This window comes from Phycicoccus sp., from assembly GCF_035325325.1.
Lineage (GTDB): Bacteria > Actinomycetota > Actinomycetes > Actinomycetales > Dermatophilaceae > Phycicoccus.
This window is the reverse complement of record NZ_DAOLAC010000009.1, coordinates 54748-111087: the sequence shown is the minus strand read 5'-3', so window position 1 is coordinate 111087 and position 56340 is coordinate 54748. Positions and strand designations below refer to the sequence as shown.

Annotated in this window: 51 protein-coding genes, 1 tRNA gene and 2 pseudogenes (1 of these 54 only partly in view); 28 read left to right on the top strand and 26 right to left on the bottom strand. The window is 74.6% G+C overall.

All coding sequences use genetic code 11. The annotated features are described in order from the left end of the window. Nucleotides 1-547, top strand: partial view of an AI-2E family transporter gene (locus PKA89_RS08250; protein ID WP_324418426.1) — the end only. The gene continues 752 nt to the left of window position 1, outside the view; the window shows 547 of its 1299 coding nt (coding positions 753-1299); its start codon lies off the left edge, out of view; it ends in the stop codon at nucleotides 545-547. A gap of 56 nt (nucleotides 548-603) precedes the next feature. Here the strand turns inward: PKA89_RS08250 and PKA89_RS08245 are convergent, their stop codons facing one another. The 6 genes from PKA89_RS08245 to PKA89_RS08220 are packed head-to-tail and all read right to left on the bottom strand — an operon-like array spanning nucleotide 604 to nucleotide 5894. Continuing rightward, nucleotides 604-1569: a hypothetical protein gene (locus tag PKA89_RS08245; protein WP_324418424.1), complete on the bottom strand. Its 966-nt coding sequence runs from the start codon at nucleotides 1567-1569 to the stop codon at nucleotides 604-606. Between the two features lie 25 nt (nucleotides 1570-1594). Then, the gene (locus PKA89_RS08240; protein ID WP_324418422.1) at nucleotides 1595-2281 is read right to left on the bottom strand and encodes a GNAT family protein; all 687 of its coding nucleotides are present in this window, start codon (nucleotides 2279-2281) and stop codon (nucleotides 1595-1597) included. Between the two features lie 32 nt (nucleotides 2282-2313). Continuing rightward, complete coding sequence (locus PKA89_RS08235) at nucleotides 2314-2808, bottom strand: molybdenum cofactor synthesis domain-containing protein (RefSeq protein WP_324418420.1); 495 nt, start codon at nucleotides 2806-2808, stop codon at nucleotides 2314-2316. After that, entirely contained in the window at nucleotides 2805-3236 is a 432-nt protein-coding gene (gene moaC / locus PKA89_RS08230; RefSeq protein ID WP_324418440.1) for a cyclic pyranopterin monophosphate synthase MoaC, read from the bottom strand. The genes PKA89_RS08235 and moaC overlap by 4 nt, the downstream gene beginning before the upstream one ends. A 55-nt stretch (nucleotides 3237-3291) precedes the next feature. Further along, entirely contained in the window at nucleotides 3292-4512 is a 1221-nt protein-coding gene (gene glp / locus PKA89_RS08225) for a gephyrin-like molybdotransferase Glp (RefSeq protein WP_324418418.1), read from the bottom strand. Further along, on the bottom strand, nucleotides 4512-5894 hold the full coding sequence (locus PKA89_RS08220; protein WP_324418416.1) for a UTP--glucose-1-phosphate uridylyltransferase: 1383 nt from the start codon (nucleotides 5892-5894) through the stop codon (nucleotides 4512-4514). The genes glp (PKA89_RS08225) and PKA89_RS08220 overlap by 1 nt, the downstream gene beginning before the upstream one ends. 23 nt (nucleotides 5895-5917) lie before the next feature. On the opposite strand from PKA89_RS08220, the gene PKA89_RS08215 reads away from it, so the two are divergent. After that, on the top strand, nucleotides 5918-6484 hold the full coding sequence (locus tag PKA89_RS08215) for a 5-formyltetrahydrofolate cyclo-ligase (protein WP_324418414.1): 567 nt from the start codon (nucleotides 5918-5920) through the stop codon (nucleotides 6482-6484). Nucleotides 6485-6520: 36 nt separating this feature from the next. Here the strand turns inward: PKA89_RS08215 and PKA89_RS08210 are convergent, their stop codons facing one another. After that, the gene (locus PKA89_RS08210) at nucleotides 6521-9175 is read right to left on the bottom strand and encodes a penicillin acylase family protein (RefSeq protein ID WP_324418412.1); all 2655 of its coding nucleotides are present in this window, start codon (nucleotides 9173-9175) and stop codon (nucleotides 6521-6523) included. A gap of 47 nt (nucleotides 9176-9222) precedes the next feature. Between PKA89_RS08210 and PKA89_RS08205 the strand changes: the two genes are divergently transcribed. From PKA89_RS08205 to PKA89_RS08190, 4 genes and pseudogenes are all read left to right on the top strand, one after another. Next, nucleotides 9223-10767, top strand: a complete 1545-nt coding sequence (locus tag PKA89_RS08205) for a potassium/proton antiporter (protein ID WP_324418409.1) — start codon at nucleotides 9223-9225, stop codon at nucleotides 10765-10767. 92 nt (nucleotides 10768-10859) lie between these two features. Further along, a complete protein-coding gene (locus tag PKA89_RS08200) occupies nucleotides 10860-11759 on the top strand; it encodes an ATP-binding cassette domain-containing protein (RefSeq protein ID WP_324418407.1) in 900 nt (299 codons plus the stop codon). Next, a complete protein-coding gene (locus PKA89_RS08195; RefSeq protein ID WP_324418406.1) occupies nucleotides 11756-12580 on the top strand; it encodes an ABC transporter permease in 825 nt (274 codons plus the stop codon). The genes PKA89_RS08200 and PKA89_RS08195 overlap by 4 nt, the downstream gene beginning before the upstream one ends. Continuing rightward, nucleotides 12490-12900, top strand: a pseudogene (locus PKA89_RS08190) (FmdB family zinc ribbon protein); the annotation flags it as partial. The gene PKA89_RS08195 and the pseudogene PKA89_RS08190, both read left to right, overlap by 91 nt. Before the next feature lie 14 nt (nucleotides 12901-12914). Here the strand turns inward: PKA89_RS08190 and PKA89_RS08185 are convergent. Continuing rightward, complete coding sequence (locus tag PKA89_RS08185) at nucleotides 12915-13124, bottom strand: hypothetical protein (protein ID WP_324418442.1); 210 nt, start codon at nucleotides 13122-13124, stop codon at nucleotides 12915-12917. A 51-nt stretch (nucleotides 13125-13175) separates the two neighbouring features. Between PKA89_RS08185 and PKA89_RS08180 the strand changes: the two genes are divergently transcribed. Continuing rightward, on the top strand, nucleotides 13176-13844 hold the full coding sequence (locus PKA89_RS08180) for an SAF domain-containing protein (protein ID WP_324418404.1): 669 nt from the start codon (nucleotides 13176-13178) through the stop codon (nucleotides 13842-13844). A 102-nt stretch (nucleotides 13845-13946) separates the two neighbouring features. After that, nucleotides 13947-14315: a large conductance mechanosensitive channel protein MscL gene (mscL, locus tag PKA89_RS08175; RefSeq protein ID WP_324418402.1), complete on the top strand. Its 369-nt coding sequence runs from the start codon at nucleotides 13947-13949 to the stop codon at nucleotides 14313-14315. Nucleotides 14316-14347: 32 nt separating this feature from the next. Here mscL and PKA89_RS08170 read toward each other — a convergent pair whose 3' ends face one another. The 3 genes from PKA89_RS08170 to PKA89_RS08160 all read right to left on the bottom strand — a co-directional run bounded on the left by PKA89_RS08170 (nucleotide 14348) and on the right by PKA89_RS08160 (nucleotide 19738). Continuing rightward, nucleotides 14348-14539, bottom strand: coding sequence for a hypothetical protein (locus PKA89_RS08170; protein ID WP_324418400.1), 192 nt, complete (start codon nucleotides 14537-14539; stop codon nucleotides 14348-14350). Continuing rightward, nucleotides 14532-18368 carry an AAA domain-containing protein gene (locus tag PKA89_RS08165; protein ID WP_324418398.1) on the bottom strand — a complete coding sequence of 1279 codons (3837 nt, stop codon included), beginning with the start codon at nucleotides 18366-18368 and terminating at the stop codon, nucleotides 14532-14534. The genes PKA89_RS08170 and PKA89_RS08165 overlap by 8 nt, the downstream gene beginning before the upstream one ends. A gap of 65 nt (nucleotides 18369-18433) precedes the next feature. Continuing rightward, nucleotides 18434-19738 (bottom strand): MFS transporter, encoded by a 1305-nt coding sequence (locus PKA89_RS08160; RefSeq protein ID WP_324418397.1) that lies wholly within the window; start codon nucleotides 19736-19738, stop codon nucleotides 18434-18436. A gap of 152 nt (nucleotides 19739-19890) precedes the next feature. Between PKA89_RS08160 and PKA89_RS08155 the strand changes: the two genes are divergently transcribed. Beyond that, nucleotides 19891-19962: transfer RNA gene (locus PKA89_RS08155), tRNA-Arg, on the top strand. Here PKA89_RS08155 and PKA89_RS08150 read toward each other — a convergent pair. Next, complete coding sequence (locus tag PKA89_RS08150) at nucleotides 19924-20643, bottom strand: XRE family transcriptional regulator (protein ID WP_324418439.1); 720 nt, start codon at nucleotides 20641-20643, stop codon at nucleotides 19924-19926. The two genes, PKA89_RS08155 and PKA89_RS08150, sit on opposite strands and share 39 nt — an antisense overlap. Here PKA89_RS08150 and PKA89_RS08145 point away from each other — a divergent pair. From PKA89_RS08145 to PKA89_RS08110, 8 genes and pseudogenes are all read left to right on the top strand, one after another. Next, nucleotides 20642-21016: pseudogene (locus PKA89_RS08145) on the top strand (FAD-dependent oxidoreductase); the annotation flags it as partial. The gene PKA89_RS08150 and the pseudogene PKA89_RS08145 sit on opposite strands and share 2 nt — an antisense overlap. Before the next feature lie 103 nt (nucleotides 21017-21119). Further along, complete coding sequence (locus tag PKA89_RS08140) at nucleotides 21120-21650, top strand: FAD-dependent oxidoreductase (protein ID WP_324418395.1); 531 nt, start codon at nucleotides 21120-21122, stop codon at nucleotides 21648-21650. 75 nt (nucleotides 21651-21725) lie between these two features. Next, nucleotides 21726-21962, top strand: a complete 237-nt coding sequence (locus PKA89_RS08135; protein ID WP_324418392.1) for a hypothetical protein — start codon at nucleotides 21726-21728, stop codon at nucleotides 21960-21962. A 121-nt stretch (nucleotides 21963-22083) separates the two neighbouring features. After that, entirely contained in the window at nucleotides 22084-24786 is a 2703-nt protein-coding gene (locus PKA89_RS08130; RefSeq protein ID WP_324418390.1) for a LuxR C-terminal-related transcriptional regulator, read from the top strand. Nucleotides 24787-24904: 118 nt separating this feature from the next. Beyond that, the gene (locus PKA89_RS08125; protein ID WP_324418387.1) at nucleotides 24905-25612 is read left to right on the top strand and encodes a hypothetical protein; all 708 of its coding nucleotides are present in this window, start codon (nucleotides 24905-24907) and stop codon (nucleotides 25610-25612) included. Further along, nucleotides 25609-26280: a DUF2306 domain-containing protein gene (locus PKA89_RS08120; protein ID WP_324418385.1), complete on the top strand. Its 672-nt coding sequence runs from the start codon at nucleotides 25609-25611 to the stop codon at nucleotides 26278-26280. The genes PKA89_RS08125 and PKA89_RS08120 overlap by 4 nt, the downstream gene beginning before the upstream one ends. Then, nucleotides 26277-27209 (top strand): GNAT family protein, encoded by a 933-nt coding sequence (locus tag PKA89_RS08115; protein WP_324418383.1) that lies wholly within the window; start codon nucleotides 26277-26279, stop codon nucleotides 27207-27209. Before PKA89_RS08120 ends, PKA89_RS08115 begins: the two co-directional genes overlap by 4 nt. Next, on the top strand, nucleotides 27206-27643 hold the full coding sequence (locus PKA89_RS08110; protein WP_324418381.1) for a hypothetical protein: 438 nt from the start codon (nucleotides 27206-27208) through the stop codon (nucleotides 27641-27643). The genes PKA89_RS08115 and PKA89_RS08110 overlap by 4 nt, the downstream gene beginning before the upstream one ends. A 100-nt stretch (nucleotides 27644-27743) precedes the next feature. Here PKA89_RS08110 and glp (PKA89_RS08105) read toward each other — a convergent pair whose 3' ends face one another. From glp (PKA89_RS08105) to PKA89_RS08075, 7 genes are all read right to left on the bottom strand, one after another. After that, a complete protein-coding gene (gene glp / locus PKA89_RS08105) occupies nucleotides 27744-29039 on the bottom strand; it encodes a gephyrin-like molybdotransferase Glp (RefSeq protein ID WP_324418379.1) in 1296 nt (431 codons plus the stop codon). 47 nt (nucleotides 29040-29086) lie between these two features. Further along, on the bottom strand, nucleotides 29087-29350 hold the full coding sequence (locus PKA89_RS08100; RefSeq protein ID WP_324418377.1) for a DUF6457 domain-containing protein: 264 nt from the start codon (nucleotides 29348-29350) through the stop codon (nucleotides 29087-29089). A gap of 38 nt (nucleotides 29351-29388) precedes the next feature. Further along, nucleotides 29389-30138 carry a respiratory nitrate reductase subunit gamma gene (narI, locus tag PKA89_RS08095; RefSeq protein ID WP_324418375.1) on the bottom strand — a complete coding sequence of 250 codons (750 nt, stop codon included), beginning with the start codon at nucleotides 30136-30138 and terminating at the stop codon, nucleotides 29389-29391. Continuing rightward, nucleotides 30135-30854, bottom strand: a complete 720-nt coding sequence (narJ, locus tag PKA89_RS08090) for a nitrate reductase molybdenum cofactor assembly chaperone (RefSeq protein ID WP_324418373.1) — start codon at nucleotides 30852-30854, stop codon at nucleotides 30135-30137. The genes narI and narJ overlap by 4 nt, the downstream gene beginning before the upstream one ends. Then, the gene (gene narH, locus PKA89_RS08085) at nucleotides 30851-32512 is read right to left on the bottom strand and encodes a nitrate reductase subunit beta (protein ID WP_324418371.1); all 1662 of its coding nucleotides are present in this window, start codon (nucleotides 32510-32512) and stop codon (nucleotides 30851-30853) included. Before narH ends, narJ begins: the two co-directional genes overlap by 4 nt. Before the next feature lie 84 nt (nucleotides 32513-32596). Beyond that, nucleotides 32597-36313, bottom strand: a complete 3717-nt coding sequence (locus PKA89_RS08080; protein ID WP_324418369.1) for a nitrate reductase subunit alpha — start codon at nucleotides 36311-36313, stop codon at nucleotides 32597-32599. A 22-nt stretch (nucleotides 36314-36335) separates the two neighbouring features. Further along, nucleotides 36336-37058 carry a helix-turn-helix domain-containing protein gene (locus PKA89_RS08075; RefSeq protein WP_324418367.1) on the bottom strand — a complete coding sequence of 241 codons (723 nt, stop codon included), beginning with the start codon at nucleotides 37056-37058 and terminating at the stop codon, nucleotides 36336-36338. Between the two features lie 223 nt (nucleotides 37059-37281). Here PKA89_RS08075 and PKA89_RS08070 point away from each other — a divergent pair, with 223 nt between their 5' ends. After that, nucleotides 37282-38655 carry an MFS transporter gene (locus PKA89_RS08070; protein WP_324418365.1) on the top strand — a complete coding sequence of 458 codons (1374 nt, stop codon included), beginning with the start codon at nucleotides 37282-37284 and terminating at the stop codon, nucleotides 38653-38655. A 28-nt stretch (nucleotides 38656-38683) separates the two neighbouring features. Beyond that, nucleotides 38684-40081: an MFS transporter gene (locus PKA89_RS08065; protein ID WP_324418363.1), complete on the top strand. Its 1398-nt coding sequence runs from the start codon at nucleotides 38684-38686 to the stop codon at nucleotides 40079-40081. A gap of 73 nt (nucleotides 40082-40154) precedes the next feature. Here the strand turns inward: PKA89_RS08065 and PKA89_RS08060 are convergent, their stop codons facing one another. After that, the gene (locus tag PKA89_RS08060; protein ID WP_324418362.1) at nucleotides 40155-40733 is read right to left on the bottom strand and encodes an NTP transferase domain-containing protein; all 579 of its coding nucleotides are present in this window, start codon (nucleotides 40731-40733) and stop codon (nucleotides 40155-40157) included. Between the two features lie 59 nt (nucleotides 40734-40792). Here PKA89_RS08060 and PKA89_RS08055 point away from each other — a divergent pair, with 59 nt between their 5' ends. From PKA89_RS08055 to PKA89_RS08030, 6 genes are all read left to right on the top strand, one after another. Next, nucleotides 40793-41080, top strand: coding sequence for a DUF2249 domain-containing protein (locus PKA89_RS08055; protein ID WP_324418361.1), 288 nt, complete (start codon nucleotides 40793-40795; stop codon nucleotides 41078-41080). Nucleotides 41081-41099: 19 nt separating this feature from the next. Next, on the top strand, nucleotides 41100-41540 hold the full coding sequence (locus PKA89_RS08050) for a hemerythrin domain-containing protein (RefSeq protein WP_324418360.1): 441 nt from the start codon (nucleotides 41100-41102) through the stop codon (nucleotides 41538-41540). Continuing rightward, nucleotides 41537-42637: a hypothetical protein gene (locus tag PKA89_RS08045; RefSeq protein ID WP_324418359.1), complete on the top strand. Its 1101-nt coding sequence runs from the start codon at nucleotides 41537-41539 to the stop codon at nucleotides 42635-42637. The genes PKA89_RS08050 and PKA89_RS08045 overlap by 4 nt, the downstream gene beginning before the upstream one ends. After that, complete coding sequence (locus PKA89_RS08040; protein WP_324418358.1) at nucleotides 42634-45312, top strand: multicopper oxidase domain-containing protein; 2679 nt, start codon at nucleotides 42634-42636, stop codon at nucleotides 45310-45312. The genes PKA89_RS08045 and PKA89_RS08040 overlap by 4 nt, the downstream gene beginning before the upstream one ends. A gap of 79 nt (nucleotides 45313-45391) precedes the next feature. Next, entirely contained in the window at nucleotides 45392-45748 is a 357-nt protein-coding gene (locus tag PKA89_RS08035) for a metalloregulator ArsR/SmtB family transcription factor (RefSeq protein ID WP_324418357.1), read from the top strand. Next, nucleotides 45745-46752, top strand: a complete 1008-nt coding sequence (locus PKA89_RS08030) for a cation diffusion facilitator family transporter (RefSeq protein ID WP_324418355.1) — start codon at nucleotides 45745-45747, stop codon at nucleotides 46750-46752. The genes PKA89_RS08035 and PKA89_RS08030 overlap by 4 nt, the downstream gene beginning before the upstream one ends. Nucleotides 46753-46760: 8 nt before the next feature. On the opposite strand, the gene PKA89_RS08025 is transcribed toward PKA89_RS08030, so the two are convergent. Beyond that, nucleotides 46761-47378: a phosphatase PAP2 family protein gene (locus PKA89_RS08025; protein WP_324418354.1), complete on the bottom strand. Its 618-nt coding sequence runs from the start codon at nucleotides 47376-47378 to the stop codon at nucleotides 46761-46763. Between the two features lie 143 nt (nucleotides 47379-47521). Between PKA89_RS08025 and PKA89_RS08020 the strand changes: the two genes are divergently transcribed. The 3 genes from PKA89_RS08020 to PKA89_RS08010 all read left to right on the top strand — a co-directional run bounded on the left by PKA89_RS08020 (nucleotide 47522) and on the right by PKA89_RS08010 (nucleotide 49216). Beyond that, the gene (locus PKA89_RS08020) at nucleotides 47522-47878 is read left to right on the top strand and encodes a metalloregulator ArsR/SmtB family transcription factor (RefSeq protein ID WP_324418353.1); all 357 of its coding nucleotides are present in this window, start codon (nucleotides 47522-47524) and stop codon (nucleotides 47876-47878) included. After that, nucleotides 47875-48378 (top strand): SRPBCC family protein, encoded by a 504-nt coding sequence (locus tag PKA89_RS08015; protein WP_324418351.1) that lies wholly within the window; start codon nucleotides 47875-47877, stop codon nucleotides 48376-48378. Before PKA89_RS08020 ends, PKA89_RS08015 begins: the two co-directional genes overlap by 4 nt. 187 nt (nucleotides 48379-48565) lie before the next feature. Continuing rightward, nucleotides 48566-49216 (top strand): cation transporter, encoded by a 651-nt coding sequence (locus tag PKA89_RS08010; protein WP_324418349.1) that lies wholly within the window; start codon nucleotides 48566-48568, stop codon nucleotides 49214-49216. 42 nt (nucleotides 49217-49258) lie between these two features. Here the strand turns inward: PKA89_RS08010 and PKA89_RS08005 are convergent, their stop codons facing one another. The 5 genes from PKA89_RS08005 to PKA89_RS07985 all read right to left on the bottom strand — a co-directional run. Further along, entirely contained in the window at nucleotides 49259-50089 is an 831-nt protein-coding gene (locus tag PKA89_RS08005) for an SGNH/GDSL hydrolase family protein (RefSeq protein WP_324418437.1), read from the bottom strand. Next, on the bottom strand, nucleotides 50089-51198 hold the full coding sequence (locus PKA89_RS08000; RefSeq protein WP_324418347.1) for an alpha/beta hydrolase-fold protein: 1110 nt from the start codon (nucleotides 51196-51198) through the stop codon (nucleotides 50089-50091). Before PKA89_RS08000 ends, PKA89_RS08005 begins: the two co-directional genes overlap by 1 nt. After that, on the bottom strand, nucleotides 51189-54527 hold the full coding sequence (lysX, locus tag PKA89_RS07995) for a bifunctional lysylphosphatidylglycerol synthetase/lysine--tRNA ligase LysX (protein WP_324418345.1): 3339 nt from the start codon (nucleotides 54525-54527) through the stop codon (nucleotides 51189-51191). The genes PKA89_RS08000 and lysX overlap by 10 nt, the downstream gene beginning before the upstream one ends. Before the next feature lie 126 nt (nucleotides 54528-54653). Next, nucleotides 54654-55514: a galactosyltransferase-related protein gene (locus tag PKA89_RS07990; RefSeq protein ID WP_324418343.1), complete on the bottom strand. Its 861-nt coding sequence runs from the start codon at nucleotides 55512-55514 to the stop codon at nucleotides 54654-54656. Between the two features lie 23 nt (nucleotides 55515-55537). Next, the coding region (locus tag PKA89_RS07985; RefSeq protein WP_324418341.1) for a glycosyltransferase at nucleotides 55538-56340 on the bottom strand (803 nt) is incomplete at its 5' end.

Below are 56340 nucleotides of genomic sequence, written 5' to 3'. Positions count from 1 at the left end.
CGCCGCGGCCGACGCCGTGGGCATCGGCGTCGGCGCCGCCATCCTCCACGTGCCGTTCGCCTCGGGCATCGGCCTGCTGGTGTTCTTCGGCGCGTTCATCCCGATCGTCGGGGCCACCGTGTCCGGTGCCGTGGCGGTGCTGCTGGCGCTCGTCGCGCTCGGCCCGATCCAGGCGCTCATCATGCTCGGCATCATCATCGGGGTGCAGCAGATCGAGGCCCACCTGCTCCAGCCGCTGCTCATCGGCCGGGCGATGCGCCTGCACCCGCTCGCGGTCATCCTCGCCATCGCGGCCGGCATCGTCGTCGCCGGCATCATCGGCGGCCTCATCGCCGTCCCGACGGTCGCGGTGCTCAACGCCGTCGGGCACCACCTGCTCGACTCCGACGACCCGCCGGCCGACGACGCACCGACGGATGGACCGATGACCGCCCGGCACGTGCTCGGCGACGCGGCCACCGACCGGGCCGAGGCGGAGGCCGCCGCCGCGGAGGCGCGTCGGCTCGGCGTGGACCCGGAGGAGACGCGCGAGCTCGAGGAGAGCTGACCCCCGACGGGCCGGGCGATCGCCCGGTCGAGCCGGGCCGCGGCGGAGGCGGTCGGTCAGGCTCCGGCGACGCGACGCTCGTCGAGGTCCTCGCGGCTGCGCAGCGGGGTCTCGACCGGCTCCGGGTCCGGGGTGGTCGCGGCCGGCGCGACGGCCGGACGCTCCGCCTTGGCCTTCATCGTGTAGGTGGGCCGCGGCACCGGGACCGGGTCCCAGGTGAGCGGGATGTCGTCCTCGTCGACGAGGTGGACGTACTCGATGACCGTCTCGGGCTCCGGCTCGGGAGCCGCGACCGGCGCGGCGATCTCGGCGGCCTCCGCGGCTGTCTCCTCGGCGGCCGTCTCGACCGGCTCGGCGCCGACCGCGACGCTCTCGGACACCGCCGGGACGTCCTCGGCGACGGGGGTCGTGACGGGGGCGCGACGCTCGGTGCGCCGGGTGGCGGCCGCCGTGGGCACGGCGGCGGCGCGACGACGCGCCTCCTCGTGGGCGCGGCGACGACGGGCCGCGCGGGCAGCCTGCTCGGCGCGCACCCCGGCCCGCACCCAGGCGAGCGCGAGCAGGAGCGCACCACCGGCGACGGCGGGCGCCCACGGCACGAGGACGGAGAAGGCGGCGAGCGCCCCAGTCGTCACGAGGCCGACGAGCGTGGTGAGCAGGACGAGCCCACGGACCCGGCGCGGCACACCGCGACGGGCGGCCGGCACGGTGCGGGCCGGTGAGGACACTGCACGCTCGGACACGACTGCGGGAGAGCCGGCCTCGGCCGCCACGGCACGCTTGACGACGACCTGCGGGCGGACGGTGCGGGCCGGGTGCACGGACCACGACCGCGGCGCGGGGTCGGAGAGGTCGGTGCGCGGGATCGGGGTGCGGCGCTCGAGGACACGCATCGCGGCGCTGAACTGCTCGACCGAGCGGGCCGTGGCGAGGTGGTCCCGACGCCGGATCCAGTACTGCACGAAGTAGGCAGCCCAGACCCCGAGGAGGACGAGGAAGATCAGGCTCGACGGGGACTGCACGGTCCGACGGTAGGCGGGGGCACGCTCAGTGGCCCGGACCCGCCTCGGTGTGTCGCGCAAGTGACTGCTGTGACGAGTGTTCCGACGCGGCCAGACGCGCCAGCCGGGCGGTCAACGGCTCGCCCCGGAGGTCCTCGACGGTCAGGGCGAAGGAGAGGTGCTCGCGCCACGCGCCGTCGATGTGGAGGTAGTGCGGGCGGCGTCCCTCGGACCGGAAGCCGAGCTTGCGCACGACGGCGAGGCTCGCGGTGTTCTCGGGCCGGATGTTGATCTCGATCCGGTGCAGCCCGACCCGGCCGAGCAGGTGGTCGCCGACGAGCGCGACGCCGGTGGGGACGACCATCTGCCCCGCGACCGCCCGGCTGACCCAGTAGCCGATCGTGCACGACCGGAACGACCCGAGGACGATGCTGCCGACGTTGACCTGCCCGACGAGCCGGCCCCCGGACTCGAGGGCGAGCGGCAGGGCACGCCCGGCGGCGGCGTCGGCGTCGTAGATCTCGACGAGCTCCCCGAACGACCGCGGCGGGGCCGAGGGGTCGGGCGACGTGGCGTCCCACGGCTCGAGCCACTCGGCGTTGGCCCGCCGCACGGACTGGAAAGCCAGTCCGTCGGCGAGGGTGAGCGGGCGCAGCAGCACGTCGGCCCCGGTCGGCGTCGTCCCCGACAACCGCAGCGGCCACACCCACGTGGAGGGCGCCGCGGTCGGCACCGTCCGGGGCGCACGGCGCCGCCGGCCCCACATCAGTGGTCGCCCCCGCGCACCTGGTCGAGGGCGTGCGGCAACACCTCGGCGAGGACCGCGAGCGCGTCCCTGACGCCTCCGCTCGACCCCGGGAGATTGACCACGAGGGTGCGCCCGGCGAGCCCGGCGAGCCCGCGCGAGAGGACGGCGGTCGGCACGCCCTGCGCGACGCCGCGGGCCCGGATCGCCTCGGCGAGGCCGGGGACCTCGCGGTCGAGCAGGGGACGGGTGGCCTCGGGGGTGCCGTCGGTCGGGGTGAGCCCGGTGCCGCCGGTCGTCAGCAGCAGGTCCGGGCCGCCGGCCAGGGCGGCGGCCAGGGCCTCGCCGACCGCGGGCCCGTCCGGGACGACGACCGGCTCGTCGACCGCACACCCCCAGCCGCGCAGGGCCTCGACGATGAGGGCGCCGCCGCGGTCGGGGTAGACACCGGAGGCGGCCCGGGTCGAACAGGTGACGACCGCCGCGCGGCGCCCGGCGAGGTCGGGGCTGCTCACGGGCGCTCCGTCCAGTCGCCCGAGCGCCCGCCGGACTTCGCGGTGACCCGGACGTCGGTGATCCGGGCGTGCTTGTCGACGGCCTTGACCATGTCGACGAGCCCGAGCGCGGCCACGCTCACCGCCGTGAGGGCCTCCATCTCGATGCCGGTGCGGTCGGCGGTGCGCACCTCGGCCCGGATGTCGACGCCGTCGTCGGCCACCTCGAGGTCGAGCTCGACCGCGTGGACGGCGACCGGGTGCGCCAGCGGCACGAGCTCGGGGGTGCGCTTGACCGCCTGGATGCCCGCGATCCGCGCGACGGCGAGGGCGTCCCCCTTGGGCACCGTGCCGTCGCGGAGCGCGGCGACCGCGGCAGCGGAGAGCAGCACGCGGCCGCGCGCCTCGGCCCGCCGCGCGGTCACCGCCTTCGCCGAGACGTCGACCATGTGGGCCGTGCCGTCGGCGCGGACGTGGGTGAGCCCGCTCGGGGGCCCGGGGTGGTCAGCCACAGCCCCGATGATGCCCGAGCAGCGGCAGGCACCGGAGGGCGTCTCCCGGCGAGATGCCGTCGACCTCCGGCGGGGCGACCGCGAGCGCCGTCGCCTCGGCGAGCGCGCCGAGCACGTGCGAACCCTGCCCCCCGGAGGGCCGGACCACCCCGCCGTCCTCGACGACGCGGGTCATCTCGGCGCGACCGGTGGCGGTCGGCCACGACGCGCCCGCGACGGCCTCGAAGGCGCCGTCGTCGTCGGGGTCGAGGCCGGCCATCCGGCGCAGCGCGGGGAGGACGAAGACGTGGAAGGAGACGTAGGAGCTGACCGGGTTGCCGGGCAGCGTGACGACGGGCAGCCCGGTGGCCCCCACGACGCCGCACCCCTGCGGCATCCCGGGCCGCATCGCGACCTTGACGAACTCGACGCCGCCGTCCTCGCTGAGGACCTCCTTGACGGTGTCGTAGACGCCCATCGAGACCCCGCCGCTCGTGATGACGAGGTCGGGGTCGCCGTCCGGCGCGGCGAGGAAGGCGCGGACCGCGTCGGCGTCGTCGCGCAGGTGCACCCCGGCCGCGACCTCCGCCCCGGCGGCCTCGACGAGGGCGCGGAGCATCAGGTGGTTGGAGTCGACGATCTGCCCGTGCTCGAGCACGCCGCCGACCGGCACGAGCTCGTCGCCGGTCGAGACGACGGTGACCCGGGGTCGCCGGGTCACGACGAGCTCGGCGACGTTCGAGGCGGCGGCCAGCGCGACGTGGCCGGGGCCGACGCGTGCTCCGGCGGTGAGGACGACGGAGCCGGCCCGCACGTCCTCACCGCGGTGGCGCACGTGCCGGCCGACCTCGGGGGCGAGCCGCACCGACACCTTCTCCGCGCCGGCGTCGGTGACCTCGACGGCGACGACGGCGTCGCACCCGTCGGGCAGCGGCGCCCCGGTCATGATCCGCAGCGCGTGGCCGGGTGCGAGGACGTGACGGGTCGTGTCCCCCGCGGCGACGTCGCCGTCGACCGGCAGCACGACCGGGGTCGACTCGCTCGCGCCGGCGAGGTCGGCGGCCCGCACGGCGTAGCCGTCCATCGCCGAGTTGTCGAAGCCCGGCAGGTCGACGACGGCCACGACGTCCTCGGCGAGCACCCGCCCGAGGGCCGCGCCGACGCGCACCCGCTCGGACCCCAGCGGACGGACGAGCCCGAGCACGGCGGCCCGGTGCTCCGCGACGGTGCGCATCAGGCGTCGCCCTCCAACCGGGTGCCGTCGGGGACGGTGCGGCGCTCCCCCGTGAGGTGCACGTCGCCGACGCAGACGACGTCGGCGCCGAAGGTGACGTCGGCCTCGACCCGCAGGCTCGTGCACCCGCGCAGGGACGGCGCACCGTGCGGGAACCGCTCCTCGAAGCCGTCGAGCAGCCGGTACTCGGGCCCGAGGTCGACGAACGGGTCCGGGCGGTCCGTGGCGGCCTCGACCGTGCCGTCGTCGGCGACCCGGTAGAGGTCGCTGCGGATGAGGAGCAGCTCGTTCGTCGTCTTGACCGGCCGGAACCGGCTGCGCGGCACCGCGATCGCCCGTGCGCCGTCGAAGAGCTCGACGGCGGCGCCCATCGCCGACTCGACCTGCAGGACCGGCGTGGACGAGGCGTCGGTGGGGTCGACGGTCTTGCGGTTGACGATGACCGGCAGCCCGAGGACGCCGTCGCGCTCGTCGAGCCGGCCGGCGAGCACCTCGAGGTCGACCCAGAGGTTGTTCGTGTGGAACCAGCGGTGGCGCTCGAGGTCCTGGAAGTACTCCTCCTCACCGGGCACGACGGCCGCGGAGTCGCGGAGCACGAGCCGGCCGTCGGACCGCCGGACGACGAGCTGCCCGCCCTTGCGGTCGTTCGGCGTGCGGGCGCTGACCTCGGCGACGTACGGGATGCCCTCGGCCGCCATCCACGCCGGGATGGCGCCGTCGCACGTGGCGCCGAGGTTGTCGGCGTTGGACAGGAAGAGGTGGCGGAAGCCGCGGCGGCGCAGCTCGTCGAGAAGGCCGGTCGTCCGGAGCGCGACGAAGACGTCGCCGTGCCCCGGGGGGCACCACTCGAGCTCCGGGTCCGCGGGGTGCTCGACCGGGAAGAGGTCGTCGGCCCGCAGCTTGGGCTCCTTGCTCTGGAGGAAGTCGAGCGGCAGGCCGTCGACCTCGATGCCCGGGTGGGCCCGGAGGATCTCGAGCGAGGCGTCGCGGGTGCGGAAGGAGTCCATGAGGAGCAGCGGCACCGCGACGTCGTGCACGCGGCGGAGGGTGAGCACCTGGTCGGCGATGACGTCGAGGAAGGTGCGCCCCTCGCGCACCTCGAGGGCCGACTTCGGGCCCTGGACCCCCATGCTCGTGCCGAGGCCGCCGTTGAGCTTGACGACGACCGTGCCGGCGAGCGCCGCACGGACCGCCTCCGGCGACGGGGTGAGGGACTCCAGCGACGGGGGGTCGGGGAGCGGCTCGACGGAGTCCTCGGGGATGGTGCCGGTCACCTGGTCCTGGAGCTGCTCGTGGTAGCGCGCGAAGACACGGATGGCGAGCTCGTCGACCCCGGCCTCCCGCATCCGGGCCGTCGCGGCGCGGAGGGCATCGCTGCTCATGGCGCCACCCTACGATGCCGGACATGGCACCGACGGCGAAGACCGAACGACGCCGCGCGCTGCGGGCCCGCCGACGCGAGCTGGCCGCCGCCCGCGACACGGCGGCCGACGAGACCGCCCTCGCGACGGTGGTCACCGCGCACCTCGAGGCGCTCGGCCTCGGTGCCGGCGCCGTCGTCACGTCGTACGAGTCCGTCGCGGGCGAGCCCCCGACCGCCACCCTCAACGCCGCCCTGCTCGCCCGCGGCGTCCGCGTCCTCGTCCCGGACACCCTCGCCGACCTCGACCTCGACTGGCACGACCTCGCCGACCCGGGCCGCGAGCCGCTCGGCCTCGACGCCGTCGCGCTCGCCGACCTCGTCCTCGCCCCGGGGCTGACCGTCGACCGCAGCGGCACGCGGATGGGGCAGGGCGGCGGCTGCTACGACAAGGCGCTGCCGCGCCGGCGTGCCGGCGTCCCGGTCGTCGTCCTCCTCCACCCCGGCGAGCTGCTCGCGGCGGACGAGGAGCCGCTGCCGCGGGAGGACCACGACGTGCCGGTCGACGGCGTGCTCACCGCCGAGGGCCACACCGACCTGCGTCCCGGCTGACCCGGCAACCAGCAGGGCGCCCCGGTCGCTGCCGCCTCAGGGGGTGGCGCTGGGGTCCGGCCGGAGGGTGAGGACGTCGGGGTCGGTGGCGTCGACCGCCTTCGGCGTGAACGGCCAGGGCCGCTGGCGACCGGCCACCCAGTCCTCGACCTGGTCGGCGTAGTGGTCGTCGGTGGCGTGGCCGCTGACCCCGGTCTGGTTGATCCACGTCGAGCCGTCGAGGTTCGCTAGGTCGACGACCATCCGCATCGACGGGGCCCAGTCGACCGCGTAGCCCTCGCTCGCGGCCCACCCGTTGGCGTTGACGATCGCCGAGCCGCCCGGCATGTCGTAGGGACCCTCGTTGAACAGCCAGCGCACCGGGCCGGGGACGGTGTCGCCACCGAGGACCTTGTGCTGCAACGTGATCCGGTGCAGCTTGCCCCAGTCCCACTGCTGTGGGTCCTTGCCGAGCTCGCGGGTCAGCTCGAGGCGGGCGGCAATGAGCGCCTGGCGCAGGATCTCGTCGCGTCCCTCGGTGACGTTGGGGGTCAGCTTGTTGTCCCACCACGCGTTGGTCGGGTCGGCGAGCAGCTTCTGCACCGCGGCCCGCCAGCGGTCGCCCCCGTCGGACTTCATGTCGGCCGGCAGCTCGTCGTCGAAGGTCAGCTCGCAGAGGTTGCGCCACACGGCGTTGTAGTACGCGGCCGCGGCCGACGCGTCGGAGTCGGCGGCGGGGGTGGAGTGGTTCCAGCTCCGCAGCAGGTTGCGGGCCTCCTGCGTGAAGTCGAGGAGGTCCTGCTGGTCGGCCTCGCCCTCACGGGCGTCGAGGGGGACGCCCAGCAGCGCCGGGACGAGCACCGCGGCGAAGAGGTCGGTGTCGTCCATCTGCACCGAGGCCATGTCCGCGGCGCTGGCCTGCTTCAGCCCCGAGAGTCGCTGCGCGATGCGGGTCGAGCGCCAGCCGTAGTCCCACTCCGTCGTGAGGAACGGCGAGCGGCTGCCGGAGACCTCCTGGTTGGCCGCCACGATCACCCCGTCCTTGGGGTCGACGGTCCACGGCAGGTCGTCGAACGAGAGGTATCCGCTCCAGTCGTACGCGGAGTCCCAGCCGGGCGCCGGCCAGTAGCCGGGCGGGCTCTTGGGGAGGGCGGCCCGGCGCACGGGCACCTGGCCGGGCGCCTGGTACGCGATGTGGCCCTCGGTGTCGGCGTAGACGAGGTTCTGCGCAGGCACCGCGAACGACCTCGCTGCGGTGCGGAACTCGTCGAAGTTCGTCGCCGTGTTGAAGCCGATGATGGCGTCGGCCGTCCTGCTCGGGACGAGGCCGGTCCACGCGAGGGAGACCGCGTAGTCCTGGCTCTCGTCGCCCTGCTGGGAGGTCGGCGCGCGGGCGCCGGCGTCGCGGGCCGAGGAGAGGACGTCGGACATGATGGGTCCGTGGGTCGTCGACCGCACGGTGATGTGCTGGTCCGGCTTGCCCGCGACCTTGATCGTCTCCTCACGGCTGGTCACCGGCTCCCACGCGCCGTCGCGCAGGTAGGTCTGCCCGACCACGCGCTCGAGGTAGAAGTCCGAGACGTCCGGGCCGAGGTTGGTGAAGCCCCAGGCGATGTGGCCGTTGTGGCCGATGATGACGCCGGGCACCCCCGCGAAGGAGAAGCCCGAGACGTCGAGCGGGCACTCGGGCGTCACCGTGCGGCAGTGGAGGCTGTTCTGGATCCAGATGCCGGGCTGGCCGATGCCGAGGTGCGGGTCGTTGGCGAGCAGCGGCTTCCCGCTCTTCGTGTGCGCCCCCGAGACGACCCAGGAGTTGGAGCCGACGCCGTCGCCGCGCCCGACGAGCTGGGGCACGGCGGCCAGCGCCTTCTCGACCGCCGCGTAGGCCGCCTTCGCGCCGGCGGTCGTCGTCTCGCGGACGACCTCGTCCCCCGAGCCCGTGGCGAGGGCCGACGGCACGGCGGACGACGCGGGCGTCGACGAGGTGTACGTGCGACCGGGGCTCCACTCGTCGGCCGAGAGGATCGGGGGGTGCGCCTCCTCGTCGTACGGCGGGTAGACGGCCGCGATCTGGGCGGCGCTGAGCCGGCCGCTGAGCCGGGCGCGGGCGAGCTCGTCGGAGTAGTCGCCGCGCAGGTCCCAGGCCATCGCCTTGAGCCACGCGAGGCTGTCGACGGGGGTCCACTCCTCGATCTCACCGAGCGGGAGCTGGAGGCCGAGCACCGAGTACTCGGCCGACACCTCGCCGGGGCTGCGACCACGCAGGTAGCGGTTGACGCCGTCGGCGTAGGCCTGGAGCAGCTGGCGGGTCCGCGGCTCGAGGGTCGGCAGCTCCTCCTCGGCGACCCGGCGCCAGCCCATCGTCCGGACCACCTTGTCGGTCTCGAGCCCGGCCGGGCCGACGAGCTCGGAGAGCCGGCCGGCGGTGATGTGCCGGCGCAGGTCCATCTCGAAGAAGCGCTCCTGGGCGTGGACGTACCCCTGCGCTCGGGCGAGGTCGGTCATCGAGTCGCCGTAGATGTGCGGGATGCCGCTGCCGTCGCGCTTGACCGTCACCGGGCCGGACAGGCCGGGCAGCGAGGCCTCGCCGGACCGGACCGGGAAGGACTCGCGGACCGTGGTGACGACGACGATGCCGCCGACCACGGCGGCGACGACGACGACGGCGAGGAGTCCCACCAGGACGCGGCGGGCGACGACGAGGCGACTCACCCTGCGAGACTAGGACACCACCCCCGACGACACGAGGACGGTCCCCGGTGACAGGCGCGCTGTCGATGGTCGTCGGCGGGGAGGCCGTGCCCGGGGCCTTCTCCGTCGACGACCTCTCGCGGGTGCTCCTCGTCGGCAGCGTCGTCCTCGTCGTCGCGGTGGCGGCCGTGCGGCTCTCGCTGCGCTCCGGGCTCCCGTCGCTGCTCATCTACCTCGGCATCGGGCTGGCCCTCGGCGAGAACGGCCTCGGCATCCGCTACGACTCCGAGGAGCTGACCCAGGTCCTCGGCTACGCGGCCCTCGTCCTCATCCTCGTCGAGGGCGGCATCACGACGCGGTGGTCCGGCATCCGGCGCTCGATCGGTCCGGCCGTCTCGCTCTCGACCGTCGGGGTGGCCGTCAGCGTCGTGGCCGTCGCGGGGGTGGCGTACGCCGTCCTCGGGTGGTCGTGGGAGGTGTCGCTGCTCATCGGGGCGGTCACAGCCTCTACCGACGCCGCCGCCGTCTTCTCGGTGCTGCGCCGGGTACCCCTGCCGCAACGGATCTCCGGGATGCTCGAGGCCGAGTCCGGCTTCAACGACGCCCCGGTCGTGCTGGTCGTCACGGCGCTGGCCGCGCAGCTGACCCCCGGCGCCGAGCCCGAGACGTGGTGGCACCTGCTCGTGCTCGCCGTCCTGGAGCTGGCCGGCGGGGCGCTCGTCGGCCTGGCCGTCGGCTGGCTCGGGGCCCGGGTGATGCGGGTGGTCGCCACCTCGTCGTCGGCGCTGTTCGCCATCGGTGTGCTCGCGGTGGCGGTGCTCGCCTACGCCGCCGCCGACTCGCTGCACACCTCCGGGTTCATCGCCTGCTACCTCGCCGCGCTGGTCCTCGGCAACATCTCGCTCCCCCACCGGCCGGCCGTCACCGGCTTCGCGACGGCCATCGGCTGGCTGGCCCAGATCGGGCTGTTCGTCCTCCTCGGGCTGCTCGCGAGCCCCGAGGGCTTCCGCGCGCAGGTCGTCCCGGCGCTCGTCGTCGGCGCGGCCGTGCTGCTCGTCGGCCGGCCGCTGTCGGTCCTCGTCGCCTGCACGCCGTTCCGCATCCCGCTGCGCACCCAGGCGTTCCTGTCCTGGGCCGGGCTGCGCGGCGCGGTGCCCGTCGTCCTCGCCACGGTGCCGATCACCGCCGGCACGCCCGGGGTCGACTGGATGTTCGACCTCGTCTTCGTCCTCGTCGTCGTCTTCACCCTCATCCAGGCGCCGACCCTGCCGTGGGTCGCGGCCCGGCTCGGGGTCGGGGCGTCGCACCACCGCGTCGACCTCGCCGTCGAGGCGACCCCGCTCACCGACCTCGGCGCCGAGCTGCTCGAGATCGACGTCGGGCCGCACTCCCGGATCGCCGGCGTCCGGGTCTTCGAGCTCCGGCTCCCGCACGGCGCCAACATCTCGCTCGTCGTCCGCGAGGGCACCTCGTTCGTGCCGCGCGACCGCGACGTCCTGCGGCACGGCGACCAGCTGCTCGTCGTCACCCCGTCGGCGGTGCGCAAGGACGTCGAGAAGCGGCTGTACCAGGTGAGCCGCGGCGGCCGGCTCGCCGAGTGGTCCGAGGGCTGACCCGCCCCTGAGCGACCCCGGGACGGTCTCAGGGTCGGCTCAGGCCGGACCCTCATGGCCGGGGTCGGCGGCCGCAGGAGAGAGTCGTCCCCATGATCACCGTGGACCACCTCACGAAGCGCTACGGCGCCTTCACCGCACTCGACGACGTGTCGTTCGTCGCCCGCCCCGGGCGGGTCACCGGCTTCCTCGGCCCGAACGGCGCCGGGAAGACGACGGCGATGCGTGTCGTCGCCGGGCTCACCCCGGCCGGCGGCGGCAGCGCCACCGTGCTGGGACGCCCGTACGCGGCGCTGCCCAACCCGGGCCGGCACGTCGGCCTCCTCCTCGACGCCTCGGCGCAGCACGCGGGCCGCACCGGCCGCGAGGTGCTGACCCTCGGTGCCGTCCTCACCGGCGTCGACCGGCGCCGTGTCGGCGCGATGCTCGACCTCGTCGGGCTCAGCGAGAAGGAGGCGAACCGGCGGGTGCGCAACTACTCCCTCGGGATGCGCCAGCGGCTCGGCATCGCCCACGCCCTGCTCGCCGACCCCGAGGTGCTCATCCTCGACGAGCCGGCCAACGGCCTCGACCCGGCCGGCATCCGCTGGATGCGTGACCTGCTGCGCGGGTTCGCGGCGCGCGGAGGCACGGTGCTGCTCAGCTCGCACCTGCTCAACGAGATCGAGCGCGTGGCCGACGACATCATCGTCATCGGCAACGGGAAGGTCGTGGCCCAGGGCACGACCGAGGAGCTGCTCGCCGGCTCCGGCACCGTGGTCCGCTCGACCGACGACCGCGCCCTCGAGGCCGCGCTGCGGGCCGGCGGGGTGTCCACGACCGGCGTCGCGACCGGCGGCCTGCTCGCCGAGACCGACCCCGAGACCGTCGGCCGCGTCGCCCTCGCCGCCGGGGTCGTCCTGCGCGAGCTGCGCTCGGGCGACGAGCGCGGGCTCGAGGAGATGTTCCTCGACCTCACCGCCGCGTCGGCCCGCGAGGAGGTGGCGGCGTGAGCACCGCGACCCGCACCGCCGTCCGCGACGACGCCGCGCTCCAGCACGCCCGGATGCCCGAGCCCATCCCCGGCGAGCGGCCCACCCGGGGCATCCCGTTCGGCCGGCTCGTCACCGTCGAGCTGCGCAAGATGCTCGACACCCGCGCGGGCCGCTGGCTGCTCATCGCGGTCGGGGTAGTCATCGCCGCTGCGCTGACCATCCTCTTCGTCCAGGGCGGCGGTGACCACCCGTTCGGCGACTACCTCCAGGCGACGACGATGCCGATGGCGATCCTGCTGCCGGTCGTCGGCATCATGGCGGTCACCTCCGAGTGGTCGCAGCGCACGGCCCTGGTGACCTTCACCCTCGAGGCCCGGCGCACCCGCGTCGCCTGGGCGAAGGTCGTGGCGGCCCTGGCCGTCGGCGTCGTCGCCGTCGTCTTCTCGTTCGCGCTGGCGGCCGCGGCCCACGCGGCGGCCATCGGGCTGCGGGGCGCCGAGGGCGACTGGACGTTCACGTGGACCGCGCTCCTCGGGGCGGCCGGCTACGTGCTCCTCGGGCTGCTCCAGGGCCTCGGCTTCGGGATGCTGCTGCGCAACACCCCGGCCGCGATCGTCCTCTACTACGTGTTGCCGACCGGGTGGTCGATCCTCGGCTCGCTGTGGTCGCAGGCCGAGAAGGCCGGCGAGTGGCTCGACCTGAACCGGACGATGAACCCGCTCTTCCTCGGCGAGCTGACCGGCCAGCAGTGGGCGCAGCTCGGCACCTCGGTGGCCGTCTGGGTCGCCCTGCCGCTCGCCGTCGGGATGTGGTGGATCACCCGGGCCGAGGTGAAGTAGACCCCGGCAGGGGCGCCGCCCCCGGGACCGCGTGCCGGTCCCGGGGGCGGCGGTACGGGGACGTCGGCCCGGGCCGTGGCCGCGGCCACGGCCGGTCTGGCTTATCCTTGACGCCGACCGCGCCGCCGCGAGACCCGCCGGGTCCGGCGGCGCCCCGATGTCGTCCGAGGAGGACCACCGTGCCGACGTACGCCTACGCGTGCACCGAGTGCGACCACCGCTTCGAGGTGGTCCAGTCCTTCAGCGACGACGCCCTGACCCAGTGCCCCGAGTGCGGCGGCCGTCTGCGCAAGCTGTTCAACGCCGTCGGCATCGTCTTCAAGGGCGGCGGCTTCTACCGCACCGACTCCCGCTCGGGGTCCGGGTCCGGCTCGTCGGGGTCGGGGTCCTCGGGGTCCTCCGAGGGCTCGTCGTCCGGGTCGGGCACGTCGTCGGCGGGCTCCTCGTCGGCGGGCTCCTCGTCGGCGGGCTCCTCGTCGTCGGGGTCCTCGTCGGGCTCGACCAGTTCGTCCACAGGGTCCGGGGCGAGCGCCTCGTCGTCCACAACCTCCTCCTGAGCCGACCGGACCGGGGCCTGGCGACCTAGCGTCGCCGCATGCCCTCGTTCCGCCCGTCCCTCGCCGGGGTCACCGGTCCCGGCCGCCGTGCCCGGTGGCGGCGCTCGGTGGTGCGTCGGCTGCTCTCCGCCACCTGCCTGGTCGCCGCCGTCCTCGCGGTCGTCGAGGTCGTCCGTCCTCCGCCGCCGCCCACGATGTCGGTCGTCGTCGCCCGGCGCCCCGTGCCCGCGGGCTCGGTCCTGCGCCCCGACGACCTCGGGGCGGCGGCCGTCCCGGTCGCGGCGGCGCAGCCGGGGGCGCTCACGGCCGCGGGGTCGGCGGTCGGGCGACGGGTGGGGTCCGCCCTCGCGGCGGGCGAGACGGTCACGGCCACGCGGCTCGTGCCCCGGACCGTCACCGAGGGCCTCGAGGCCGGTCGGGTCGCCCTCCACCTGCCGCTCGCCGACCCCGCGGCCGCCGACCTGCTCGCGCCGGGCCAACGGGTGGGGGTCTACCCGGCCGAGGGTGGTGCGGTGCTCGCCGGCGACGCCGTCGTGCTCGCCGTCGACCCGCCGGTGGCCGATCCGGTGGCCGCCCTGGCTCCCATGGGTGGCAGTGCGCGCGGGGTGGTCCTCACCCTGACCGGCGAGTCCGCCGACCGGGTCCTCGCCTCCCGCGGCGACACCGGTGGGGTCGTCACCGTGGTCGTCGTCGCGCGCCCGGGCTGACGCCCCGCCCGTCCTCGGCCGACCGGCGGATCGTCCCTGTGCGGGCGGCCCACCCGCGCAATAGGTTGTCCCCGTCAGACCGTCACCACGAAAGGGAACATCATGAAGGGTTTCAAGGACTTCATCATGCGCGGCAACCTCGTCGAGCTCGCCGTCGCCTTCGTCATCGGTGGCGCCTTCGCCACCGTCGTCACCGCCTTCACGGCCATGTTCATGGACATCCTGGGCAAGATCGGCGGCAAGCCGGACTTCTCGAGCTACAAGCCCGGCGGGGTGTCGGTGGGCGCGTTCATCACGGCCCTCGTCGCCTTCCTCATCGTCGCCTTCGTCATCTACTTCTTCGTCGTGAAGCCGTACGCGGCGGCGCAGGCGCGCCTCTTCCCCAAGGAGCCGGAGGCCGAGACGATCGACCCGAACACCGAGCTGCTCAAGGAGATCCGCGACGAGCTGCGGGCGGGCCGCGGCGTCTGACCACCCGCACCGACCGGCGAGCGACGAGCGGGCTACTCCCAGTGGGGAGGTCGCTGCTCGCGCAGCCAGCGGTCGTGCGTCGACTCACCCTCGGCCGGGGAGTCGCGCGGGGTGCCGACGTCCGGTGAGTCGTCGGTGCGCGGGTTGGTCGGTGGCCGGTCCACCCGGCGTCGGCGGCGCCGCCGGGGCGCGCCGGCGCCGGTGGGGTCCTGCGGCTCAGCCACCGGGGGCCTGCCGGACCCCCACCGCGTCGAGCACCCGGGAGACGACCCGGGCGGGGTCCCGGAAGACCTCGGTCGTCCACACCCGCAGGTGCCGCCAGCCGCGCCGTTCGAGCTCGGCGACCCGGACGAGGTCGCGGTCGCGTCCGGACAGGACCGCCGCGTAGGCCGGCCCGTCGCCCTCGACCGCGAGGAGCAACCTGCCCGGGGCCGTGGGGTCCTCGATGCCGAGCTCGACGGGCAGCGCCGAGGTGCCGACCGACTCGTGGACGACGAGCCCGTGCTCCCGCAGTCGGCGGGCGAGGTCGGCGAGGACCAGGGAGGAGCCGTCGCGCCCGGCGGTCGGTGCGACGTCGTCGCCGGTCACCGCCTCGACGTGCTCGAGGAGGTCGCGCAGCATCCGGGCCCCGGAGGTGCGCAGGCGGTCCGGGTCGAGGGCCTCGGCGCCGATCGAGGACACGACGGTCAGCGCGCGGCGGGCCCGGGTCAGCGCGACCCCGAGCCGGCGGTGGCCGGTGTCGGTGGCGATCGGTCCGAAGCGATGCAGGACCCGGCCGTGCGGGGTCTTGCCGAACCCGACGGTGAGCACGACGTCGTCCCACGTCTCCCCTTGGACGTGGTCTGCGTCCCGGACCGAGAACGCCTCCGGCCGGTCCTCCGCGAAGAACGCGGCGACCTCGTCGCCGAGGCCCTCGACGGCGTGCCGCACGGCGTCCTCGACGAGCCGGCGGTGCCCGGGGCCCAGCGCGATGACGGCGAGCGAGCGCTCCGGGCGGCGGCGGGCGTGCTCGAGGACGAGCTCGACGACCCGGTCGACCTCGGCCGGCGTCGACTCGACCGCGGCCTCGCCCTCGGCGACGACGCCGTGGCCGTCGACGAGCTCGTGCCGGACGACCGGCGCGGTGCCGGTGCCCGGGAAGGTGACGAGCGTGCCGTCGTAGAGCTGCGCATCGGCGAACGCCACGAGGCGCTCGTCGAGCGCGCCGTACTGCCAGGTGAGGCGGCGCGTCGGCAGCACGCCGTCGAGGGCGTCGACGACGGACTCGCTGTCGGCCTCCTCCGGGGCGTCGACCCCGGCCGACACGACGAAGGGGACCGGCGGCAGCTGGGCGGGGTCGCCGACGACGACGACGCGGCGGCCGCGGGAGACGGCGGCGACGGCCTCCGCCGGCGCGACGAGCGAGGCCTCGTCGACGACGACGACATCGACGCACTCCCCCGGCGGCAGGACCGACGGGACGGTGAGCGGGCTGGCCAGCCAGATCGGACGGACCGCCGTGGCCAACGTGCCCACGGAGGCGAACAGCTCGGGGAGCGCGGACGGCCGCCGGGCGCGGGCGGCCTCGGCGCGCAGCCGGGTCTCCTCGTCCGGGCGGGCCCGGCGCACCTCGGCGACGCGCTCGGCCACGGCCGCGTGCACCCGGCCGACCTGGCCCTCGAGGGCCTCACGGTCGGAGGCGACCAGGGTCGCCACGGCAGCGGTCAGCGCGTGCGGGTCGAAGTGGGTGACGTACCCGTCGTGTGCACCCACCTCGTCGGCGATCGAGCACCACCACACCCAGTCGAGCTCGGTGCGGACCCGCTCGGCGGGGACGCCGCGAGCGCGCAGGTCCTCGACGAGCGGGGTGAGGCCGAGCCGGTCGAGCAGGTCGAGCGCGAGCCGGATGTCCGGCGCCGCATCGAGGCGACGAGCGGCAGCGTGGAGGGTCCCCATCCGGTCGGCCAGCTCGCCGAGGTCGAGCTCGACGAGGTCGAGGTCCTCCTCGTCGTGCGGCAGCCGGTCGTCGACCCACGAGAGGTCGTCGACGAGCGCGTCGTGGGCGGCGCGCGCCCGGTCGAGCTCGACGGGGATCTCGGGTCGGCCACCGGACCCGGCGAGCTCGCGCCACGCGTGCCGCTGCATCTGGGCCTCGACGAGTGCGGCGTGGAGGTCGGCCGGCGGACGGCCCGGCCGCAGCAGCGCGCGGGCCTGCCGGCGCACCCGCCACCGCTCGACGACGCCGAGGTCGGAGTCGGCAGCCCGCCGCTCGGCACCGGTGGCCGTGGCCGCGACGAGGTCGTCCAGGGGGATGTCGAAGACCTCGGGCCGGAACACCTCGAGGGTGTCGCGGACCTGCCCGACCGTGGCGAGGACGCGGTCCCAGTCGAGGACGGTCGGAGCGGCGGGCAGGTGCACGCCACGGAAGACGTCGCCCAGGATGCGGCGGGTCTCCCCGACGAGCCCGGTGGCGAGGCGCTCGACGCGCTCGCGGGCCTCGGCCGCCTCCTCCGGGGAGTGCAGGGCCGCCCCGAACCACGGGTCGTCGGCACCGTCGCCGTCCCAGGCGGCGAGGGCGGCGAGGCGGGTCAGGAGGTCGCCCGCCTCGTCGAGGCTGGCGCGGTCGAGGCGGAGGAGCACCGCACCCTCGAGCCGGACCCGGGAGCGGGGCGCCTGCGGCAGGGCGGCGTGCCGGCACACCTCCTCCTGCACCTCGTGGAGGGTCACGGCCCAGGGGTCGCGTCGGCCGTGCAGCGCGCGCAGGTGCTCGTCGAGCAGTGCGGCCGCCGCGGCCCGTGAGCGCCGGGCCTCGGCGTCCTCGGCGGCCTCGCGCTCACGCTGCCGGCGGCTGCCGGGCCGGGCCCCTCGCTCGAGGACCCGGTCGAGGCCCTCGACGAGCTCGCGGACCACGGACCGACGGGCATGACCGCCGTCGGCGAGGTCGAGGACGAGGTCGCCGAGCCCGACCTCGTCGAGCCGCGACCGGACGGCGTCGAGGGCGGTGCGCTTCGGGGAGACGACGAGCACGCGCCGGCCGTCGGCGGCGAGGGCGGCGGCGAGGTTCGCAACCGTCTGCGACGCGCCGGTCGAGGGTGGCGCGTGGAGCAGCAGGTGCGACCCGGCCCGTACCGCCTCCACTGCCTCGCGCTGGGCCGCGTCGGCGTCGAGGACGAGGAAGTCCTCGGCCGGGCCCCGCCCCCGCTCCGCACCGACCGCGACGGCCGGCAGGGCGTCGGCGAACCCGGCGAGCGCCGCGACGACGTCGTGCCGGGCGAGCGTGTCGGCCTGGGCGGCGAGGTCGGCGACGAGCGGCGCCTTGTGGTACGGGAAGGTGCTGACGACGACGCGCGGGTCGACGGACAGGTCGCGGACGGCCCGGCACGCGTCGGCGAGCGCGGCGTACGCCGGGTAGGGGTCGACGGCGCCGGCGGCGGTCGCGAGGTGCTCGAGACGGTCGGTGTCGAGGCTGATGCCGTGCTCGGACTCGAGGTAGTGGACGAGCGCCGGGTTCACCTCGAGCTCGTCGCCGGGCTCGAGCACCCAGTCCCGGCGGCGGGCATCCGTGGGTCGGGTCCTCAGGGCCCGGAGGAAGACGGGGGCGCCGGGCTGGCGGGGGACGACGCGCCCGTCCTCGAGGACGATGGTCCACGAGGCCATCCCGATGCCGAGGAAGCAGGTGCGCACGGCGTGCTCGCGCTCGATCTCGGTGGCGGTGTCGTGGATGCGGCCGAGCCGGGTTCGCGCCTCGTCGAGGGCGTGTGGCTCACGGACCAGCTCCGAGAGGAGCGTCGAGCCACCGGCGAGCAGGGTGCTGCGCGACCCGAGGTGCGCCGTGGACAGGTCGAGGGTGCCGACCGGGAGGTCGCGGTACCAGAGCAGCGTGTTCGGGCCACCGAGCTCGACGAGGTGACGGGTCCACCGGGCCCGGGCCTCGGCGACCCTCTCGGCGCGGACCGTGGCGGCGTCGGGCGCGATGCTCAGGTGCCCTCCCCGGTGCCGGTCCTCGGGCACGGCGTCGGCGACGCCGGCCCTGCCGCGGGGCCGTGCGTCGCGCGCCGGGCCGCTCGCAGTCACCTCAGCAGGCTAACAACGGCGGGCGCCCGGGCCCGGGAGGCTCGGGCGCGGGTCGCGGGCCGGCCTCAGGGGGTCGCCGGGGCGGGCGGGACGGGCGGGGCCGGCGGGACGCCGCCGGTCGGGACACGGGTGGTGACGGCGAGCAGCCCGATGGCGAGCGCGAAGCCGAGCGAGGTGAGGGCCAGGGCATGGAAGCTGACGCGGTCGACGATGACGCCGGCGACCGCGCCGCCGCCCCCGGCCGCCAGGCCCATGAGCAGGTCGGAGGCCCCCTGCGCGCCGGGGCGCTCGGCCGCGGGGATGGCCGAGGTGAGGAGGGTCGAGCCGGCGACGAGGGTGCAGGACCAGCCCAGCCCGAGGAGGAACAGCCCGCCGAGCAGCGTCGAGGACTCCCCCATCGGCGAGACCGACGCGAGGAGGGTGGCCGCGCTGAGGACCCCTGCCCCGACGAGCGCGACGGGTCGCCCGCCCAGCCGGTCGACGGCCATCCCGGTCAGCGGGGAGAACGCGTACATCCCGAGGATGTGGACACTGATGACGAAGCCGATGACGGTCAGCTCGGCGTGCCCGTGGGCCATGTGCAGCGGGGTCATCACCATGACGCTCACCATGACGCCGTGCCCGAGGGCCAGGGTGAGGATGCCGAGCCGCGCGACCGGGCGGGAGAAGGCGACCCGGAGGCCGCGGACCACGGAGCCGTGGGTCGGCTCGCCCGGCTCGTCGCCCTCGTCGAGCGCCCGGCGGCGGGACTCGACGAGCGGGTCGGGGCGCAGCCGGACCGCGATGACGGCGATGGCGAGGACCAGGCCGACGAGGGAGAAGACGAACGGTCCGGTGAGCCGCGGGAGGCCGAGGGCGTCGGCGACCGGCGCGCTCGGGCCGACGAGGTTGGGGCCGAGGACGCTGCCGAGCGTCGTCGCCCAGACGACGATGCTCAGGTCGCGGGCTCGGCGGGCCGGGATCGCGAGGTCGGCTGCGGCGTAACGGCTCTGGCTGTTCGACGCCGTGGCGCCGCCGAAGAGCAGGCTGGAGACGAGGAGCAGCGGGAAGTTCCGCACGACGCCGGCGGTGATGAGCCCGGCGGCCCCGACGGTGGCGAGGGCGTAGCCGAGGACGAGGCCCGGTCGGCGTCCGCGGGCGGCCATCACCCGGGCCATCGGCACCGCGACGAGGGCCGCCCCGAGCACCTGGAAGGTCCCGCCGAGGCCGGCCCAGCGCGCGGAGCCGGAGACCTGCTCGGCGAGCAGGGCCCCGACCGCGACGCCGGCGGAGAGGCCGACGCCTCCGAGCATCTGCGAGCCGACGAGGGTGCGGACGGTGCGGCGCTGGAGGTCGTCGCGGGGGGTCGTCGGGGCCGGGGCGGTCGTCACGTGGGGCAGTATCCCCCCGCGCGGCGCCGGCCCGGGGTGGCGTCCGCCGCGCCCCGCCCGCCCCGCCGGTGTCGTGTGCCGAAACGGTCGCCCGGGCAGCCACCTGGGCACTCGAGGCCGGTCGGCCCCGTAGGCTGTCCTGCGGTCTTCCCGCCCTCGTAGCTCAGGGGAAGAGCACTTCTCTCCTAAAGAAGGTGTCGCAGGTTCGAATCCTGCCGGGGGCACTCTGCTCCGGTCGCGCGGGTCAGCGCCTTCTCGCCCGGGCGTCCGAAGATGCTGAGCACCTCGGCCGGACCCTCGCCGGTGCTGCCGAACCAGTGCGGGACCCGGGTGTCGAACTCGGCCACCTCGCCGATCCCGAGGACCAGGTCCCGGGTCCCGAGAACAAGGCGCATGCGGCCGGACAGCACGTAGAGCCACTCGAAGCCGTCGTGCGACCGGGGCGCCGGCGTGGTCTGGCTACCGGGGATGACGATCTTCCACGCCTGGATGCCACCCGGGCCGGTCAGCGGGAGCACGGTGCGGCCCTTGACGTTTCGCGCCTTGAGTCGGACCCGCGGGTCGCCCACCTCGGGAGCGCCGACGAGGTCGTCGATCGGGACGCGGTAGGTCATCGCGAGCGGGAGCAGCAGCTCGAGGCTCGGGCGGCGCTGACCCGTCTCGAGGCGGGACAGGGTGCTCTTGGAGATCCCGGCGCGCTCGGCCGCCTCGACGAGCGTCAGCCCCCGACGCCGCCTGATCTCGCGCAGGCGCGGGGCCACCCGCTCCAGGGCCTCGCTGATCGCGCCGGACCCGTCGGGGCCCGGATGCTCGCCGCCGCTCACGCGCTCATTGCACCGCAGCGTTCCCGGGATCGGCAACAACGGTTGTCGGCGCGCCCACCGCGGGGCGACTCTTCCCGGCATGACCGAGCACACAGCCGAAGCCACGGGCTCCCGCCAGGCCCGACCCACGCACGACGTCGTGGTCGTCGGCGGCGGCGCCGCCGGCCTCTCCGCCGCGCTGGTCCTGACCCGGGCTCGCCGTGACGTGGTCGTCGTCGACGCGGGGACGCCACGCAACGCGCCTGCGGCGCACATGCAGGGCTTCCTCGGCTCCGACGGCCTGCCGCCCTCCGAGCTCCTCGCCGCCGGCCGCGCCGAGGTGGCCGACTACGGCGGTCGGTTCGTCGACGGGACGGTGACCGCCGTGCTCGAGCACGGTTCCTCGGACCGCGGCACGGGCCGCTGGTTCGAGGTGCGGCTCGACTCCGGCGAGGCCCTGCGCGCCCGGCGCGTCCTGGTCACGTCCGGACTGCGGGACGTCGTGCCCCACATCCCCGGCGTCCGGGACCGCTGGGGGACGCGACCTGCTCCACTGCCCCTACTGCCACGGGTACGAGGTGCGGGACCAGCCCGTCGGGGTCCTCGTGGGCTCCGCCGACGGCGTCAGGGACGCCCTCACCCACGTCCAGCTGGTCCGGCAGTGGAGCGCGGACGTCATCCTCTTCGCCAACCGGGCCTTCCTGGCCGCCGTCGAGCGAGAGCAGCTCGCCGCGCGCGGCATCCGCGTCGTCGACGAGGGCGTCGTCCGCCTCGTCGTCGAGGACGACCGGCTGGCCGGCGTCGAGCTCGCCGACGGTCGCACCGTGGCCCGCACGGCGCTCTTCGTCCGGCCGACGTTCGTCGCCAACGACGCGATCCTGGCCGACCTCGGCTGCACGACCGGACCCGCCGGCTGGGTCGCGGTGGACCCGACCGGGCTCACGAGCGTCCCCGGGGTGTGGGCTGCCGGCAACGCCGTCAACCCCCGCGCCCAGGTGATCACCGCCGCCGGCGAGGGGTCCGCCGCGGCGATCGCCATCAACAACGACCTCGTGGACGAGGACGGCCGTCTGGCCCTCGCCGCGTTCCGGCTCGGCCCCACCGTCTGACCCGGCAACCCGGCCCCCCCCGTCACGACGGGACGGGCCACCACACCTCACGTACACACGAACAGGAGCACCACCATGTCCACCACCCCGTCGCGCCCCGCCGGCCCGCCGACCAAGCACCAGCTCGCCCTGATGATCTGGGTCGCGGTCTTCCCCACCCTGACCGTCCTCAACCTCACCATCGGACCGTGGCTGAAGGACACCAACGCCGTGCTGCGCACCTTCGTCCTGGCCACCGTGGCCGTCCCGATCGTCATCTACGGGCTCATGCCCCAGCTGCACCGACTCCGCGGGCGCCTGCTGGCCCGCTGAGGCCTGCTCCCGCTCCGCCCGCCCCGGGGGCGTTGCCGTAACCGCCCCGACCCGATCCAATGGTCCCGTGCACGAGCCACGGACCACGCCGTACGGGCACCGCGCGTGAGCGGACCCTGACGTGCCGTCCCTGCCCGGCACGAAGCTGCACCAGCCGGTGCCACGACGTCGGCTGGTGCAGCGGCCGCGTCTCATCGACCTCGTGGCGCCGGACCCCGTGTCCGTGCCACGGCTCGTCCTCGTCGTGGCACCGGCCGGCTTCGGCAAGACCACGTTCCTGTCGCAGTGGCTCTCCGCCACGCCTTCGCGACACGTGGCCTGGCTGTCGCTCGAGCCGGGTGACGACGACCTCCCGACCTTCGTGAGGCAGTTCGTGCTCGCGGTCCAGACCGTCGCCCCGGATGCAGGAGAGGACGCGATGTCGCTGCTGGACACCGGGAACCGCGCTGACGGCGCCGCCCTCACCAGCCTGCTCACCGACCTGGACACGCTGCTCCCGCCGACCGTGATCGCCCTCGACGACTACCACGTCGTCAACGACCCGGCGGTCCACGACGCGATGGCGTTCCTCGTCGAGAACCTCCCCCCGCAGGTGACCGTCGCCCTGACGACCCGGGTCGACCCGCCGCTGCCCTCGGCCCGGCTCCGGGCGCGCGGCGAGCTGGTCGAGGTGCGGGCGGCCGACCTCCGGTTCACGGCAGCGGAGTCCTCGGCCTTCCTCACCGACCTGATGGGACTCCCGCTCGACGGCCGTCTCACGAGCACCCTGCACGACCGGACCGAGGGGTGGGCCGCGGGCCTGCAGCTCGCCGCGATCTCCGCCCGCTCGCACGTGGACGACCTCAGTGGGTTCGTCGACGCGTTCGCCGGCAGCCACCGGTTCGTCCTCGACTACCTCGTCGAGGAGGTGCTGGACCGGCAGCCGGAACCCGTGCGCGACTTCCTGCTGAAGACCTCGGTCCTCGACCGGATGAGTGCGTCACTCTGCGAGGCCGTCACCGGCGAACCGGACGGACAGGGGCTCCTCGAGACCCTCGAGCGCGAGAACCTGTTCGTCGTCCCGCTCGACGACCAGCGCCGCTGGTACCGCTACCACCACCTGTTCGCGGACGCCGTGCGGGCGCGGATGACGGCCGCCCACCCCGACACGGTGGACGCCCTCCACCGGGCGGCCGGCCGGTGGTTCGCCGAGCACGGGTTCGTGCCGGAGGCGGTCCGGCACTCGCTCCTCGGTGGAGACGTCGAGCACGCCGCCGACCTCGTCGAGCTCGGTGTGGGCGAGCAGCGCCGGGCACGCCACGACCACGTCCTGCGCGAGTGGGCCGCCACGCTGCCCGACGACGTCGTCCGGCGCCGTCCCCTGCTCGCGGCCTTCCGGGGCTGGAGCCGCCTCGCCGCGGGCGACGTCGACGGCGTCGAGCCCTGGCTGGACCTCGCCGACGCCGCCCTCGGCGACCCCGCGCCGCTCGGGTCCGCGCCGCCTCCCGCCATGGCCGAGGCCGTCGGCAGCCGGGCGGAGGAGCTGCGCGGTCTGCCGGCGATGACGGCGGTGTACCGGGCCGCGGTCGCCCAGGCCCGCGCCGACGTCGACGGGACCGTCACCCACGCCCGCCGGGCCCTGGCCCTGGCCGGCCCGGAGGACCACTTCCCACGCGGCGCGGCCGAGGGTTTCCTCGGGCTCGCCGCCTGGGCGGCCGGTGACGTCGGCACCGCGATCACCACGTTCACCAGCGCCGCGTCCAGCCTCCGCCGGGCCGGGATGCTCACCGACGCGCTCGGTGCCACCGTCGTGCTGGCCCAGATGTGGCTCGCCCGTGGGAGGGCCGACGAAGCCCGCCGGTTGCTCGACACGGCGGTCCGCGCCGCGGCCGACGACCCCGCTGCCACCCGGTCGGTGACCGGTGACCTCCACGTCGCCCTGGCCGACGTCCTCCGCGAGGCCGGGGAGCTGGGCGCGGCCGGTGAGCACCTGGACCTGGCACACGCCCTCGGCGAGGCGGGCTCCATCCCGGAGAACCGGCACCGCTGGTTCACGGTGAACGCCGCCCTGCACCGGGCGCGGGGCGAGCTGGCCGAGGCCGCGGACCTCCTCGACCACGGCGAGCGGCTGTACCTACCGGGCTACTTCCCCGACGTCCAGCCGATCCGGTCGAGCCTGGCACGACTGCACCTCGCCCAGGGGCGCCTCGCGGACGTCCGGGGCTGGGCCCGACGGGGGCCGACCACGGCGACGGGTCCGCCGACGTACCTCGACGAGCACGAGCTGCTCACCTACGCCCGCCTCCTCGTGGCGGAGGCCCGCCCCCAGGAGGCGACCCCCCTCCTCGACGGCGTCCTGGCCACTGCCCGAACCGAGCAGCGCGAGCGGAGCGTGGCCGAGACGCTCCTCGTGCGCGCCCTGGCCGCCGAGGCCGAGGGGGACGTGGCGCGGGCGCGGCGCGACCTCGAGGAGGCCCTCGTGCTGGCGGCACCGCACGGCTTCCGCCGCCTCTTCCTCGACGAGGGAGACCGGTGCCTTGCCCTCCTCGAGGACCTGGCCCGCGAGGGCACGCCGACCGTGAGCGACCTCGCGCGCCTGGTGCTCGGCGCCGCCACGTCGGCCGGGGCCGCGGCCGCCGAGCGCTCCCGGGACGGTCTGCTCAGCGAGCGTGAGCTGGAGGTCGTGCGCCTCCTCGCCTCCGAGCTGAGCGGGCCGGAGATCGCCCGGTCCCTGTTCGTCTCGGTCAACACGCTGCGCAGCCACACCAAGCACATCTTCACCAAGCTCGACGTCACCACCCGCCGGGCCGCCGTGCGACGAGCGGGCGAGCTCGGCCTCCTCTGAGCGCGGCCCTCACGATCACCCACCGGATCACATCACGTGGTGATGTGGCGTCACCCTGCCGGTTCCTACCGTCGCCGCATCGTCGGACACCGGTCCGGCACCGGACGAAGGACCCGACATGACCCTCACCTCCAGCCGCCTCACCGCAGCCGCCGCCGTGTGCGCCACCACCGCGGGGGCTCTCTACATCGCGGTCCAGATCGGCCACCCCGCCGGCGACGTGGCCCACGTCGTCACCACCGACGTGTTCGTCCGAGAGATGGCCAAGGCCGCGATGGCGGTGCTCGCCATCGCCGGCTTCACCGGCATGTTCCTGCGCAACCGAGCCCGGCTCGGCCTCTTCGGCGCGGCGAGCTTCGCCCTGCTCGTCGTCGGCTACGTCGCGATGTTCGCCAACCAGGTCGTCGTCGGCTGCGTCCTGCCGGTGGTGGCGAGGACGGACCCGACGTACGTGCAGGCCTACCTCGACGGGGCGCTGGGCGGCACGCCGGGCGTCGACATCGGCCACGTGCAGCAGCTCTTCCTCGTCACCGGCATCGGGTACTCCGTCGGCGGCCTCCTCTTCGGCATCGCCCTCCTCCGTGCCGGCATCCTCGCCCGCACCGCCTGCGTCCTCCTCAGCGTCGGCACGGTCTCCGCACTCGCGCTCTCCGCCCTGCCGGACTCGTTCAACCGGCCGTTCGCCGTCCCCGTCGGGGTCGCCCTCATCACTCTCGGGATCTCGCTGTGGCGCAACCGCACCGACCGTGCGGCCTCGTCCCCCGAGATCCCCGCGACCGACACCCACGTCGCCGACACCCACGTCGCCGAGCCCGCCGTCCGATGACCACCACCGTCCGCACCCCGACCGGCCGGCACCCCGGTGCCGGCTGGCGGGTGGCCCTGGCCCTGGTCGCCCTGAGCGCCATCCCCCTCGGCGCGGGCACCCTGCGGCTCGTCCAGCTCGCCGGCGGCCCGGACCTCGTGCCGGCCGACGTCCGGTTCGCCGGCTTCCCGGCGGCGCTGGTCGTTCACATCGTCGCCTCGGCCGTGTTCGCCCTGGCGGGGGTGCTCCAGCTGGTCGCCTCGTTCCGACGTCGGCACCTCACCTGGCACCGGCGCTCGGGACGCGTCCTCGCGGCCTGTGGGCTCGTCGTGGCCGGCTCGGCCCTGTGGCTGACCCTCGGGTACCCGCCCCGTCCCGGCACCGGCCCCGTCCTGTTCGTCGCACGCCTGCTCGTGGCGTCGGGGATGGCGGCCTCGATCGTCCTGGGGTTCCGCGCCATCCGCCGGCAGGACGTCGACGCCCACCGGGCGTGGATGGTCCGGGCGTACGCGCTCGGCCTCGGCGCCGGCACGCAGGCGTTCACCGAAGGCCTGACCGAGGCCGTCGTCGGCACCGGGGAGCTCAGCGGCGACCTGGCCAAGCTGGCCGGGTGGCTCGTCAACCTCGGCGTCGCCGAGCTCGCGATCCGCCGGACCCGTGCCGCTGCTTCACCTCGGAGGTCCCGATGACCGCTCCGATGCCGACCGCCTACGACATCCGGGTCCGAGGTCACCTCGACGACCACTGGGCCCGCCCGCTCGGCGGCCTGACCGTCGCCCGCCGCGCCGACGGGACCACCAGCCTGCACGGCCCGCTCGGCGACCAGGCGCACCTCCACAGCGTGCTCACCGCGGTCCGGGACCTCGGGGTCGACCTGCTGTCGGTCGCCGTCGCTGCGGGCGAACCGCCGCGACCGACGCTCGACCGGGTCCTGCGGACCGAGCGGCTCACCCTGCGCGCCGCCACGCTCGACGACGCCGTGCCCACCTGGGCCTTCCGCCGCCTCCCCTCGGTCAACCAGTGGCTGACCGGCACGCCCGCGGACCTCGAGGGCTACCTCGACCTGTTCGGGGACCCCGCGCGGCTCGCCACCACGGTCGCCGTGGTCCTCGGTGACGATCCCGCGGGCACGGTCGTCGGTGACGTCATGCTGCGCCGCGAGGACGCCTGGGCCCAGCTCGACGTCGCCGACGACGCCCGCGGGGCGCAGGTGGAGCTCGGGTGGGTCCTCGACCCGGCGCACGAGGGCCACGGCTATGCCACCGAGGCGGTCCGCGCCCTCATGGCGTTCGCCTTCGAGCACCTCGGCGCGCGCCGGCTCGTGGCCACCAGCTTCCTCGACAACACCGCGTCCTGGCGGCTGATGGAGCGGGTGGGCATGCGACGCGAGACCCACGCCGTCCGCGACTCCCTCCATCGCTCCGGGTCCTGGCTGGACACGGTCGGCTACGCCGTCCTGCGCGACGAGTGGTCCCGCACCCACGCGCCCGGCGACGTCGCCACACCGGGGCCCCCTGGCCTCGGACCCGACGAACCCCTGGGCGGACAGCCCCACGCGGATGACCCGGTGCCGGCCCGACGGACGCCGAGCGCCGCACCCGAACGGAGACGTCGATGACGACCATCAGCACCTCCACCTCCCCTGCGAACGTGCGAACCGACCTCCCGCGGTGGCGCGTGACCTCGATGCGCGGCGGCTACGGCCTCATCGCGGTCGGCCTGGCGCTCGTGAAGTGGCCCCTGCTCGGTCGGGCAGCCGCCCTGCCCCTCCACGAAGGCGTCACCCTCACCCTGCTGACGGCGATGTCCGTCCTGGCCCTCCTCGGGCTCCGCCACCCGGTGAAGATGTTGCCGGTCCTGCTGTTCGAGACGGCGTGGAAGGTCCTGTGGTTCGTTCTGGTCGCCCTCCCCCACCTGGTCGCCGGAGACATGAGCCCCGCCATGGCCGAGATCCTGGTCAGCCTCACGCCCGAGCTGGTCGTCATCGCCGTCACCCCGTGGCCGTACGTGTGGCGCACCTACCTGCGAGGTCCGGGCGAAGCGTGGCGGTGACCGCGACGGGAGGGGCCGGCCCTCGGCGCGGGGACCCGGTCCCCGGTGGCGGCGGGCCCAGCCGAGGGGGAGGCCGTCGCCCCGCTCTCGTCGGGCGCCGTCACGAACCGCCGAGCCCGCCCCCGCCCGCGGCCCGCGAGGTTCCGGACCAGCCCGTCACCCGCACGAGGACCGGCTCGCCCGCAGCCACTCCGCCGGCCGAGTCGACGACGGCCAGGCCGTCGGTGGCCACGAGGGAGCGCGGACCGTGTGGGCGGTCACCCCCGGTCGGACCGGCGGCGAGCGTCCCGTCGGGACGCCGCTCCAGTCGCACCCGGACGTAGCTGACCTTGCCCTCCGCGCCGGGCAGCGGCTCCGTGGCGACGGCCTCGAGCACCCGGCTGGACCCACCCAGTCCCCGGAGCCGGGCGATGACGGGACCGGCGAAGACCTCGAAGGCGACCATCGCGGCGACGGGGTTGCCGGGGAGGCCGATGAACGGCACCCGACCACCGCCGGGCCCGGGCGCGATGTCGAGCCAGCCGAGGCAGAGTGGCTTGCCGGGCTTCATCGCCAGGCTGAGCGCCTCGACGGGGTGCCCGCTGCGTCCGAGCCGGGCGACGAGGTCGGCCGCGCCTCCGGAGGCTCCGCCGCTGGTGACGACGAGGTCGGCACGCCCGGCGAGCTCGTCGAGGGCGGCAGCGAGGGCGTCCGGCTCGTCCGGCACCGGTCCGACCCGGAGCACCGTGGCGCCGTGCCGTCGGGCCAGCGCCGCCAGCGCGGGACCGTCGACGTCCGGGACCCGGGGCCCGGCGAGCCGTTCCCCCCGCCCGGCCACCTCGTCCCCCGTCGACAGGACGGCCACCACCGGGGTCGGGACGACACGGAGCGTGTGGTGCCCGCCGGCGCACGCCAGGGCCACCTCGGCCGGACCGACGAGCACGCCGGCGGCGGCCACCGGGTCTCCCGGTTCGAGGTCCTCCCCGGCGCGGCGGACGTGTCGGCCCGGGTCGACGTCCCCGTCGACGACGACCCACGCGGGCAGCTCGTCGGCGAGGTGGTCGACCGGCCGGTCGCCGCTCGCGGGCGTCCGGGTCCGCTCCCACGGCACGACGGCGTCGGCGCCGGGCGGGATCGGTGCGCCGGTCATCACCCGCACCGCCCGGCCCTCGCCGACCGGGTCCTGCGCGACCTGACCGGCCCGCACCTCCCCGACGACCCGCAACCGTCGACCCGGGTGGACGTCGGCCGCGCGCAGCGCGTACCCGTCCATCGCGGCGTTGTCGAACAGTGGGACGGGGGTGGCCGCGTCCAGGGCCTCGGCCAGCACGTGGTCGAGCGCCTCGTCGATGGGCAGGTCGACCGGGCTCAAGGGCGTCAGCCGGGACAACACCCGGTCCAGGGCGGCCTCCGGCACGAGGAGTGTGCGTTGAGTTCTCGGGAGCGGTTCGGTGGGAACGGTACTCACCGAGCGGGGAAGGTCGACCGGATGGCCTCACTCAGGTGGGCCTGCGAGGCCTCCCGCCCGGCGGCGGCACGGGCGCCGACGGCGAGACCGAGGATGTAGGACCCGACCGGGGCCATCGGCCGGGCGAACCCGTGGGCGATCTCCTTGGTCAGGCCGTGGATGCCCGTGACGTCGACGTCGGACGGGTCGACGCCCACCGCCGCGCAGGCGTCGGTGATCCAGTCGTGCCACTCCTGCTCGGCGGCGGCGAGGTCGGTCATGGTGGTCTCCTTCGAGGGGCCGCCCGGCGCGTGCCGGGTCACTTGCGGGTCAGCTCGGGCTTGTCCCAGCCACGTTGGGGCGCCCGGTTGCCCGTGCCCCGTCCGGGTCGGGGGTCCTTCGACCGGTAGACGAGGTAGGGGCGGGTCAGGTAGCCGATCGGCGCGGAGAAGACGTGCACGAGACGGGTGAACGGCCACATCGCGAAGAGCGCGAAGGCCAGCAGGGCGTGCAGCTGGAAGCCGAGCGGGGCCTCGGCCATGAGCCCCGCCTCGGGCCGGAACAGGAAGATGCTGCGGAACCACACCGAGACGCCCTCGCGGTAGTTGTACTCCCCGCCGAACTGCAGCAGGCTGCCCGCCACCGTGTTCCACATCCCGAGGGCCACGACGGCGCCGAGCACCGCGTACATCACCTTGTCGTTCACCGTCGTCGCCCGGAACACCGGCCCGGTCGTCCGGCGGCGGTAGACGAGGATGGCCAGGCCGACGAGGGCCGCGACGCCCGCCGGGATGCCGCCGGCCAGTGCGATGACGTGGTACGCGTGCGGGCTGAGGCCGAGGGCGTTGGTCCACACCTGGGGGACGACCAGGCCGATGACGTGGCCCATGACGACACCGAGCATCCCGAAGTGGAACAGCGGGCTTCCGATGCGCAGCAGCCGGCTCTCGTACAGCTGGCTGGAACGGGTCGTCCAGCCGAACTTGTCGTACCGGTAGCGCCACACGTGGCCGACGACGAAGACGGCGAGGCACACGTAGGGGACGATCACCCAGAGGAACGTCGTCATCGGGGGGCTCCTACCGGGATGGTCGGGCCGAGCAGCGCCGTGGTGTCGGCCGGCTCGGGACGAGGGTTGAGGCGCGGGTCCATCGCGTACGGCTCCAGTCCGACGTCCTCCCGGGGCGGGCCCTCGGCGACGAGCCGGAGCAGGGCCGTCTCGTCGTCGCCGTCGAGGACCGGCAGGGTGGTCCGGAGCGCCTCGAGGGCGGGAAGCCAGGGCGAACCCCGGTGGGCCAAACCGGCCCGTAGGACCTCGATGCCCACCCGGTGGGACGTGAGGAGGTGCCAGGCGGTGGCCCAGTCCTGGGTCGCGCCGAACTCGAGGACGACGCAGAGGTGGTCGGGCAGCTCGGTGTCGGCGTCGAACTCGACCCCGGCCCTGCGGTAGGCCTGCTTGAACTCGACGAGGGCCACCCCGCGGCGCCGGGTGTCGCCGTGCGAGAAGTACGTGAGGTGCAGCGAGCAGCGGCGGGTGACGTCGAAGGTGTCGACGTACTCGCGCTGCAGCACCCCGAGGTCGGTTCGCTCGAGGGTGTCGAGCACGACGTCGAGGGGGTCTCGCTGGGCCGGCGGCAGCCCGGCGACGACGCCGCGCAGCATCGGCACGCGGGCGACCAGCTCGTCGTCGGGGTAGTCGAGCAGGAGGGAGACGACCTGCCAGGTGTCGACGAGCTCGCGCTCCGAGAGGCCGGGTTGCTCACCCCGGTGCCGACGCCACCTCATCGGCCCGCCTCCTGGTCGCTCGGGAAGAGGCCGTCGGGCATCCCCCGGCCGTCCCACGTCAGGAGGTTGACCCGACCGCGCAGCGGGTTGTCGCCCGGCAGCTCCTCGAGCGAGTCCGCGGACTGGGTCTGCTGCAGCACCCGGAAGTTCTCGACCGCCACCGGGGTGGGCGCGGCGCCCGACCCCTCGCCGAAGACGTCCTGCTGGCCGCCGCCGTACGCGGAGACCGAGCACTCGGTGGCCAGCTCCTCGAGGGCATGTGCCTGCTCCGCGTGCGCCGGCGGGATGACGTAGCGCTCGGAGTACTTCGCGAGCGCGAGGAGGCGGAACATCTCGTACATCTGCTCCCCCTCCATCCCGACGGCCGCCGGGATCTCGTCGCGGGGGTCACGTCCGAGGTTGATGTCACGCATGTACGAGCGCATCGCGGCCAGCTTCCGGAGCACCCGGTCGACCGGTGCGACGTCGCCGGCGGTGAACAGGTTGGCGAGGTACTCGACCGGGATGCGCAGGGTCTCGATGGCGCCGAAGAGGTTGTCGACGTCCTCGGCGTCGTGGCCGGTGTCCTTGACGACGTCGACGACCGGGGACAGCGGTGGGATGTACCAGACCATCGGCATGGTGCGGTACTCCGGGTGCAGCGGCAGCGCCACCCTGTGGTCGAGGATCAGCTTCTTGACCGGACTGCGCCGGGCGGCCTCGACCCAGTCGGCCGGGATGCCGGCGGCCTCGGCCTCGCGGCGCACCTCGGGGTCCTCGGGGTCGAGGAAGACCGCGAGCTGGGCCTCGTAGAGGTCGTGGTCGTCCTCGACCGTCGCCGCCTCGAGCACCTTGTCCGCGTCGTAGAGGACCAGGCCGATGTAGCGCAGCCGGCCGACGCAGGTCTCGGAGCACACGGTCGGGATGCCGACCTCGATCCGCGGGTAGCAGAAGGTGCACTTCTCGGCCTTGCCGGTCTTGTGGTTGAAGTAGACCTTCTTGTACGGGCAGCCGGTGATGCACATCCGCCAGCCGCGGCAGCGGTCCTGGTCGACGAGGACGATGCCGTCCTCCTCGCGCTTGTAGATCGCGCCGCTGGGACACGACGCCGCGCAGGAGGGGTTGAGGCAGTGCTCGCAGATGCGCGGCAGGTAGAACATGAAGGTCTTCTCGAACTCCATGCGCACCTTGTCCTCGATGCCCTTGAGCATCGGGTCCTTGACGGCGTGCTCACGCGAGCCGCCGAGGTCGTCGTCCCAGTTCGCGCTCCAGGAGACGTTGATCGGCTTGCCCGAGATCAGCGAGTGCGGTCGCGCCACCGGAAAGGTCTTCTGCGCGGGGGCGTTCAGCAGCGTCTCGTAGTCGTAGGTCCAGGGCTCGTAGTAGTCCTGGATGGAGGGCATCTTCGGGTTGCTGAAGATCGTCGCGAGCTTCTTGAGCCGGCCACCGGCGCGCAGCCGCAGCCGCCCGTTCCGCAGGACCCAGCCGCCCATCCACTCGTCCTGGTCCTCGTAGCCGCGCGGGTAGCCCAGGCCGGGCCGGGTCTCGACGTTGTTGAACCAGACGTACTCGGTGCCGGCCCGGTTGGTCCACGCCTGCTTGCAGGTGACCGAGCAGGTGTGGCAGCCGATGCACTTGTCGAGGTTCATCACCATCGCCATCTGCGCCATGACCTTCATGCGAGATCACCGTCCAGAAGGTTGTCGGGGCCCCCGCGAAGTATCGGAGCGAGGAACGAGCGGAGAACTTCGTGGGGTGACATGTCAGTACTCCACGTCCTGGTTGGTGCGCCGGCGGATCATCGTGACCTCGTCGCGGTTGTTGCCGGTGGGCCCGATGTAGTTGAAGAAGTACGACAGCTGCGCGTACCCACCGATGATGTGGCTCGGCTTGATCATGATCCGGGTGAGGGAGTTGTGGATTCCTCCCCGCTTGCCGTCGCGCTCGGTGAGCGGGACGTCGATGAGCCGGTCCTGGGCGTGGTGCATGTACACCGTGCCCTCGGGCATCCGGTGGGACACGATCGCCCGGGCCGCGACGACGCCGTTGCGGTTGACCGCCTCGACCCAGTCGTTGTCGTGCACGCCGATCTTCTCGGCGTCGCGGTCGGACATCCAGATCGTCTGCCCGCCCCGGGAGAGGCTGAGCATGAAGAGGTTGTCCTGGTACTCGCTGTGGATCGACCACTTGTTGTGCGGCGTGAGGTAGCGCACCGAGACCCCCAGTGCGTTCTGCTCGCCGAGTGCGGTCTCGCCGAAGAGCTGGGTCATGTTCAACGGTGGGCGGTAGACCGGCAGCGCCTCGCCCATCCCGAGGACCCAGTCGTGGTCGAGGTAGAACTGCTGGCGCCCGGTGAGGGTGTGGAAGGGCTTGAGCCGCTCGATGTTGATCGTGAACGGTGCGTACCGGCGGCCGCCCGACTCCGAGCCCGACCACTCCGGTGAGGTGATCACCGGCACCGGCGCGACCTGGGTGTCGGCGAACGTGACCTGCTTCCCCTCGTGCTCGGCGGCGAGGTCGTGCAGCTCCGTGCCGGTGCGCTTCTCGACGTTCCTGAACCCGTGGGTCGCGAGGTGACCGTTGGTCGTGCCGGACAGGTGGAGGATCGCGTCGGCGACGTGGATGTCGGTCTCGAGGCGCGGCTGGCCCTGTCCCGCACCGGTGCTCGCCGTGCCGTTGCGGGCCCGGAGGATGTCGACCTCGCGGTGGACGTCGTACGGCACGCCCTTGGTGAGCATGCCGACCTCCTCGAGGAGCGGACCGACCGAGGTCATCTTGTCGTACACCGCCGGGTAGTCGCGCTCGGCGACGGCGAGGACCGGGAGGGTCTTGCCCGGGACGGGCTCACACTCGCCGGTGCGCCAGTCCCTCACGACGCCGTGCACGGTGGCCATCGCCTCGGGGGTGTCGTGCCACAACGGCTTGGCCACGACGTCGCGCCGGCTGCCGAGGTGGTCGACGGCGAGCTCGGAGAACCGCTTCGCGACCGCCTTCCAGGCCTCCCAGTCGGTCCTGGACTGCCACGGCGGCGCGATCGCCGGGTTGAACGAGTGGACGAACGGGTGCATGTCCGTGGTGTTGAGGTCGTGCTTCTCGTACCAGGTGGCGGCCGGGAGGACGACGTCGGAGAAGAGCGTCGAGCTGGTCATCCGGAAGTCGATGGTGGTCAGCAGGTCGAGCTTGCCCTCGGGCACCTCCTCCGGCCACTCGATGCCGGCCGGGCGCTTCTCCGGCGGCGCCTGCCGCGCGGTGACCGCGTTGTCCGTCCCGAGCAGGTGCTTGAGGAAGTACTCGTTGCCCTTGGCACTCGACCCGAGGAGGTTGGCCCGCCACAGGCTGAGCACGCGCGGGTGGTTCTCCTCCGCCTCCGGGTCCTCGACCGCGAACCGCAGCGCGCCCGACGTCAGCTGCTCGACGACGTAGTCCGCCGGGGCCATCCCCGCCGCCTCCGCCTCGTCGGCCAGCACGAGGCTGCTGCGGTTGAACGTCGGGTAGCTCGGCGTCCAGCCGAGGCGCACCGACTGGGCGAGCAGGTCCATGACGCCCTTGCCGGCGAAGACGCCGGTCCCGGCGTCGACGTCGTCGGCCGTGAACGTGTCGTAGCGGTACTGGCTGGTGTTGACGTACCAGTACGCCGTCTGGTTCATGTGCCGCGGCGGCCGGTGCCAGTCGAGGGCGAAGGCCATGTGCTGGAACCCCATGATCGGGCGCACCTTCTCCTGGCCGACGTAGTGCGCCCACCCGCCGCCGTTGCGGCCCTGGCAGCCGGTGATCGTCGTGAGGACGAGCATCGCGCGGTAGAGCTGGTCGGAGTGGAACCAGTGGTTCGTGCCGGCGCCCAGGAGGATCATCCCGCGGCCCTCGGTGTCGATCGCGTTCTGGGCCCACTCCCGGGCCAGGCGGGTCACCTGCTCGGCGGGGACGCTGGTGATCTCCTCCTGCCAGGCCGGGGTCGCCGGGGTGGAGGGGTCGTCGTAGTCCGCGGGCCAGGTGCCCGGGAGGCCGTCGCGGGCGACGCCGTACTGGGCGAGCATCAGGTCGAGGACGGTGGTGACGAGCCGACCGCCGACCCGGCGCGCGGGGACGCCCCGGGAGACGTGCGCGACCCTGCCGTCGGCGGTGTCGAACCGCGGGAGGACCACCCGCACCGACTCGGTCGCCACGTCCCGGAGCGAGAGCACCGGCTCGATGCCGTCGAGGTCGAGGTTCCAGCGGCCGAGCCCCTCGTCACCCCAGCGGAAGCCGAGGGAGCCCTGCGGGACCGCGACGTCGTCGGTGCGGGCGTCGAGGACGACCGGCTTCCACATCGCGTTCTCCGACGTCGCCTCGGGCACGTCGAGGTCGCCGGCGACGACGTACTTGCCGGGTCGGAAGGCCGGACCGGCCTCCGCCGCGTCCACCGTCGTGTCGTCGGGCTCGAGCGAGACGAGGAACGGCAGGTCGGTGTAGCGCTGGTTGTACTCGGTGAAGAACGGCACCTGCCGGTCGACGAAGAACTCCTTGAGGATGACGTGGCCCATCGCCATCGCCAGCGCCCCGTCGGTGCCGGGCGCCGAGGCGACCCACTCGTCGGCGAACTTGACGTTCTCGGCGTAGTCCGGCGAGACGGCGACCACCTTCTGGCCGCGGTAGCGGGCCTCGGTCATCCAGTGCGCGTCCGGCGTGCGGGTCATCGGGACGTTGGAGCCCCACATGATGAGGTACCCGGCGTCCCACCAGTCGCCGGACTCCGGGACGTCGGTCTGGTCGCCGAACATCTGCGGCGAGGCGTTGGGCAGGTCGGCGTACCAGTCGTAGAACGAGAGCATCGGGGCGCCGATGAGCTCGAGGAACCGGGCCCCGGAGGCGTACGAGACGGGGGACATCGCGGGGATGGGCGAGAAGCCGGCGATGCGGTCTGGGCCCCAGCGCTTGACGGTGTACACGTGGGCCGCGGCGACGAGGTCGACGACCTCCTCCCACGTCGCGCGGACCAACCCGCCCTTGCCACGGGCGGACGTGTAGCGCCTGCGCCGCTCGGGGTCCTGGACGATCGAGGCCCAGGCGAGGACGGGGTCACCACCCACGGCCCGCCGGGCCTCACGGAACATCTCGAGCAGGACGCCCCGCACGTACGGGTAGCGGACGCGGGTGGGCGAGTAGGTGTACCAGCTGAACGCGGCACCGCGGGGGCACCCCCGGGGCTCGTACTCCGGACGGTCCGCGCCCGTGGAGGGGTAGTCGGTCTGCTGGGCCTCCCAGGTGATGATGCCGTCCTTGACGTACACCTTCCACGAGCACGAGCCGGTGCAGTTGACCCCGTGCGTGCTGCGGACGACCTTGTCGTGCGACCAGCGGTCGCGGTAGAACGCGTCACCGGCCCGCCCACCCTCACGGTGCAGGGCGCGGCGGTCGGGCGACACCTGCCCCGCGGTGAAGAACCGGCGGGTTCCGACGAGGGCCTGGGTGAGCGGGCCGTCGAGCCCGGGGGTGGGGGTCATGGTGGTCTCCGGCGAGGTCGGGCTACGAGGACTTGAAGGGCGTGTCGGTGCGGATGAGGGCGCGGCAGCGGGTCTCGGTGACGAAGGGCTCGAGGGCGACGTGCGCGCGGACCTCACCGGACATCGCCATCGACTCGGCGATCAGGCCACGGTGGACGCCGCAGACGACGGCCTGGTTGTCGCGGGCCAGGTCGAGGAACGGGCAGTCCGTGAGCTCGACGCGGACGCTCCGACCGCCGTCGGAGGTGGACACCTCCGGCTGGTAGCCCCAGTCCTCGAGGACGTCGATGACCTCGCCGACCCGGCCCAACCACGCGCCCGCGCTGTCGGCCGGCGTGCGCTCGGAGTGGTCGGCCAGGTGCTCGCGGGCCCAGCGACGGCCCGCCTCGTAGGGGGTCAGCCTCTCCCCGTGCACCGACGCGGTCATGGCCTCCGTGAGGAGCGTGGTCAGCAGCTTGAGCGGCTCGGTCCCGGGCGCGGACCTGGCCGGTGCCCGGCGGTAGACCTTGCGCGGCCGGCCGGCCGTCCCCGGTCGGACGAACTCGGCCTCGAGGACCCCGGCGGCGACCAGCTGGTCGAGGTGGAACCGGACGGTCGTCACGTGCAGGTCGGCCTGCGGGGCGATCTCCGCGGCAGCGAGGCCCTGCGGCGAGTCCGTCGCACTGGCCTCGAGCAGCTGGACGAGGAACCGCCGCACCGGCGAGGCCAGGAGGGCCGCGGCGTCGTACTCCTGCTTCGTGGGCACAGCGACCTCCTCCCATCACGGGTTTAGCGGACTGCTGGCCACTATAAAAGCACAGTCCGGACCCGGACGGAAGCCGGGCACGAGTGCGAGGAGCGGCGCAAAACCGCTCGCCCCGAGGCCGACCAGTCAGTACTACGGCACGTAGTTGCGCGATCGGGTGGGTGGGTGTAGCGTCCCGGGTCGACACATTAAAAGCACTCTGATCCTTTCAACTGGAGACGCGATGAGCCCGACCGCCACCCGACCGCAGGCCCGGCCGAGCGCCGGTGCCCACCCGGGTGGCGGTGCCCACCCGGGTGCCGGCCGCGTCCTCTGGCTCTCGAGCACCGCGTTCACCCTGATGTTCGCGGCGTGGCTGATGTTCGGCATCCTCGGCGTGCCGATCCAGAAGGAGCTCGGGCTGACCGACCCCCAGCTGGCCTGGATCAGCGCGGTGGCCGTCCTCAACGGGTCGCTGTGGCGGCTGCCGGCCGGCATGCTCACGGACCGGATCGGTGGCCGCAAGGTGATGACCCTGCTGCTCCTCGCCACGGCCGTGCCCGCCTGGTTCGTCGCGCACGCCCAGAGCTACGGGGCCGTCCTCGCCCTCGCCTTCCTCGTCGGCTTCGCCGGCAACTCCTTCAGCTCGGGCATCGCGTGGAACGCCGCGTGGCAGCCCCGTGAGCACCAGGGCTTCGCGCTCGGCGTGTTCGGGGCCGGCAACGTGGGGGCGTCGGTCACCAAGTTCATCGGCCCCGCCCTCATCGCGGGCACCGCCGGGGCGACCTACCTCGGCGGCGCGGTCGCCGGCGGGTGGCGGCTGGTGCGGGTCATCTCCGCCCGCCTCTCCCCCGTCAGGGCCGGCGTCCTGTGGTTCGGGACTCCCCGCCACGACCACACGACCGGCGCGAAGGCCACGCTCAGGTCGCAGCTGGCACCGCTGCGACAGCTGCGGGTGTGGCGCTTCAGCGTCTACTACGTCGCGTTCTTCGGCGCCTACGTGGCCCTCGCGGCCTGGCTCCCGAAGTACTACGTCGACAACTACGACGTCAGCCTCACCGAGGCCGGGTTGCTCACCGCGCTCTACATCTTCCCCGCGTCGCTGCTGCGCCCGGTCGGTGGCTGGTTCTCCGACCGGTTCGGCGCCCGCCGGGTCATGTACTGGACCCTCGCCGTGATGCTCGCCGCGACCGGTGTCCTCATGATGCCCGACGGCCACCTCGTCATCGCCCACGCGGACGGCTCGGAGAGCTCGCACCTCGCCTACTCGCTCGGCGTCGTGCCGTTCACGGTGCTGCTCGTGGTCCTCGGCAGCGCCATGGGGGTCGGCAAGGCCGCCGTCTACAAGCACATCCCCGAGTACTTCCCCGAGAACGTCGGCTCCGTCGGCGGCCTCGTCGGGATGCTGGGCGGCCTCGGCGGCTTCTTCCTCCCGCCGCTGTTCGCCTACACCAAGGCGTGGAGCGGCTTCCCGACGTCCACCTTCTTCGTCCTCTTCCTCCTCGTCGCGCTCTGCGCGGTCTGGATGCACTCGACCGTCGTGCGGATGCTGCACGCCGAGTCCCCCGAGCTCGCCCACCGCCTCGAGTCCGTCACCGTGACCGCGGCCGGCCGCTGACCCCGCCCGACACCCCAGGAGACCCGCCATGACCACGACCACCCGCCGCGAGCCGAAGGGCGAGTGGCTCACCGCCTGGGACCCCGAGGACGAGAAGACCTGGGACAAGGGCCTCGCGTGGCGCACCCTGTGGGTGACCACGTTCTGCCTCACGCTCGCCTTCGTCGCCTGGTACCTGCCGAGCGCCGTCATCCCGAAGCTCAACGCGCTCGGGTACGACTTCAGCAAGGGCCAGCTCTACTGGATGGCCGCCATGCCGGGCCTCGCGGCCGGCCTCTTCCGGCTCGTGTGGATGGTGCTCCCCCCGATCCTCGGGACCCGGCGACTGGTCTCGCTGACCAGCCTCCTGCTCATCGCCTCGACCCTCGGCTGGGGCGTGCGGGTGCAGTCGCCCACCGCGCCGTACTGGGAGCTCATGGTGCTCGCCTTCCTCGCCGGCATCGGCGGCGGCGCGTTCTCCGGCTTCATGCCGAGCACCTCCTACTTCTTCCCGCGCCGCATGCAGGGGACGACCCTCGGCCTGCAGGCCGGGCTGGGCAACTTCGGGGTCTCCCTGGTCCAGCTGCTCACGCCGTACCTCGTGGCGCTCTCCGCCCTGGCCGTCTTCGGGGGCAGCCAGCAGCTCGCGGTCCCCGGCAAGCCGGCCACGACGGTCTGGTACCAGAACGCCGCGTTCGTGTGGGTCCCGCTCATGCTGGTCGGGGCGGCCCTCGCCTGGTCCCTGCTCAGGTCGGTGCCCGTCAAGGCCAACGTCCGCCAGCAGTTCGACATCTTCCGCACGCAGGACACGTGGTGGATGACGGTCCTCTACATCATGACGTTCGGCACGTTCTCCGGCCTCGCGGCCCAGTTCGGCCTGCTCATGACCAACCTCTACGGCAGCGGCAACACCGACATCGTCAAGGGGGCCGGCGCCTCCGCGACCGTGCTCGTCGCCGGCTACGCCGTGCCCGACGCCGTGAAGTACGTCTTCCTCGGCCCGCTCGTCGGTGCCGGGGCCCGGGTCCTCTTCGCCCCCCTGACCGACCGCACCGGCGGCGCGGTGTGGACCCTCGTCAGCGGCGTCGGGCTCATCGGGTCGATCGCGTGGACGATCCCGGCGCTCACGCCCGACACCTCCTCGGCGGCGGCCCTCCAAAGTGGCTTCAGCCAGTTCCTCTGGGGGATGCTCGCGATCTTCCTCTTCAGCGGCATCGGCAACGCGTCGACCTTCAAGCAGATGCCGATGATCTTCGAGCGCCGGCAGGCCGGCGGCGTGATCGGCTGGACCGCGGCGATCGCCGCCTTCGGACCGTTCTTCTTCGGGGTCGGTGTCACCACCCTCGGGCCGGTCGCCTTCTACGCCGTCGGCATCGCGTGGGCCGTCTTGTGCGTCGCCATCACCTGGTGGCGCTATGCCCGCCGCGGCGCGGCCAAGCCCAGCTGACCCACCCCACCGACCGGGGCGGCCCCGCGAGACCCCTGCCGGACGGGGCCGCCCCCCAGACCGAACCGAGAGGTCAGCCGTGCCACTCCCGACGAAGCCGCGCCAGGTCCGACGGCGTGTCGACGTCGTGGGACCCCACCCCGCGGACCGCCACGAGCACGTGCGGGAGGTCGAGGAGCCGCTTGGCCCGCCCGCCGTGCACCCGGCCCGGGAAGGCCGCCCGGACGGCCTCGACCCGGTAGCCGGCCAGCACCGGGTTGGCGTGGCCCTCCCCGTCGAGGGCCACCGCCGCGGCCACCCCCGGCCCGGCCGCTCGCAGCGCCTCGACCAGCACCGGCAGCACCGGACCGGCGAACGGCATGTCCCCGGCCACGACGACCGCGACGGGCGTCTCGACCACGGCGACTCCGGCCAGCACCCCGGCCAGCGGACCGCCACCGGGCGGCTGCTCCCGGACCCAGCGCACCCCGGACCGCGCAACCCGCCGCTCCGGCCCGACGAGGACCACCGGCCACTCCGGCGGCACCCCGGCCAGCAGGTGGTCCAGCACGGTCGTCCCGTCCAGTCGGGCCGCGAGCTTGTCGGACCCGAATCGCGTCGAACCACCACCGGCCGGCACCACCACGGTCACGTCCGCCGACGACTCATCCACCCACCGAGTGTCCCAGCCCTCCCGTTCCGCCGAGCCGACCACCACACCGAGGAGACCCCATGTCCCAGCACGACCTTCCCCTGACCGCCGTCCAGCACGGCTGCGGCTGCGGCGACGCCGACCACGGCGCCCCCGAGCTCGACGTGCGCTCGATCCCCCACGCGATCCGGCACGCCACCGTCTTCGGTGCGATGAGCGCCATCCCGGCCGGCGGCTCGCTCGTGCTCGTCGCACCGCACGACCCCAAGCCCCTCCTGGCCCAGCTCGCCGACCGCGAGTCACCGATCACCGTCACCTACCTCGACGAGGGACCCGAGGCCTGGCGGCTGCGGATCACTCGCGCCTGAGCCGGGCGGAGGAGGGCCCGTGTGCTCCTACTGCGGCTGCGAGAGCGTGACCGTCATCGGCCGCTTCATGGCCGAGCACGAGGAGGTCGTCAACGCCTGTGGTGAGCTGCGCCGCTCCTGCGGCCGTGGGCCCACCGACGTGACCCGGGCGGCCGACCACCTCAGGGCCCTCCTCCGCCCCCACACCGACGCCGAGGAGATGGGCCTGTTCGCCGTCCTCGGCCAGGACCCGGAGTTCACCGAGCACGTCCGCACGTTGTGCGCCGAGCACGCCGCCCTCGACGCGGCCCTGGACCGGATCGCCGCCGGTGCCCACGAGGAGATGAGCGCCTTCGAGCGCGCCCTGCGCAGGCACATCGACCGTGAGGAGAACGGGCTGTTCCCCGCCGCGGCGATCCGGTTCGCCGGCCCGGAGTGGGACCTCGTCGTCTCGATGACGCCGCCGGCGTCCGTCCCGTGAAGCACCCCGGCCGGGGCTGGCTGCTCGCACCCGCCGCGCTCTGCCTGCTCGCCGGGCTCGACGCCGGTCTCGTCCGGCTCGGCGGCCCGACGCCGGTCGCCTCGGACCGCCTCGGTGACGTGCACGGACCGGTCATGGTCCTCGGGTTCCTCGGCACCCTCGTCGCCCTCGAGCGGGCCGTGGCCCTGCGCCGGACCTGGGCGTTCGCGGCGCCCGTGCTGCTCGGGGCCGGCGGTCTCGCGCTCGTCGTGCCACTCCCCCCGGCCCTCGGCCACGTCCTCCTCCTCGACGGCACCGTGGCCCTCGTCGCCGTGCTCGTGGCCCTCTGGGGACGGCGCCGGGACGACGCCGTCCTCGTCGAGGTCCTCGGGGGAGGGTGTGCCCTGGTCGCCGCGCTCCTCATGACGCGCGTCGAGGTGTCGGCCACGGTCCCGCTGCTCGCCGGTTTCGTCGTCCTGACGATCGCGGCCGAGCGCGTCGAGCTCGCCGCACTCCACCTGCCCGCCGGCGCGGGGCGCACCCTCGCCCTCATCGCCCTTCCGTTCGCCACCTCGGCCGCCCTCTCGACCACGTTCCGCGACAGCGGAGCCCGCGTGTACGGAGCCGTCCTGCTGCTGCTCGTCGCCTGGCTGGCCCCTCGCGACGTCGCCGTACGGCTCGTGCGCGCGTCGGGGTTCGCGCGGTTCGCGGCCACGGCGATGCTGGCGGCGTACGCGTGGCTCGGCGTGGCCGGTGCCGCCTGGGTGGCGGTCGGGTCGACGAGCAGTGCCGGCGCGCGCGACGTCGTCGTGCACTGCGTCTTCCTCGGCTTCGCGATGAGCATGGTCATGGCCCACGCTCCGGTCATCCTCCCCGCGGTCCTCCGCCGTCCCCTGCCCTGGCACCCCCTGTTCTGGCTGCCGCTCGGGGCCCTCCACGCGACGCTGCTGCTCCGGGTGACGGGGGACGTCACCGGTACCCGGTCCCTCGGCGTGGCCGGCGGCACCGGCACCGCCGTGGCGCTCCTCCTGCTCCCCCTCACCGCCCTCGCGGCCTCGCTCCTCGTGACCCGTCGCCCCGCACCGGCCCCAGCGACCCCGAGGAGGGTCTCGTCGTGAGCACCACACCCGCCCGCCCCGCCGGGCGCGGCCGTTTCCCCCTCCGCGACCGGCCGGGCCTGGTCTGGCTGACCCTGGCCGTCCTCGTCGCGCTGGCCCACCCGTTCGTTCCGGCCGCCGGCTGGCTGATGGTCCACCTCGTCCTGCTCGGGGCGATGACCCACTCGGCGATGGTCTGGAGCACGCACTTCACCCAGGCACTGCTCAAGACACCGGAGTCCCTCGACGACCGGTCTCGTCAGAACCGACGCATCCTGGTCCTGCTCGTCGGCGCCGCGGCGGTGCTCGTCGGCGTGCCCACCGGGGCGTGGGAGCTCACCGTGCTGGGCGCGAGCGGGGTGGCCCTCGCCGTCTCGCTGCACGGGCGGGCTCTCTGGCGCCGCCTGCAGCACGCGCTGCCCGGCCGCTTCCGCATCACCGTGCACTACTACCTCACCGCTGCGGCCTGCGTGCCGGTCGGCGCCGGGTTGGGTGCATGGCTGGCGCGCGGCCTCGACGACGAGTGGCACGGCCGCGTCCTCGTCGCGCACTCGATGACGATGGTCCTCGGCTGGCTGGGACTCACCGTCACCGGCACCCTCGTCACGCTCTGGCCGACGATGCTCCGCACCCGGATGGACGACCGGGCCGAGCAGCTGGCCCGCCGAGCCCTGCCGGTGCTCGGGGTCGCGGTGGCCGTCGTGGCGGGAGGCGCCGTGGCCGGCTCGAGACCGCTGGCGGTCCTCGGGCTGGCGGGCTACCTCGCCGGGCTGGTGTGGTGGGGGCGCGCGCTGCTCGCCCCCGCCCGGCAGGCGCCGCCACGCACGGTGGCCACGGTGTCGGTCAGCGCCGCCCTGGGATGGGGTCTCGTCGCGCTGGGCATGCTCGGGACCCGGGTGGTTCGAGCCCGGGGCTGGGCCGACGTCGCCGCCGACTACGACACGGTGGCCGCGGTGCTCGCGGTGGGGTTCGCCGCGCAGCTGCTCTCGGGCGCGCTGTCGCACCTCATCCCCGTCGTGCTCGGCGGCGGACCCTCCGTGGTGCGCGCCGCGTCTGGACGGTTCGAACGGGCTTGGGCAGCAAGGGTCCTCGTCGTCAACCTCGGACTGCTCGTGTGCCTGCTGCCCGTCCCCGGAGCGGTCCGGGTGGCCGTGTCCGTCGTCGTGCTGGCCGCTCTCGCGGTCTTCGTCCCGCTCCTGCTCTCCGCCGTGCGCGCCGCGGTCGCCGCCCGGCGTGCCCTGCTCGCCGGTCTGGGCACCGCAGCACCTCCCACCGCGCCGGCCCCCGCGGACCGTGCTGCGGTCCCGACGTCCCAGCTGGTCGCGGGGGTGGCCGTCCTCGCCCTGGCCGTGTCCCTCGGCGTCGCTGCCGACCCGGCCGCCGCCGGCCTCTCGCCTGGCGGCGGCTCAGTGGGCGTCGCCGCGTCCGGGCTGCGCGCCGGTGCCGCCGACGTCGCGCCGACCGGGCACACCACGCGCGTGCGGGTCGAGGCGCACGACATGTCGTACGTCCCGGCGAGCATCGACGTCCCGCGCGGCGACCGCCTCGTCATCGACCTCGTCAACACCGACGAGGGCTCACCCCACGACCTGACCTTCGGCGGCGGCGTCGCCACCCGCCGGGTGATGCCCGGTCACTCGGCCACCCTCGACGCCGGCGTCGTCACCGCCAGTGCCGAGGGCTGGTGCTCGGTCGTCGGGCACCGGCAGATGGGCATGGTCCTCCACGTGCGCGTGGAGGGCGCTACCGGGGGCACGACGGCCTCGGCGCCATCGGGGTCGCCCGAGCGACCTCTCGCCGTGGACCTCTCCCGACCGTTCGGTGACGAGTTCCGCGCCGTCGACGCCGCCCTGCCACCGCTGACCCCGGAGCGGGTCCACCGGGTGACGCTCCGGGTCGAGGAGGTCGAGATCGAGGTCGCGCCCGGGGTGCGGCAGAAGCGGTGGACCTACGGCGGGTCGGTCCCCGGCCCCACCCTGCACGGCCGGGTCGGCGACACGTTCGTCGTCACCCTCGTCAACCGCGCCGGCATGGGCCACTCCGTCGACTTCCACGCCGGTGAGAGCGTCCCTGACGAGGTGATGCGCACCATCCCCCCGGGAGCCTCGCTCACCTACCGGTTCACGGCCACCCGCGCGGGCATCTGGATGTACCACTGCTCGACGATGCCGATGAGCGCTCACATCGCGGCGGGGATGCACGGCGCCGTCGTCATCGAACCGGACGGCCTGCCCACCGTCGACCGCAGCTACCTCCTCGTGCAGTCCGAGGTCCACCTCGCCGGTGACGGACGGAGCGCGGCCGCCGACGTCGACGCCGCGGCGGCCGCCGCCGACACCCCGAGCCTCGTCGTGTTCAACGGTGTCGCCGACCAGTACCTCGCCCGACCCCTCGCGGCGCGGACGGGCGAACGGGTCCGGGTGTGGGTGCTCGCCGCCGGTCCGAACCGGGGCAGCGCGTTCCACGTCGTCGGAACCCAGTTCGACACGGTGTGGAAGGAGGGCAGCTACCTCCTCGACCACGGCCGTGGCCCCCTCGGCGGCACGGCCGGGGGGTCGCAGGTCCTCGACCTGGGTGTGGCCCAGGGCGGGTTCGTCGAGCTGACGGCCGGACGTCCGGGGCGCTACCCCTTCGTCACCCACGCGATGGCCGACGCCGAGCGCGGCGCCCGGGGACTGCTCACCGTCACCCCGTGAGCCGCGACGTCCGCGAGCCCGTGGCCCCGACCCGCCGACACCCCGAACCGCGGGGACGCACGATGGTTAGTATTTGCGCATGCACGCAAATGTCGAACCACCGGTGTGGGGCGATGACGTCGTCACCCTCGCGGTCGAGGTCCTCCGGATGCTGGCGGACCCCACGCGCCTGCAGCTGGCCGGGCTGCTCCTCGACGACGAGCGGTCGGTGACCGAGCTCGCCGAGGCCCTCGAGCGCCCCGTGCCCGCGGTGTCGCAGCACCTCGCCAAGCTGCGGCTCGCCCGACTGGTCACCTCGCGGCGTCAGGGACAGACCGTGCTGTACCGGGTCGAGAACGGGCACGTGCGCCAGCTCGTCGTCGACACCGTCGGGCACGTCGAGCACCTGCTCGACCGGGCGCCGGCCGACCACCGCGTCGACGGTGCCGCCCGATGAGCCACACGCTGCGGCGGGACGCACCCCACGACCATGACCACGACCACGACGGGTCCGTCGCGCGGCGCATCGGCCACCTGTTCTCCGACCTGCTCGGCGGGCACTCCCACGACGCGGCCGACCGGGTCGACGACGCCGTCGAGGCGACCGCCGCCGGCCGTCGAGCGCTCTGGATGAGCCTGGGCGGGCTCCTCGCGACGGCCGCGGTCCAGGGACTGGTCGTCGCGTGGTCCGGTTCGGTGGCGCTGCTCGGGGACACCCTGCACAACCTCGTCGACGCCGGCACCGCCTTCCCGCTGCTCGTGGCCTTCGCCCTCGCCGCCCGTGGCCGCACCGAGCGGATGACCCACGGCTGGGGTCGGGCCGAGGACCTCGCCGGGCTCGTCGTGGTCCTGATGATCGCCCTCTCCGGGGTCCTCGTGGCCTGGGAGAGCATCACCCGGCTGCTGGACCCCCGGCCGGTCGAGCACCTCCCGGCCGTGGCGGCGGCCTCCGTCGTCGGCTTCCTCGGCAACGAGTGGGTCGCCCGCTACCGCATCCGGGTCGGACGACGCATCGGCTCGGCAGCCCTCGTCGCCGACGGGCTGCACGCGCGGACCGACGGCCTCACCTCGCTCGCGGTCCTGGTGGGCGCCGGCGGGGTGGCGCTCGGGTGGGAGCGGGCCGACCCGGTCGTCGGGGTGCTCATCACCGTGGCCATCCTCGGCGTCCTGCGCTCCGCCGCACGGTCGGTCGGTGCGCGCCTGGTCGACGCCGTCGACCCCGACCTGGTGCGCCGGGCCTCCGCGTCCGCGACGTCCGTCGACGAGGTGCGCGGAGTCGAGGACGTGCGTCTGCGCTGGGTCGGACACGTCCTCGTGGTGGAGGTGGCCGTGCTCGTGGACGCCGCGACCCCGCTCCCGGTCGCCGACACCGTCTCGGCCCACGTCGAGGAACACCTGCGCCTCGACCTGCCGCACGTCGGAGCGGTCACCGTCCGCGTGGGCGCCGCCCGGCCCGCCTGAGCGCCGCCTCAGACCGGCCGGCGCGCCGGTTCCCCGCCGACGGGCAGGAAGACGGACCGCACGAGGGGGCGCCCCCGCACCCAGCCGGTCAGGGCGGTGAGCGGCCGTCGCAGCAGCAGCCACCCGGCCCCGGCGACGAGCCCACCGAGCAGCAGGCCGGCGAGGACGTCCTGGGGGTAGTGCGCCCCGACGTAGACGCGGGTGACGGCCATCGCGAGGGCGGCCAGCACCGCCCACCTCCCGATGCGCGGGGCGGCGACCATGAGTCCGACCGCGACGGCGCCGGCCATCGTCGCGTGGTCGGACGGGAACGACACATCGCTCGTGCGGGGGACGAGCAGCAGGGCCCCGGGGTGGCTCGTGTACGGGCGCGCCTCCCCGAACAGGGCCGCGACCGGCTGGTTGACGGCGACCGCCACGAGCGCACCCAGGCCGGCCCACCCCGCCGCGGCGAGGTCCCGGTCGGTGCCGCGCCGTGCCCGCAGCAGCACCCACAGCGCGAGCCCGCCGAAGAGGACGACACCGTAGGTCGCGTACGCCACCGCGAGGCCGTGGAGGGCAGGCGTCGCCCGTGCGAAGGACTGCACGGCGGCGAAGAGCCGCTCGTCGAGGGAGGAGGTGGGCATGGCGAACGTGGCCTTCCGTCGGGAGCGCCCATCGTGACCGTCGCGCCTGTGCCGATCCTGTGCGCCGGCCGTCATGACCCTCCGGGGAGGTGCCCGTCCGGCACCCCTTGACACCTCCCAAGGTAAGTGGCAACTTACCGTTCGTGACGACGAACGGAACGGACGCGCTGGCGGTGCTGGGAGACGCCACCCGGCGGGCGATCGTCGAGCGCCTCGCCGAAGGGCCCTCCTCCGTCCAGCAGCTCGCCGACGCGCTCCCCGTCACCCGGCCGGCGGTCAGCCAGCACCTCAAGGTGCTGCGCGACGCGGGGCTGGTCAGCGAGCGCGCGGCCGGTACTCGCCGGGTCTACCGGCTGGAACCGATGGCCCTGGCCGCGCTGCGCGACCAGATCGACACCTTCTGGCGTCGCGCGCTGGAGGCCTACGGCGACGTGGCCACCGACGCCGCGGCGGCCACGACCGACCCGACCGACCCTCCGACACCGAGGAGCCACCCATGACCGAACGAAACCCCTCTGCCGTGGCGCCCGACGCCCCGGACGTCCACCGGGTCGTCACGGTCCCGCTCACGCCCGAGCGGGCCTTCGAGGTCTTCGTGACACGGTTCGACGACATCAAGCCCCGCGAGCACAACCTGCTGCGGGCACCCATCGTCGAGACCTCCGTCGACCGGCACGTCGGCGGCACGATCCACGACGTGGCCGAGGACGGCAGCCGCTGCGACTGGGCTCGCATCCTGGCCTTCGACCCGCCCCACCGCATCGTCTTCTCCTGGGACATCGGGCCCACCTGGGAGATCGAGAGCGACCCCGACCGGACCAGCGAGGTCGAGGTCACCTTCACCCCCGCGGCCGACGGCGGCACCCGGCTCGATCTCGTCCACCGCCACCTCGAGCGCCACGGCCCCGGATGGGAGTCCGTCCACGGAGGCGTCGACGACGAGGCCGGCTGGACCCTCTACCTCGACCGCTACCTCCACCTGGCGCAGGAGGCCGCGTGAGCGGCGGCCGAGTGCACGGGGAGGCTCGCACCCCACGGACCGACGCACGCTGCCGCCCCTGTCCGGGCTGACCCGTCCCGGACGCCGCGGCCGACGCGTGCCTCGGCGCGCTGACCACCGCCCGAGAGCACCGCGCCCCCCGTCGCCGCCCGGTCCGTCGCCCGACGCGCGGACTAGGGTGACGAGCGTGCGCCGAGACGAGCGACCGCCGTCCCAGCCGCGGGACGCTCTCGGGACGCTCCGGCGCACGGTGCTGACGGTGGCGCTGCTCAACCTCGGCTACTTCGTCGTCGAGTTCACGGTGGCCCTCTCCGCCGGGTCCGTGTCGCTCCTGGCCGACAGCGTCGATTTCCTCGAGGACACGTCCATCAACGTCCTCATCGCCCTCGCGCTCGGGTGGCCGCTCGCCCGACGAGCGCTGCTCGGGAAGGTGCTGGCCGTGGTCATCCTCGGACCGGCCGCCGTGGCCACGTGGGAGGCCGTCCAGCGCGTGGCGGCCCCCGCCGCGCCGCGCGTCGCACCGCTGGTCCTGGCCTCCCTCGGGGCGATCGTCGTCAACGGCACGAGCGCCGTCCTGCTGGCCCGGATCCGCACGCACGGCGGGAGCCTGGGTCGCGCTGCCTTCCTGTCCGCCCGCAACGACGTCGTCGTCAACGTGGCGGTCATCCTCATGGGCGTCACCACGGCGCTCACCGGGTCGGGCTGGCCCGACCTGGTCCTCGGCTCCGTCATCATCGTCCTCGCCCTGCACGCCGCCCACGAGGTCTGGGAGTGCAGCGAGGACGAGAGGCTGGCCGTCGCGCTCGACTCCCCCGTGCCCGGTCGGCCTGCTCCGTGAGCGGCGGTCTCGGCCGCCGACGCCGCACCGACCCGGTGGACCTCAGGCGGTGGCGCCCGAGGCAAGCTCGGCCCGCAGCCGGGCGAGGGCGCCGGACGACCTCAGCGCCGCGACGACGGCGTCGGCGATCAGCCGGTGGCCGCTCGCGTCCGGGTGGTCGCCGTCGTCCTGGAGGTCGCCCGTGGGGTCGCGGCCCTCGTCCGGGCCGAGGAACGGAGTCGAGGTGTCGACGTAGACCGACCCGGTGGCCCGGGCGACGGCCGAGATCACGGCGTTGACCTGCCCCGTCACCGCCCGGGAGTTCGTCACGAAGGCGGGACCGCGCGTGCGGCCCTCGGTCCCGTCCACGCTGATGTTCCAGTACCCGAGGAGGGCCACGACGGGTGGGTGCGACCCGGCACGCACGACGCGGACGGTGGCGAGCAGCTCGGCGCGCAGGTGGGCCAGCAGCCCCGGGAGGCACCCGGCGCCGCCGTCGCAGGGCTGACCGGTCGAGGGGTCGAGGGGCACGTCGTTCGCGCCGGCCTGGAGCAGGACGAGGGAGGCCCGCGCGAGGTCGGAGCGGACCGACTCCTGCTGGACCTCGGCGACGACGTCCCCGCTCGTCGCGCCGTTGACCGCGTCGTTGGCGACCTCCGAGGGCCGCCCCGTCTCGATGCCGACCTCGTCGGCGACAGTCTGGGCGAAACCGGCACAGTCGCAACCGAACCCGGTGGGCACGGAGTCCCCGAGGGCGACGACGACGAGCGGTCGGGCACCGGGGTGGTCGCGGTGGGTGACCTCCGGTGTGACGCCGACGACGGCAGCGGTCACGACGGCCAGGACGAGGACCAGACGGGCCGCGGCTCGGCCGACGGGCGCCCGCGCCGTCATCACGGGTGGAAGCCGGGGACCGAGCGGCCCAGCCACTGGAAGGCCCTGGGCATGAGCGGCTGCCAGACCGACTCGCGGTGCCCGCCGCGCTGGAGGACCACCGCGGTCAACGCCGTCGGCGCCCGGGCCGCCCGGAGGAACGCGACGGTGCTCGGGTACGACAGCGAGTCCTGCTTCGAGGTCTCGACCCAGCCCGCGACGGCGACCGGTGAGCGCCTCTCGAGCCGCACCAGGTCGTAGCCGGTGAGGTGCGGCACGGCGGGTGCGACGGTGGTGCCGAAGTCGGGCCGGAAGTAGCTCTGGAACGAGACGAAGGCGCCGTAGACGTCCGGGTGGCGGACCGCGAGCGACGCCGCGCACCATCCGCCGAAGCTGTAGCCGACCGCGGCCCAGCTCGTCCGGTCGGTCCGGACCCGGAAGTGCTCGACGACCCAGCGGGGCAGCTCACGGGCGAGCCAGGTGTCGACCTGGGGGCCGCCCGCTCCCCCGTCGACGCACTCGCTGTCGTAGGTGCGCGGTGCGTTGATCTGCGGGATGACGACGACGGCCTGGGCGAGCCGGCCGGCCGCGGCCTGCTGCTCCTCCGCCGCGAGCAGCCCGGCCTGCACGTAGGAGAGCGGGGTCGAGGGGAAGCCGTGCAGCCCGAGGACGACGGGGTAGGCGCGCGGGCTGCTCGGGTCGTAGCCCGGTGGCAGCTCGACGACGACCTGGACGCGCTGACCGAGGCTCGTCGAGGCGACCGAGAAGGTCTGGCGCCGCCGACCCGGCGCCGGAAGGGCCGGCAGGGTGGCCGGGACCCGGAGGGTCGCGAGGCCGGCCCCGGCGACGGCGGTCCCCCACACCGCGGAGGCCTCCCCGACGGTGGTCGTCGTCCCGGACGGGGCAGAGCCGGCGAGGTCGCTCCACGAGACGTAGAAGAGGTACTGGTCGTTGAGGACGAGGGCGCTGACGAGGACCGCGAGGGCAGCGACGACGGCGACCTTCGCGCCCCGCGCGGTGACCGAGGCCCAGCGGTGCCGCAGCCTCGGGAGGTCGAGGACCGCCGCGACGAAGACGACGAGCAGCAGCGCGACGACGACCGCCACGAGGGACCCGCTGGTCAGCGCCATGCCATCTCCCGGTCGGTGTCGCTCGCCGCGCCACGACGGGGTTCGGGGCGGACGAAGGGGAAGGCGAGGACGGCGCGGACCGGGCGGTTGGTCAGGAGCATGACGAGTCGATCGACGCCGATGCCGAGCCCGCCGGCCGGCGGCATCCCGAGCTCGAGCGCTGCGAGGAAGTCCTCGTCGAGCTGCATCGCCTCGGGGTCGCCGGCCGCGGCGAGCACCGACTGCCGCGTCAGCCGGGCCCGCTGCTCGACGGGGTCGGTCAGCTCGCTGTACGCCGTGGCGACCTCCATCCCGGCGACGACGAGGTCCCACCGCTCGACGAGGCCGGCGTCGCGCCGGTGGTCGCGGGCGAGGGGAGAGGTGCTCCTCGGGAAGTCGACGTAGAAGGTCGGCGCCACGGTCGCCGGCTCGACGAGGTCGCCGTAGACCTGTTCGACGAGCTCGCCGACGTCGCGCTGCGGGTCGAGGCGCAGGCCGTGCCGGGCGGCGAGCCGGGCGATCTCGGCCGGCGGTGTCGCGAGGTCGACGGGGGCGCCGAGCACCTCCCCGACCGCGTCGAGGACGCGAACCCGGGGCCAGCCGGCGTCGAGCGGTGCGAGCTCGACGCCGGCCAGCCCTCGCCGCCCCTGGTCGGCGTCCGGGTTCGGGACGACGGCAGCGCCGTGCACCGCGACGGCGGCGGCCCGCACGAGCCGCTCGGTCAGCACACGCATGTCGTCGTAGTCGGCGTAGGGCCGGTACACCTCCAGGGCGGTGAACTCCGGGTTGTGCGTGGCGTCCGCGCCCTCGTTGCGGAAGTTGCGGCCGAGCTCGAAGACCGGCCCGAGGCCGCCGACGAGCAACCGCTTGAGGTAGAGCTCCGGCGCGATGCGCAACGAGAGCCCGAGTCCGTGCGCGTTGCTCCACGTCCGGAACGGGCGGGCGCTCGCCCCGCCGTGCACGGTCTGCAGGACGGGGGTCTCGACCTCGAGGTAGCCCTCGTCGACGAGGACGCCCCGCAGCGCGGACACGACCGCCGACCGGTGCCTCAGGAGGAGGGCGCTCTCCGGGTGGACGACGAGGTCGGCCGTCCGGTCCCTCGTCCGGGCCGTCGACGACTCGAGCCCGGCGAACGGCACCGGGCGCAGGGACTTGGCCTCCATCGACCAGTGCGTGACCCCGATGCTCCGCGTGCCGCGCCGGGTCCGGGTCAGGACGCCGCACACCCGGACGAGGTCACCGGTGTCGACGAACCGTCGCCATGCATCCGCCGGGTTCGTTCCCGCGGAACCGGACTCGAGGACGGCCTGCACGCGGGCCGCACCGTCGACGAGGTCGACGAAGACGACACCGCCGTGGTCACGGACCCGCAGCACCCGTGCGCAGACCTCGACCGGCGCCCCGTCCCGCCACGAGGTCAGCACCCCGGCGACCGTGTGGCTCGGCGCCCCGCGGCCGACGGGGTGCGGCTCGAGGTCGGCTCGCACCATCGCCTCGCGACGGCGGCGGCGCACGCGCTCGAGCCGGCCGAGAGGTGCCGGGGCCGGGCCCGTGACCGCCTCCTCGATCGCGCGCACCGCCGCGAGGTGGGCCGCGTCCAGGGGGTCCCCGACGGGCAGCGGCCGGCGGGCCGGCAGGAAGCCCTCCGCGGTCGCGGCGGCGAACGCGACGAGCGGGAGCGTCGCGGGGTCGTCAAGACAGTAGTACCGGCCGACCCAGGTGGGGTCGAACCGGCGGTTGAAGCGGTAGAGCCGCTCGAGCTGCCAGAACGGGTCGAGCCAGCCGAGCAGGGCCGCCCCGGCGCGCACCAGCGACGGTGCCGCGACGCCGCCGGCGGACCCGAAGGTCGCGCGGAACATGCAGAAGTTCAACGACACCCGGACGACCCCGAGCTCGCGGGCCCGGGCCATCAGCTCGACGACCATGAGCTCGGTGACGCCGTTGGGGGCGGTGGGCGCGTGGCGCATCAGGTCGAGGGAGACGCCTCGGGGTCCCCACGGCACGAACGTGAGCAGGCCCTGGAGGTCTCCGGACCGGTCCCGGGCGAGGACGTGGAGGACGCGGGCGTCCGCCGGGTCGCCGGAGCGGCCGAGGGCCATCGAGAAGCCCCGCTCGGGCTCCTCGCCCCGCCAGCGCGCCGCCGCCTCGAGGACCTCGGTCAGCTCCTCCGGGGCCAGCGCGCCCTGGCGCGCGAAGGTCACCTCCACCCCCGCCCGACGAGCCCGTCGGGCGGCCCGCACGACGGAGCGCCGCTCGGGTGCCGTCGGGTCCCAGGCCTCGCGCTCGAGCACCGCCTCGTCACCCATCGTGCCGACCCGCAGCCCGGCGGCCCGGTAGACCCGGGCCCCCGCCTCGCTCGCCGAGACGACCCCCGGCACCCACCCGTGTGCCCTCGCCTCGTCGAGCCAGGCGCGGACGGCGGCGAGCCGTGCCTCGGGGGCGCCGACCGGGTCGGCCGCGGCGAGCGACACCCCGGCGACGACCCGGTGGGCCACGACGGCCCGGCGGTCCGGCGAGAAGACCAGCGCCTTGTCACGACGGGTCGCGAGGTAGGCGAGGGAGTCGGTGGCCCCGTGGTCCCGCAGCAGGCGGCGCACCTCCAGCTCCTCGTCGGGCCGCCACACCGGCTGCCAGGCCGACGGACGCAGCAGGACGACGACCGCGGCGACGAGGACGAGACCGGTGAGCGTGGCGAGGAGGTCGGTGACCCACAGCGAACCGTGGCCGGGCCACGGGCGGACACCGCCGAGCACGTCGAGCACGGCCCGCAGGAGCGTGCGCGGCGTGGCCCCCGAGGACTCGGTCAGCTCGAGCAGGCCGGCCGCCAGCGCGAGCAGCCCGAGCGTTCCCCCGACGAGGGTCAGGGCTGCGGCCCGGGCGTGCCGGGCCCGCAGGGGGGCCGAGAACTCGCCGCGGAGGCGGACGAGGAGCACGAGGACGGCCACCCCGACGGCCATCGCGAGCACGTCGAGGACGCGGCCGAAGGCACCGCGCGAGCGCCACAGCTCGAGCCACGGCGCGGCCTCCCTCGGGACGAGCGCGAGGATCCCGACGCCGATGCCGACGACCTGGAAGAGGCCAACGACGAGGAGCCCGGCCCGGCGGCGCGTGACGAGGGCTCCGGTGACGAGCACGAGGACGACGACCGAGAGGAAGGAGCGGGCGACCGGCACGTTGAGGACGCCGAAGACGCGCTCTCCGAGGCTCGGGCGCCCCGCGCGTGTGGAGAAGAGCCAGACGAGGAGCGCGGTGACCGCGCCGAGGGCGTAGGTGGCGGTGAGGAGCCGCGCGAGCCGGGCCCGGCGACGGCCGGTCTCGGACAGGGCGCCCCGGGAGGACGGCGAGGTCACGGGAGAAGGACTACGCGCACGTTCTGGACGTCGGGTGCACGCCCCCTGTGCCGTTCCTGTGCGCGCTGCACCGCCGGTGCCCGTGCGCGCCGCCCGCGCGGGTCCGGCGGGGGCGCGCGTCGGGTCTCAGCGTCTGCCCACCCGGCCGTGGGCCGCGCGGGTGAGGACGAAGCCGCCGTCCCCGTCGGCCGCCACGAGGCCGAGGTCCTCGAAGGCGTCGAGCCAGCCGCGCATCGGCCACCAGCCCCAGCGTGCGGCGAACCGAGCCCCGTTCTCGACGATGTCGCGGACGTGCTGCACGGGCAGCCCGCTCGTCCCGTGGTGCTGGTGGTAGGCCGTGGCGCCGCCGAGCCAGAGGAAGGTCCCGTCCGCGGCCGCGACCCGCTGTCCGAAGTCGGTGTCCTCGCCGCCGTAGCCCAGGTACCCCTCGTCGAAACCCCCGACCCTCTCCCACGTCGTCGGGGTGACAGCGAAGGAGAGCGACCAGAAGAGGAGGGGGTCGTGGCCGACCCGGACGGTGCCGGGTGGTGGGGCGGGACGGGCCGCGTGCGGGGCGGACCCCTGCTCGAGGGCGCGCCACGTGCGCTGCTCGTCCGGCAGCGCGGTCGTCGCCGCGTCGAGGTAGCGCACGACGCCGCAGGCGACGGCCGGGCGGGTCGCGGACCGCCGGGACTCCAGCGCCGCCGCGTAGCAGCCGACCAGTCGCGGACCGGGGATGCAGTCGACGTCGAGGAGCACCACGACGCCGGCCCCACGGGCAGCGGCCGCGGCGACCCCGGCATTGCGGGCGGCCGCGAGCGGCAGGCGCCCCTCCCGCAGCGGGACGTCGACGAGGTGCACCGGGGGGCCCGGGGTCCCCTCCAGCACGTCCCCGATGACAGGGTCGCCCATCGCGACGACGACGTGCTCGTCCGGGAGCCGTTCCTGACGCTCCAGGCCCCACCGCTGCCCTCGCAGGTGGTCGTGGCGGCCGTGGACGATGGTCACGACGGTGACCCCTCCCGCCCCGGTCATCGTCCGCCCCCGAGCTCGTCGGCCAGCCGGTCGAGGTGCTCGGCCGCGGCGAGCGCCCCGGCGCCCGTGGACCACCGCCGCCAGCCCGCGCCCCCGAGCGAGCGGGCCCGCTCGAGCAGGTGCGGCCAGGCGGCCGGTTCCGGCCAGGCGTCGAGGCCGACCGCGATGCCTGCGGCATCGACGGCCTGGGCGGTGGCGCGCTGCTCGTCGAAGGGTCGCGGCTGGGCCACGACCACGGCCGGCCGGCGTGCGGCCGCGACCTCGGCCACCGCGTTCTGCCCGCCGTGGGTCACCACCACGTCGGCGTCCTGGAGGGCCTGCCAGACCTCCTCGCCGTCGTGGGCCCCGGTCTGCTCGACCCACTCCCAGGACGGGGTGGCCACGCGGGCCGCGGCGACGTCGTCCGCGCCGACCTTCCGGCCGTCGCCGCCCCAGAGCAGGAGCACCCGGGGGGCGTCGCGCCGGGCCGGGGCCCTCGGCGGACGCCCGTCGAAGCGGCTGAGCGCGCCGACGGTCCAGGCCTTCTCGGCCCAGCGACGGGGCCATCCGGTGTCGTGGGTTCCGGTCGGCCAGGGGGCGAGGAGGGCGTCGGCGACGTCGTGGGCGAGCGTGTGCGCGGGGTCGCGCCGCCCCCCGGGAAGCACCGTGACGACCGTCGGGACCCCGCAGAGACGGGCGAGCAGGGTCACCTCCACCGAGACGTCGACGACGAGGAGGCCGGGACGCCGGGTCGCCATCCACCGCGCGATGCGGGCGTTGCGGGCGACCAACCCCGCGTCGTGGCGAGGGGCCCAGTGCA

What these genes read in the sequence shown, in the direction of transcription:
- glp (WP_324418418.1), bottom strand. Translation starts at nt 4,512, where the DNA reads ATGCGCACCGTCGCGGAGCACCGGGCCGCCGTGCTCGGGCTCGTCCGT.
- PKA89_RS08030 (WP_324418355.1), top strand. Translation starts at nt 45,745, where the DNA reads ATGAGCCACACGCTGCGGCGGGACGCACCCCACGACCATGACCACGAC.
- narI (WP_324418375.1), bottom strand. Translation starts at nt 30,138, where the DNA reads ATGACGACGTTCCTCTGGGTGATCGTCCCCTACGTGTGCCTCGCCGTC.
- PKA89_RS08035 (WP_324418357.1), top strand. Translation starts at nt 45,392, where the DNA reads ATGCACGCAAATGTCGAACCACCGGTGTGGGGCGATGACGTCGTCACC.
- narH (WP_324418371.1), bottom strand. Translation starts at nt 32,512, where the DNA reads ATGAAGGTCATGGCGCAGATGGCGATGGTGATGAACCTCGACAAGTGC.
- PKA89_RS08150 (WP_324418439.1), bottom strand. Translation starts at nt 20,643, where the DNA reads ATGCCGGGAAGAGTCGCCCCGCGGTGGGCGCGCCGACAACCGTTGTTG.
- PKA89_RS08135 (WP_324418392.1), top strand. Translation starts at nt 21,726, where the DNA reads ATGTCCACCACCCCGTCGCGCCCCGCCGGCCCGCCGACCAAGCACCAG.
- narJ (WP_324418373.1), bottom strand. Translation starts at nt 30,854, where the DNA reads ATGAGGTGGCGTCGGCACCGGGGTGAGCAACCCGGCCTCTCGGAGCGC.
- PKA89_RS08120 (WP_324418385.1), top strand. Translation starts at nt 25,609, where the DNA reads ATGACCACCACCGTCCGCACCCCGACCGGCCGGCACCCCGGTGCCGGC.
- PKA89_RS08115 (WP_324418383.1), top strand. Translation starts at nt 26,277, where the DNA reads ATGACCGCTCCGATGCCGACCGCCTACGACATCCGGGTCCGAGGTCAC.
- moaC (WP_324418440.1), bottom strand. Translation starts at nt 3,236, where the DNA reads ATGGTCGACGTCTCGGCGAAGGCGGTGACCGCGCGGCGGGCCGAGGCG.
- PKA89_RS08015 (WP_324418351.1), top strand. Translation starts at nt 47,875, where the DNA reads ATGACCGAACGAAACCCCTCTGCCGTGGCGCCCGACGCCCCGGACGTC.
- mscL (WP_324418402.1), top strand. Translation starts at nt 13,947, where the DNA reads ATGAAGGGTTTCAAGGACTTCATCATGCGCGGCAACCTCGTCGAGCTC.
- PKA89_RS08110 (WP_324418381.1), top strand. Translation starts at nt 27,206, where the DNA reads ATGACGACCATCAGCACCTCCACCTCCCCTGCGAACGTGCGAACCGAC.
- PKA89_RS08200 (WP_324418407.1), top strand. Translation starts at nt 10,860, where the DNA reads ATGATCACCGTGGACCACCTCACGAAGCGCTACGGCGCCTTCACCGCA.
- PKA89_RS08080 (WP_324418369.1), bottom strand. Translation starts at nt 36,313, where the DNA reads ATGACCCCCACCCCCGGGCTCGACGGCCCGCTCACCCAGGCCCTCGTC.
- PKA89_RS08215 (WP_324418414.1), top strand. Translation starts at nt 5,918, where the DNA reads ATGGCACCGACGGCGAAGACCGAACGACGCCGCGCGCTGCGGGCCCGC.
- PKA89_RS08180 (WP_324418404.1), top strand. Translation starts at nt 13,176, where the DNA reads ATGCCCTCGTTCCGCCCGTCCCTCGCCGGGGTCACCGGTCCCGGCCGC.
- PKA89_RS08005 (WP_324418437.1), bottom strand. Translation starts at nt 50,089, where the DNA reads ATGACGGCGCGGGCGCCCGTCGGCCGAGCCGCGGCCCGTCTGGTCCTC.
- PKA89_RS08000 (WP_324418347.1), bottom strand. Translation starts at nt 51,198, where the DNA reads ATGGCGCTGACCAGCGGGTCCCTCGTGGCGGTCGTCGTCGCGCTGCTG.
- PKA89_RS08070 (WP_324418365.1), top strand. Translation starts at nt 37,282, where the DNA reads ATGAGCCCGACCGCCACCCGACCGCAGGCCCGGCCGAGCGCCGGTGCC.
- PKA89_RS08055 (WP_324418361.1), top strand. Translation starts at nt 40,793, where the DNA reads ATGTCCCAGCACGACCTTCCCCTGACCGCCGTCCAGCACGGCTGCGGC.
- PKA89_RS08025 (WP_324418354.1), bottom strand. Translation starts at nt 47,378, where the DNA reads ATGCCCACCTCCTCCCTCGACGAGCGGCTCTTCGCCGCCGTGCAGTCC.
- PKA89_RS08100 (WP_324418377.1), bottom strand. Translation starts at nt 29,350, where the DNA reads ATGACCGACCTCGCCGCCGCCGAGCAGGAGTGGCACGACTGGATCACC.
- PKA89_RS08065 (WP_324418363.1), top strand. Translation starts at nt 38,684, where the DNA reads ATGACCACGACCACCCGCCGCGAGCCGAAGGGCGAGTGGCTCACCGCC.
- PKA89_RS08125 (WP_324418387.1), top strand. Translation starts at nt 24,905, where the DNA reads ATGACCCTCACCTCCAGCCGCCTCACCGCAGCCGCCGCCGTGTGCGCC.
- PKA89_RS08220 (WP_324418416.1), bottom strand. Translation starts at nt 5,894, where the DNA reads ATGAGCAGCGATGCCCTCCGCGCCGCGACGGCCCGGATGCGGGAGGCC.